This window comes from Sphingobium boeckii (assembly GCF_014199215.1).
GTDB lineage: Bacteria > Pseudomonadota > Alphaproteobacteria > Sphingomonadales > Sphingomonadaceae > Sphingobium_A > Sphingobium_A boeckii.
Genome location: NZ_JACIJC010000006.1, coordinates 52,750 through 107,655, shown reverse-complemented (window position 1 = coordinate 107,655; position 54,906 = coordinate 52,750). Strand labels below are relative to the sequence as shown.

The following is a 54,906-nucleotide window of genomic DNA, read 5'->3' as shown; positions in this document are numbered from 1 at the left end:
TGGCCGCGGCCTTGCCGCCGGGGCGCTTGACCTCCACGTCCACATTGGCCGTGCTACGCACGGCGTATTTGTCCTTGTCGGCCTTCACCTTCACTGCGAGGCGATGACCTTCCCAGCCGACATTCACCTTGGCGATGCCCAGGCGGAAGCTGGGCTTGGCCAGATCGACCAGCGCGGTCGGCGTGTCGCCGGTATCGACGAACGGCATTTTCCATTCGCGCGCCTTGTCCATCAGCCATTGCTTCCACCCACTGACGCGCCCGCGCACCGCCATCACCGAGACATAGACATCGGGCGCATAGCTGCCCGGCATCTTGACCTCGATCACGGGATCCTTGCCCTTCAGCGTGGTGACATAAGAAGACAGCACGCCCTCGCGCTCCACCGTGACCAGCGCGGTCGCCTCGCGGAACGGCATCCGCACCTGGAATTTCGCGGTCTCGCCGGCCTTATAATCATTCTTTTCGGGGATGACGTCCATCCGATCGCCATTGTCCCCGCCAAACCACCATTCGTCCGCGCCCGCCAGCCAGACGGACGTGACGGCGCGCGAGACATGGCCATTTTCGTCCAGCGTGGTCGCCACGGCCCAGACTTCGCCCGAAATGTCCGGGTCGATCGCGCAGCTCGCCTGGCCGCTCTTGTCGGTTACCGCGGTGCAGCCGGTCGCCAACTTGGTCGTCTTGGCCTGATTGTCATAGGCATAGAAGCCGCCGATCAGCCTGCGCCGCGCGGTCAATATCTCGCGACTGTAGAGCGTCACCGAAATCTTCTGCCCCTTGCGCAACCGCCCCTCGGTATCGAGCGCGACGAACTTCAGGCGCAGATCATCGGACTTCATCATCCAGCCATCGGTCTTGATGCCCAGCCGCACGGCGGAGGGGAAAAGCTGGATCCGGCGGGTCGCGGTCAGGATTTCGCCATTCGCATCGGCATAATCCATCTCGACATTCATGTCGGTGATCTCGTCCACCGCGGTGGGCACGTCGATCACTGCCCTGCCCGTCCCTTGCGGGTTCAGCGTCATCGGCTGGGTCTGCGCCGGCGGCAGCGCCTGTTCGATCTCTTCGCCATCGCCGTTCAGCGGCACCGTGCCCTCCGCGATCGCGCGCCCGCCGAAGCTCCAGCCATCCCAGCCGCGCGGCGTGGCATATCCGCGCGTGAAGGCCGTGCGAACGCGCACCGGCAGATTGCTTGCCCCGCCGCCGGAGAGATAGCCAACGAACATATCCACCGGCACATTGACTGGGCGGATCAACGCATTCTTCGGCCCGTCGATCGTCGCGCGCATCGTCGGCAGGCGGAACTCGTCCACCTTGATCGACTGGTTGGTGTAGATGCTCTTGTCACCATGGATGATGGTGATGTCGTAATCGCCCTGCGGCGCGCCTTTGGGCGCAGTCCAGACGGATTCGCCGATCCCTTCGGCACCGATCGTCAGCGGCATCTCGAATTCGGTGCCCGATCCGCGGTGGCTGAGCTTCAATTTGCCCGTGAAACCGCCGCCATAGGCAAAGCCCGTCGCAATCGGTTTGCGCAGGATGTGCTTCATGTTCACCGTCTCGCCCGCGCGAATCAATGTGCGATCGAAGATGGTGTGGACCAGATCCTCGCTCTCGCTCCAGCCATAGGGCAGATCGAAATCATAGGGGCGGATGCCGCTGCCCCAATCGGTCATGGTAAAGCTGAAATCCTCGCCCGACCGCGCCGAGACCATCAGCGGATGGGGATTGTCATTCTCACAACTGCCATAGGTTTCGGGATCAGGCAGTCCGCCGGCCACGATCAGCCGCCCGGCCTTGTCGCTCGTGCCCTGGGCCAGTGTGCGGCCCGAACAGGCGTCCGTCACGCGCACGGCCGCACCGGCCACCGGCTTGCCGCTATCCAGCGCGGTCACCCAGGCGAGCGAGGCCGCCCGGCCCCATTTGAAATGCACGCTCATATTGGTGACCAGCGCGCCCGCGGTCACATAGCGCGGCACGTTACGCCCCAGCAAAGCCTGGCCCAGACGCGGGCTGGCCAGCTCCACCACATAGAATCCGGGTTTGGTGAGCGGGATGCCGACCACTTCGAAATCCTTGCCCTTTCCAGGCAGCGCCAGTGTCATCGCATTGGTGCCGGGCCGGTCCCCGATCAGCGCTTCGGTCCCCCTGTAATTGACCGTGATTTCATCCTTGCCGCGCTTCTCGGTGCGGAAATCACTCTTGCTGACCCGATCGATCTCTCGCAGCCAATTGGCGATCTCGCCGTCCGACCCGTCCACACGCAGCTTTTCGCCGACGACGCCGATATTCTTGCCCTGAAGTGCCGGCTCCACATTGCGGACCGTCACGGGCAGCACACCGCCCTCGCGGGCCTCGAGAATGCCGAAATTGGCGGCGAATTTCACCAGCGGCGGTGCCTCGTCGATCTTGATATCGAGCGGGAAGCGCTCTGCATTGGAAAGCGGACGGCCGCTTTCATCCCTTACATTGGCGGGCAGCAGCACCCTGCCCGTGACGGACGCGGGCAAGGGCGCTTCGAAACTGACCTGCGACACCACCGCATCGCCATCCGCCTCCAATTTGGGCTTGAGCGAGCGTCCGTCAGACGTCTCCAGCCGGATGGCCGCCGCCGTGGCCACCGGGATTGGCGCGGTGAAACGCACATAGGCGCTCTGCACCGGATTGCATCCGGCTTGCGGATTGACGCGGCCACATTCGAAGCGCGCGGCAAATTCACGGCGCACGGTATAGTCGAACCGCTGGTCGCGCCCCGCCACGCGCCCTGCGCCGGAAATCGCCTTGCTCCACACCAGCCCCATGTCGCGCCCGGGCGGCAAGGGACGACGGCACTGGACGGCGGTGATCGTTGAAAGCGCCTTGGGATCGCTGCGCGACGCGATCGGCACCCCGGCCTCGCTCATGAATTCGGTGGCGCGCCAGTCATCATCGCCCAGGCCGCTCAGCACCTTGGACACGGTTTCGCGCGGCAGCACGTCGAGCGCGATCTTCTCGCCCAGCCCATCCACCGCGCAATAACCATTGGCGGCGATCGAGCGCGGATCGGCGGGCACATTGGTGGCGACGAGGAACACCTGATCTTCCTCGATATCGCTGCCATAGGCCCCCGGCAGTACCGCGCGGACCGATGGCCCGCCCGTATCGACCGTAAAGCTGCGGGTGCCGCCAAGGCCGGTCCCGGCCAATGTCTCCAGTCCGTCGTTCAGCGTGAAGGTGCAGGCGATCCCGCCCGGCAGGCTCTTGGCGAAATCCCAGACGAACGTCTTGGTGTCGATCCAGCGCCCGGTGCCGCCCACGGGGCATTCCACCTTGACCGGCACCTTGGCGCGCGGATCACCCAGCGGCACCATGTCGGCCGAAAAGCGCATCGTGAAGCGTTCGATCGCGCCATCGCCATTGCCCGGTGTCGCCAGCACGACCTGCGCGGACTGATCCCCCGATGCGGCGACAGGCGCAATCGCCAGCGCGAGGACGGCCACCCGCCACAACCGGTTGAACATGAAATCACTCCCCTGAGACTGGGGCGGACGGTGCAGCAATTCAGCCCTTCAAGTCCAGTGAATATCATGCGCCGCGCGCGGCTTAGGCCCGCCGTCATTGCTCATTCTCTTAGAATACAAACTTTATTATTACGTGGATTGATGAATACATCCAAATCTGTACTAATATTGGTCACGTTTACCATCAGACGTAATATTCATTTTAAGTATTGATCATTCATTATTGGCTATTGATGATAGACCATCAGAATCGGGGGGATCCGGTTTGCCTGAATTATCTACAATCGTCATGGCGCTATCCGCTGTGGCGCATGAGTTCGTGCTATTCGCCGCGATCGGTTTCCTGATCGGGGGGCTGGACGATCTTGTCATCGACGCCATCTGGCTTGGGCGCATCTATTGGCGGCGCACCACAATCTACCGCCGCTATCCGCGCGGGGATCTGCTGCAACTGGCACCGCCCGATCGCCCGGGCTGGATCGCGGTGTTCGTGGCCGCGTGGCAGGAAGCCGCCGTCATCGGACAGATGGCGCAAACGGCGCTCGATCGCTTCGATCACCCGGATTACCGGCTCTACATCGGCTGCTATCCCAATGATCCCGAGACGATCCGCGCCGTGGCGGCGGTCGCGGCGAAGGACGCACGGCTGTGCCAGGTCATCCTGCCGCACCCCGGCCCCACCACAAAGGCGGATTGCCTCAACGGCCTGTGGCGCAAGATGCTGGAAGACGAGCGCGATCATGGGCAGAATGCCAAGGCGATCGTGTTGCACGATGCCGAGGATATCGTGCATTCGGGCGAATTGCGCATCTTCGACCGGTTGATCGAGCGCTACGATCTGGTGCAGCTTCCCGTCTTGCCGCTGATCGATCCCGGCTCGCGTTGGATCTCCGGCCATTATAACGATGAATTCGCCGAAGCGCATGGCAAGGCGATGGTCGTGCGCGAAGCCCTGGGCGCGGCGATCCCCGCCGCTGGCGTCGGCTGCGCCTTTTCCCGCCGCGCGCTGGCGCGTGTCGCCGCGAAAAAGGGCGGCGCGCCGTTCGATGCCGACAGTCTGACCGAGGATTACGAACTCGGCCTCGGTATCGCGACCGATGGCGGCAAGGGGATTTTCGTCAGCCTGCCGAGTTTTCCGGGCGGCAAGCCCGTCTCCATCCGCGCGCATTTCCCCGCCACCTTCCGCGATGCCGTGCGCCAGAAATCTCGCTGGATGGCCGGGATCGCCCTCTCCGGCTGGGACCGGATGGGGTGGCGCGGCGGCTTTGCCGAGCGCTGGATGCGGCTGCGGGATCGGCGCGCCCCCCTGGGGGCGGTGATCCTGCTCGCCGCCTATATCGGCTTTCTCGGCACGCTCGCCGCCGCCGGCGCAGGGCACCTTGCGGGCATGACGCCTGCGCCCTTCACCCCGCTGATGACCGCGCTGTTGTGGATCAATCTGGCGCTGCTCTTATGGCGCCTATGTCTGCGCGCCGGCTTCGTGACCCGCGCTTATGGCTGGCGCGAAGGGCTCCGCGCGCCGCCGCGAATGGTCATCGCCAATGTCGTCGAGATTTTCGCAGCCGCCCGCGCAGTCAAGATTTACCGCACCCGGCGGCGCAACGGGACGGTGGTGTGGGACAAGACAAACCATGTCTTTCCCGATCTGGTGCCTGAAGAATGAAGGATCCCGCCCGCCCGTTGCGCTTCGTGGCGCTGGCGCTGTGCGCGTGGATCGGTGGCCGCGCCGTCCTGCTGTCGCAGCCGGAGGGCGACGAACCATCGCCACCGCCCGCACCGCCGCGAACGGCCCCGATTGGCGATTTCGCACCCGAAAGCACCCCTCTCGCCGCCATGCCGTCAAGGGCGACGAACGCCGCGGCTGCATGGGCGGAAAAGTCGACCCGGTCGGGCCATACACCACGTCTTTGGCAACCCGCATCCCGTGTCATCGGCGCGCAGACAGGGCGCCTTGCGGAAGCCGAGGCTCTGGACGCTGGGGTTCACGCCCCCGCCTTGACCGCCATGCTCGCCGCCGGCGCAAGCGCGCTCCGTCCTGCGCCGCAGCCGGGCGCTGGTGCTGCATCGCATCCCGGACCCAAGCGCCTGAGCGGCTATGGCTGGATGTTCGTGCGCGACTCCGGTTCGGCCACTGGCCTTGCCAACAATGGCCAACTCGGCGGCAGTCAGGCGGGAATGCGGCTCGATTACGCGCTTGGCCCCGATCCCGCCCGCGGCTTCCAGATCGGCGCGCGATTCTCCGCCCCGCTGGAGGGCAAGGGCCGCGAAGCCGCGATCGGGCTTGGCTGGAAACCCGGACCCGATATCCCGCTGACGCTATCAATCGAGCGACGGATCGGCCTCGACAGTGCCGGCCGCGACGCTTTTGCGGCGAGCGTGGCGGGCGGCGTGAATGCGATCGCGCTGCCGCTGGATTTCAAGCTCGACGCCTATGCGCAGGCCGGAATCGTAGGCGCAAAGAAGCGCGATCAATTCGTGGATGGCTCTCTCAGCGCCACCCGCACGATCGTGACCGGCAACACCATTTCGGTGGCAGCGGGCATGGGTGCATGGGGCGCGGCGCAACCCGGCGTCGAGCGGCTGGATATCGGCCCGCGCGTGCGCATCCGCCTGGAAACCGGCCACGCCAGCATCGGGGTTGCGCTGGACTGGCGGCAGCGTGTTGCGGGTGACGCCGCGCCCGCATCCGGCCCAGCGCTCACCATCGATGGCAGTTTCTGAAACCGACGAGCCTTTCCCATGCCGCAAATAGCCGTTAGGCGGTGGCGGCAGGATGGATATCTATCTTCCCATCGCCAATCTCTCGGTCAACGCCCTGGTCATCATCGGCCTGGGCGGGCTGGTCGGCCTGCTTTCGGGCATGTTCGGCGTGGGCGGCGGATTTCTGACCACGCCGCTGCTGATCTTCTATGGCATTCCGCCCACGGTCGCCGCCGCGTCCGCCGCCAGCCAGGTGACGGGTGCCAGCGTCTCGGGCGTTTATGCGCATCTCCAGCGCAATGGCGTCGATTTCCGCATGGGCGGCGTGATGGTGGCCGGTGGCGTGATCGGTTCGATTGCGGGTGCCTGGCTCTTCCGCCTGCTTCAGGAAAGCGGGCAGATCGATACCGTGATCGCCATGCTCTATGTGATTCTGCTGGGCGGCATCGGTGCCCTGATGGCGCGCGACGCGATCGTCAGCATTCGCGCGACGCGGACCGGCGTGCCGCTCAAGGTCCGCAAGCGCCGCCATCATCCGCTGGTCGCCTCGCTTCCCTTCCGCTGGCGCTTCTATCGTTCCGGCCTCTACATTTCTCCGCTGGCGCCGCTGCTGCTGGGTTTTGTCACCGGGATATTGACCGTGATCCTCGGCGTCGGCGGCGGCTTCATCATGGTCCCCGCCATGCTCTATCTGCTGGGCATGACCACGCAGGTCGTGGTCGGCACCTCGCTGTTCCAGATCCTCTTCGTCACCATGGCCGCAACGATGGTGCACGCCACCACGACCAAGGCGGTGGATATCGTGCTGGCCGCATTGTTGCTGATCGGCAGCGTGACGGGCGCGCAATTCGGGGCGCGGCTGGCGCAGAAGATCAAGCCGGATTACCTGCGTCTGCTGCTTGCCGCGATGGTGCTGCTGGTGGCGATCCGCATGGCGCTCGGCCTCGGCTGGCGACCGGATGAAATCTACACGGTCACGATATCATGAAGCGCGTCCCCGTCCTGATCTTGGCGGCATTCGCACCCCTGATGCTGGGGCAGGCGCAACCCATATTGGTGCCTGATGTGTCCCAGAAAAAGGTGGAGATCATATACAGCTTCACCGGTGCCGAATTGCTGCTGTTCGGCGCGATCCTCTATCCGGGTGGCAAATCACCGGACAAGCCCGCCGATATCGCGGTCGTCCTGAAAGGGCCGTTCCAGCCGATCACCGTGCGGGAGAAGCAGAAGGTGGCCGGCATCTGGATCAATGCCGAAAGCACGCGATTCCGCTCCGTTCCCACTTTCTATGCGGTGGCGTCGTCCAGGCCGCTGGACAAATTGATCGACGAGCGCACCGCCTCCATCTTCGAACTGGGCCTCGGCAATCTCCAATTATCCCCCGCCAGCGGCGCCACCCCGGCGGAACAGCAGCGGTTCGAAGCAGGCCTCACCGATCTGCGCAAACGCACGGGCCTGTTCGCGCAAGCGGACAATGATGTGAAGATCACCGACGATGTGCTGTATCGCGCGCGCCTCGCCATTCCCGCGCGCGTGCCGGTGGGCAAATATACCGCCGAAACCTTCCTGATCCAAGGGGGGCGCGTGATCGCCGCGGCCAGCCTGGACGTGGAAATCCACAAATCCGGCTTCGAACGCTTCGTCGCCTCGGCCGCCGAAAACAGCCCCTTCACTTACGGCTTCGTCGCAGTGGCGCTCTCCGTGGCGCTGGGCTGGCTCGCCGGCGCGGTCTTCCGCCGGTTCTGAAGACACCCGCGCAATATCGGTAAATCAAATTTTTACCTCCCGGGGTTAAGCCTGATCCCCTGCACCCATTGGGTTTCCGGGCGCGGCGGGGGAGACGATTGAATGACCGACATCGGTGGGATGCGTAATCTGAACATGGCTGACGATCATATGCTGGAAAGCGCCGCGCCGGTGATCGTGCCGGTGTTGCCCGATGAGATCGGCAAGGTTCTCGAAGTCGCGGGTTCGGGTTCGCAGATCGAGTTGGATGCACAGATGTTGCGCAAGCTCTCCAAATCGGACGATCCCTGCATCGCCATGGCAGGCCAGGTCGGCAGCCTGATCAAGATGAAGGTCGGTCATCTCTGGATCGTGGCCAATGTCCGCAATCTCCGGCTTGATACGTCGGACAGCGATCTCATCCTCGCGCATATCGATTTCCTCGGCGAGGGGCTCGAGGCGCGCCTCACCGGCCGCCTGACCAACTTCCGCCGCGGCATCACGCGTTTCCCGGTGCCAAGCTGCCGCGTCTATCCGGTGTCCACCGAAGACATGAAGGAAATGTACGCCGCGGAAGACACGCCCAATATCGAGATCGGCACGGTTTATCCCACGCGCGACATTCGCGGCGCGCTGTTCGTGGATGCCATGCTCGGCAAGCATTTCGCGCTGCTTGGCTCCACCGGCACGGGTAAATCCACCTCCGCCGCGCTGATCCTCCACCGCATCTGCGACATGGCCCCGGAAGGCCATATTGTCATGATCGATCCGCACGGCGAATATTCAGCGGCCTTCCGCACCAATGGTGCGCTCTATGACGTCAACAATCTGGCGATGCCGTATTGGATGATGAACTTTCAGGAGCATTGCGAAGTCTTCGTGACGACCACGGGCAATCAGGGGCAACAGGATCGCGATATCCTGTCCAAATGCCTGCTCGCGGCCCGCGCGAAGAACCGCGCCGCCGAAGGCATTTCGAAGCTCACCGTGGATTCGCCCATCCCCTATCTGCTCTCCGATCTGACCAACATCATCCAGACCGAGATGGGCAAGATGGACCGCGCGGGCGAAACCGCGCCTTATATGCGGCTCAAGACCAAGATCGACGAGATCAAGGCCGATCCGCGCTACAGCTTCATGTTTTCGGGTATGCTGGTGGCGGACAGCATGGCGAGCTTCATCAGCCGCGTGTTCCGGATGCCCGGAGACGGCAAGCCGATCTCGATCATCGACGTTTCGGGCGTGCCATCGGATATCACCCAGGTGGTGGTCGCCGTGCTCAGCCGCACCGTCTTCGATTACGCCATCTGGTCCCGCAACGAGCCGCAACGCCCGATCCTGCTGGTCTGCGAAGAGGCGCATCGCTATGTGCCCAACGAGCAGAATGCGCATGGATCATCGGTCGGCACGATCCTCGGCCGCATCGCCAAGGAGGGCCGCAAATACGGCGTCTCGCTGGGGCTGATCACGCAGCGTCCGTCCGATCTGGCCGAAGGCGTGCTGTCGCAATGCGGAACGATCATCGCCATGCGCCTGAATAACGAGCGCGATCAGGCTTTCGTGAAGGCCGCCATGCCCGAAGGCGCGCGCGGCTTCCTCGATACCATTCCGGCGCTCCGCAACCGCGAGTGCATCATCTGCGGCGAAGGCGTCGCCATTCCCATCCGCGTCTCGCTGGATAATCTGGAGGAGGAGCGCCGCCCCGCCTCAAGCGATCCCGTGTTCACGCATCTGTGGCGCGAAGTGGGCGGCGAAGAGGAAATCGTGGGCCGCGTCATCCAGCGCTGGCGCAGCCAGGGGCGGTAAGCCAGCTTGGCAACGCTCCAGTAAAACCGTTTGTCCCGAGCGAAGTCGAGGGATGTTGAGCCACGAACCACGGGTCTCGACTACGCTCGACACAAACGGACGTTGTTGGCCATTTGCCCCGCTTAAAACATTAGCCGCGTGACATGCCCCATCTTGCGGCCGGGCCGCGCTTCATCCTTGCCGTAAAGGTGCAGATGCGCGGTCGGGTCGGACAGGATCTCCGCCCAGGCATCCGCCTCATGCCCGATCAGATTGTCCATCCGCACGCGCGGGGCGGTGAGCGCGGTAGCGCCCAGCGGCAGGCCGCAGACCGCGCGGATATGATTTTCGAATTGCGAGGTGAGCGCGCCCTCGATCGTCCAATGACCGCTATTGTGGACGCGCGGCGCCATTTCGTTGAACACCGGGCCATGGGCGCTGGCGAAAAATTCCAGCGTCAGCACGCCGACATAGTCCATCGCATCTGCCACACGGCGCGCGATCGCCTTGGCCTCGCGCGCCTGCCCCGCCACCAGCGCGGCGGGCGGCACCGTGGAGACCGCCAATATGCCGTCACGATGCACATTGGTCGATGCGTCCCAGAAAGTGCAATCGCCATCGGCCGCGCGGCAGAGCAGGATCGAAAATTCCGCTTCGAAATCGACAAAGCCTTCGAGGATCGCGGGCTGCGCGCCGATCGCCTCGAACGCCGTCGCCACATCGTCCGGGCTGGTGATGCGCACCTGTCCCTTGCCGTCATAACCGAAACACCGCGTCTTCAGGATCGCGGGCATCCCGATTTCGGCCAATGCGCGTTCGAGCGACGCCTGATCCGATACCGCCCGCCACGGCGCGGTCGCGATCCCCAGATCGGCCATATGGCTTTTCTCGTTCAACCGGTCTTGCGCAATGGTTAGGCTGCTGAGCCGGGGATGGATCGGCACGATCGCCGCCAGCGGAGTCAGCGCGTCCACCGGCAGATTTTCGAACTCATAAGTGACGACATCAACGCTGTCGCCAAAGCGCTTCAGCGCATCCCAATCCTCATAGGGGGCGCAGGTGAATTCGGCCGCAACCTCCGCCGCCACCGAATCGGCTTCGGGCGCATAGATATGGCAGCGATAGCCAAGCTGCGCTGCCGCCATCGCGAGCATCCGGCCAAGCTGGCCGCCACCGATGATGCCGATCGTGGAGCCGGGCTTCAACATGGTCATACGGGATCGACGCTCACATCCTCGGTCTGCTTAGCGCGCCAGGCATCCAGCCGTTCGGCGAGCGCCGCATCCGCATTCGCCAGGATCGCCGCCGCCAGCAGGCCCGCATTGATCGCGCCGGGCTTGCCGATCGCCAGCGTGCCCACGGGAATACCGCCGGGCATCTGCACGATCGAGAGCAAACTATCCATCCCGCTCAAAGCCTTGGACTCCACCGGCACGCCCAGCACGGGCAGGCGCGTCATCGCCGCGGCCATCCCCGGCAGATGCGCCGCGCCGCCTGCGCCTGCGATGATCACCTTCAGCCCGCGCGCCGCCGCCGATTGCGCATAATCATAGAGCCGCTGGGGCGTCCGGTGCGCCGATACGACCCGGCATTCATGCGGCACGCCTAGCGTCTCCAGCACCTCGGCGGCATGGCGCATCGTCTCCCAATCGGAGCGGCTGCCCATGATGATGCCAATGAGAGGAGCCGTGTCGCCCATGGTTTCTGCCCGTTCCCCGGAAACAATGAAGCCACGCCCCTTATCGGCACCGGAGCCTCGGCGCAATTGCGCCGCGACCGCCGCGATATGGTTTACCGTTATTTTCTTTCGATTTTCAGTCGGTTTCCCTATGATGCTGTCAACCAAACCGAATCCGGGTCGCGTGGGGTATCTCATCCGGGGAGAGATATATGACCGGGCGCGTTGCGCTTGACGATCTTGCGCATTCATCGCGCGAGGCGATAGAAAAGTTGCTCGACGAAAATGCCAGGCTGCGCAATCAGCTTGCGGCAGCCCAGCAGCTTGTCGGCGAACTTGAGTTGATTGCGGACAGCGATCCGCTGACTCCGCTGCCGAACCGCCGCGCGTTCGTCCGCGAATTCGAACGCGCCGTGGCGCATGTGGCGCGCCATGCCACGCCGATCGCGGTGATGTTCGTTGATCTCAATCGACTGAAAAGCGTCAATGACCAGCATGGCCATAATGCGGGCGATGCGGCGCTGATCCATGTGGCCAAGGTGCTGAGCGATCATGTGCGCGCCACCGATGTGGTCGCGCGGATCGGCGGCGACGAATTCGGCCTGGTACTTTACCGGCTGGATCAGGCGGCCGCCAAGGAAAAGGCGGACATGCTGGTGCGCCAGATCGCGCAGACGCCGATCCCCGTCGAAGGCGGCATGATCGAAGTGGGCGTGTCCATCGGCTCGACCATCATCACCAGCGAAGACAGCTTCGCCACCGCGCTCGCCCGCGCGGACATCGCCATGTATTGCGCGAAACGGGGATAGGCTGTTCCGCCCTTTGTGGGAGTGGATTACGTCTTATCGCTCCGACAGATAATAGCGGTCCACCGCCGCGAGCGCGTCATCCAGCTCATAGACGATCGGCTGCCCGGTCGGGATTTCCAGCCCGGTGATCTCGTCATCGGGAATGTTCGACAGATGCTTGACCAGCGCGCGCAATGAATTGCCATGCGCCGAAATCAGCACGCGCTGCCCCGTCTTCAGCGCGGGCGCGATCCGCGCATCCCAATAAGGCAGAACGCGCGCGATGGTGTCCTTCAAGCTCTCCGTCGCCGGCACTTCGATTCCCGCATAGCGCCGATCCGAAGACAGATCATAAGCGCTCCCGGCCTCCAGCGGCGGCGGCGGAACATCGAAGCTGCGCCGCCAGATCTTCACCTGCGCATCGCCATGCTTGGCCGCGGTCTCGGCCTTGTCCAGCCCGGTCAGCCCGCCATAATGGCGCTCGTTCAGCCGCCAGTCCTTCTCCACCGGCAACCACAGCCGCCCCATTTCCTCCAGCGCGATGTTCAGCGTCTTGATCGCCCGGCTCTGCAGCGAGGTGAAGCACTGATCGAAATCCAGCCCCTTGGCCTTCATCAATTGACCCGCGGCGATCGCCTCGCCCACGCCCTTTTCAGTCACCTCGACATCCCACCAGCCGGTGAAGCGGTTTTCCAGATTCCAGGTGGACTGGCCGTGGCGGATCAGGACGAGCTGGGGCATGAAAGTCTCCGGACGTGTGAAATCGCCCGCCTCTTAGCCCGGCGAACCGTCACGTCAAACCCGGAGGCGCGTGAATGCTGAGCCGGCGAAATGCGCGGCGAGAATTTTTCTCGATCGCCCGTGTCCCGTCCGCCAAACCGATCCGTCCCATGAAGACGGCTGCCCGCTTGCATGGCGCGGCGCTCCTGTGCGACATCGCCGCTTCAAGACGGGAGATGATGCGTGACGGTGCAGCGGCGGACGATGGTGTATGATGGCCCCGGCGGTCCGTTCGAAGGCGTCGTGGCCTGGGATGATGCGCTGTCCGGTCCGCGCCCCGGCGTGATGGTGATCCCCAATGTGCTGGGTCAGAAGGAATTTGACAATGTCCGCGCCGAACGCCTTGCCGCGCGCGGCTATGTCGGCTTTGCGGTGGACCTGTTCGGGCAAGGTGAACGCACCACGCGCGATGATCCGGATATGATGCGCTATATCAACCTGCTTGGCGAAGACCGTGGCCTGCTGCGCGACAGGCTCTTGTCCGCACATGCCACCCTGAAATCATTGCCCGAAGTCGATTCGGCGCGCACCGCGGCGATCGGCTTCTGCTTTGGCGGCAAGAGCGTGCTGGATCTGGCGCGCGCCGGTGCGGACGTTGCGGGCGTGGTGAGCTTCCACGGCGTCTATGATGCGCCGCCTTTCCCCAATGCAGCGATCACCGCGAAAATCCTGGTCTGCCATGGTTGGGAGGATCCGCTGTGCCCGCCCGAGGCCACGGTCGCGCTGGCACAGGAACTGAACGAAGCGGGCGTCGATTGGCAGATCCATGCTTATGGCCAGACGGGCCACGCCTTCACCGATTCCGGGTTAGCGGCGACCGGCAACGGCTTCGGCTGGAGCGAAGCCGCCGACCGGCGGAGCTGGAAGGCGATGGAGAATTTCCTGGAAGAGATTTTCGGGTAGAATCCCGCCGCCATCCAAGAACCGTTGGTTCCGAGCGTCGTCGAGGGGCGTGGATTCTGGCACCACGTCCCTCGGCTACGCTCGGGGCAAACGGATCCTCTCAAAAAATCTTGGTTCCGCGTCTCAAATCTCGTCGATCATCGCCGCCAGATTATCCAGGCAAGCGCCTGCCAGCGCCTTCGACCGCGCGGGCGACCATCCGCACGCCGGATCCGGCGCGTCCATATTATCCTTGAACGGCATTTCCAGCGTCATGGACACCGCGCCGAACCGTTCCGCGAGCTGGGTGGTCGACATGGACAGATTGGCGCGGCCCGGCGCGGACTGGCCATAGCCGAGCTTCGTCTGGAAATCGGGCGTCCGCGCCGCCAGCGTATCGCAATATTTCACATAGAGCGCCTGCTGCGCATCCTTCAGGCCCGGAATGCCCTCGAAACCCGCCATGAACACCGCCGGGATCGCCTCATCCCCATGCACGTCCATCGCAAAATCCACGCCGCTGATGTCCATCGCGTTCAGCACATGAAGCACTTCGGGGCTTTTCTCCGCGCTCGGCGCGTCCCATTCGCGATTGAGGTTCACGCCCACGGCATTGGTGCGCAGATGCCCGCGTGCCGAGCCATCCGGATTCATGTTGGGCACGATATGGAGCGTGGCCGTTTCACGCAGCAGCGCCGCCGTGGCGTCACCGGGATCGGTGAGCTTTTCCAGAGCGCCTTCCATCCACCACTCGGCCATCGTTTCGCCGGGATGCTGGCGGGCATAGAGCCAAACCTGCTTCGGCCCGCTTCCCATCGTCAGGCTTTCGAGTGGACGGCCATCCAGCGTGTGACATAGCAAGGCGCGCGTCACACCGGGCTGCGCCGCGATCAGATCGATCAGGGCGGCATGGCGATCGCTGGAATAAGGCGCGAAATAGGCCACCGCAAAATCATCTCCCACGGGCGTGGCGTGGATCGTCAGAACGCCGTCGGCATAATCCGTATCGGTCTGCCGCCAGATTTCGCCATCCTCGCTCACGCGCGCGCGATAATCGGGCCAACCGCCGGGATAGGCGCTCTTGCCGCAATTGGTGATTCGCAGCGTCAGGCTGCGCCCCGCGCCGCCCGCCACCTTGAACGAGAACCATTGGTAGAAATCCGACATATGGTCAGTGCGGATCGCCAGATCGGCGCTGTCGCCCTCGATCTTCAGAATCTCGATATTGCCGCCGTCGAAATCGCTGGTGATGCTAAGCGTCATGGCACGTTGATCGTGCGGCCGGATTCGCCCGGGAAATCCTTGAACAACGCCGCGGCCAATTTGCCGGCCGCGATGCCCGGCTGCGCGGCGGGCGCATTCTCCTTGGCTTCGGTCTGCGCACGGCCTTCCCACACCGCGTCGCCGCCCACACGGCGCTTAATCTGCACGCTCAACTGAGTGACCACGATGTCGCGCTTTTTGCCGCCGAAGGAGAAGCCGAGACCAAGGCCCACACCGCCGCCGCCATAACCGCCCGTGCCGCCGCCGACTCCGATCGAGACCGGCGACTTCTGCGCCAGCGCCTCGCGGGTGTCACGCATCACGCGCACCGTGGCGACATAGAAAGCCGAGCTGAGATCGGCATCGGGATAGCCCAGCTTGCCCAATTCGCCGCGCACCGCATTGTTATAGGTCTGCAGTTCCAGGCTGTCCGCGCCCGGCACCGATTCGATCGCCACGGTGGAGCGCTCGATCGGCAGACCCAGATGGAATCGCGTGACCTCCACGGGCGGAATGCTCGTCGCACAGCCCGAGAGGACCAGCGCGCATCCCAGCGCCAGCGGCTTCAACATCGATCTCACCATCGCAAACATCCCATCCGAAATTACGCACCTGTCATCATCAATAACGACTGGAAACCGGTTTCTGCCTCAAATCGCAAGGCAATGCCATTGGGTTGCTTAACACTTGGGTGATAGGGCGATTTTCTGAAACGGGCCGGAGGAATTTCATGGCGGACAGGAAAGCGGTGCTGGTCACGGGCGGCGGCGGCTACATCGGCAGCCATGCGGTGCTGGCGCTGCTCGATGCGGGCTGGCGCGTCGTCGTGATCGACAATCTCACCACCGGCTTTCGCTGGGCCGTCGATGAACGCGCGGTATTTGCCGAGGGCGATATCGAGGATGGTGCACTGGTCGGCCAGTTGATCGCCGAACACGACATCGGGGCGATCATGCACTTTGCGGGATCGATCATCGTTCCCGAATCGGTCGAAAATCCGCTCAAATATTATCACAATAATACGGTGAAGAGCCGCGCGCTGATGGAGGCCGCGGTGAAGGGCGGGGTGAAGCATTTCATCTTCTCGTCCACCGCCGCCACCTATGGCGTCCCCGAATCGAGCCCGGTGCGCGAAGATATGCCCACGCGCCCGATCAATCCCTATGGCATGTCCAAGCTGATGACCGAGGCGATGCTGGCCGACGTGTCCGTGGCGCATCCCATGAACTTCTGCGCTTTGCGCTATTTCAACGTCGCGGGTGCCGATCCACAGGGCCGTTCGGGCCAGTCTACCGCAGGGGCCACGCATCTGATCAAGGTCGCGGTGGAAGCAGCGCTCGGCAAGCGCGCATCGGTGGGCGTGTTCGGGACGGATTATGATACGCCCGATGGCACCGGCGTGCGCGACTATATCCATGTGAGCGATCTGGCGGCGGCGCATGTGCTGGCGCTGGAGGCGCTCTTCGCCGACCCTGCAAGCAGCCACATCCTCAATTGCGGCTATGGCCAGGGATTTTCCGTGCTCCAGGTGCTCGACGCGGTGGACCGGGTGACCAACATGAAGATCGAACGCAAGATCGAGGGCCGCCGCGCGGGCGACCCCGATTCGCTGGTCGCTGACAATCAGGCCATCCTCGCACGCCTCCCGTGGCGGCCCAAACATGCGGATCTCGACGGGATCGTGCAGGATGCGCTGGCTTGGGAGCGGAAACTGTCCGAAATACGCCCCTGAGACTTGACTTCCCCGCGCCCTCCCCATAGGGGCGACGCTTCATTTTCAGCCATTTTTGTAATCCGGAAAGCGTTTCCGCCATGAAGATCCGCAATTCACTGAAGTCGCTCAAGGACCGTCATCGCGATAACCGCGTGATTCGTCGTCGCGGCCGCACCTATGTGATCAACAAGACCAACCGCCGCTTCAAGGCCCGCCAAGGCTGAGCGCGTTGGGCGTTCACGCCGTCGTCTTCGACGTCGGCAACGTCCTTTATCATTGGGAACCACGGTTCCTCTACGAGCGCCTGATCAAGGATGATCGGGCGCTCGATGCGTTTCTGCGCGATGTCGTGACGCATGAATGGCATTTCCAGCATGACGCCGGCCGCCCCTTCGCCGAGACCAGCGCGGAGCTGATCGCAGAATACCCCCAACATGCCGACCTGATCGCGCTCTGGGGTCCGCGATTCGCAGACAGCGTGAGGGGCATGGTCGAAGGCATGGCGGAGATCATCCGCTCACTCGACGCCCGCAGCGTGCCGCTGTTCGCAATCACCAATTTTTCCGGCGAATTCTGGCCACCCTTTCGGGAGCGCGAGGCTGCGATTTTCGACCGGTTCAAGGATATCGTGGTGTCCGGTGACGAGAAGCTCGTGAAGCCCGATCCGGCGATCTACCACCTCGCCCTCGATCGCTTCGGCCTGACACCCCCGCAGGCGATCTTCATCGATGACCGGCTGGAGAATGTGCAGGGTGCTGAGGCCGTGGGGATGAAGGGGCACCTGTTTACGGATGCCGCCGAATTGCGCGCTGACCTGGAACGTCTTCACCTGCTCTGAGATGTGACTATCATGTAGTCACATTTTTTGCTATTGCTGTCTGCAAGGAGCATTGCGATGGAAATGTCGATCAGGGATGCCAAAGCCCGCTTCTCGGAAGCCATCGCCACCGCCGAGCGCGGTGAAAGCGTGATCATCACCAAACACGGCCGCCCGGTCGCCCAGATCAATCCGCCGCCAGTGAAGAAGGGGCTGAATTTCGAGGCCGCCGACGCCTATCTGAAGGAGGTGGGCTGGAAATATCAGGGTGAAGGCTGGCCTGCACATTTCGATGATCCCGCTTTCAGTCGTCATGTGCTCGGCCTTGATGACGAATGATCCTGCTCGATACGCACATCGCTTTATGGCTGGCAACGGAACGCCAAACCCTGACTTTCCGTGAGATGAGTTTCCTAAACGATGCGGGAAGCGACCTCCGGGTTTCAGCCGTTTCCCTTTGGGAATTACGCATCAAATGGAATAGTTACTTCAAATCGGGCGAAGGCAAAGGGCGAGGTGATCCGTCAGACGTCTTAGGTGCGCTGGTTCGTATGAATGTCGGTCTCATTGCGCTCGAACCCGAACATACCACCGTGCCCCTTATCCATCCGCTCGATCACAAGGATCCGTTCGACGAGTTGCTGCTCGTCCAGGCGCAGGAACTTGGCCTCAAGCTGCTGACGCGCGATACGAAGTTGCGCGGCCACCCCCTCGCCTACTCCCCCGAATAGCTCTTCAGCTCATCGCCCGTCAGGCGCACGACATGCAGCACGTTGGTCGATCCCGGCGTGCCGAAGGGAACGCCTGCCATCATGATCACCCGGTCTCCCGCGCCGGCGACGCCGTGACGCAGCGCCATGCGCTTGGCCTTGGCGATCATTTCCTCGAACGAGGCGATATCCTTGGTGCGCACCGCATGGGCACCCCATAAAAGCCCCATCCGCCGTGCGGTGGAAAGTTTGGGGGTCAGCACCAGCATCGGCACCAGCGGCCGTTCACGCGCGATGCGCCGCGCGGTCGATCCCGATGTGGTGAAGCAGATGACGGCGGATGCGGACACGGTATCCGCGATCCGCCCCGCCGCCTCGGCCAGCGCGTCGGCGGTCGTCGGATCGGGCAAAGTCTCGGTGAAATGGATGCGGTCCGCATAGGCCGGATCGGCCTCCACGGCGTGCGCGATCTTGTCCATCATCGTCACCGATTCGACCGGCCAGGCACCCGCCGCCGATTCGGCCGACAGCATCACCGCGTCGGCCCCGTCATACATCGCGGTGGCCACGTCGGAGACTTCGGCGCGCGTCGGCGTGGGCGCGGTGATCATCGATTCGAGCATCTGGGTGGCGACCACCACCGGGCGGCCCATCCGCCGCGCCATTTCGACAATGCGCTTCTGCAGCGGCGGCACCTGTTCGGGCGGCAATTCCACGCCCAGATCGCCGCGCGCCACCATCACCGCATCGGACAATTCCAGGATTCCATCCAGCCGGTCGATCGCCGAGGGCTTCTCGATCTTGGCGAGCAACGCCGCCTTGCCGCCGATCAGCCGCCGCGCCTCGGCCACATCCTCGGCGCGCTGCACGAAGCTGAGCGCAATCCAGTCCGCCCCATGCTCCAGCGCGAAGCTCAGATCCTTGCGGTCTTTCTCGGTCAGCGCGGCCATCGGCACGATCACATCGGGCACGTTCAGACCCTTATTGTCCGAGAGCTTGCCGCCGGTCTCCACCTGCGTCTGGATCCGGTCCGGGGTCACGGTCTTTACGCGCAGGCATAATTTGCCGTCGTCCAGCAGCAGGCGGGTATCCGGCTCCAGAGCGGCGAAAATCTCAGGATGCGGCAGATTGACGCGTTTGTCATCGCCTGGCGTCTTGTCGCGATCAAGGATGAAGGTCTTGCCCGTCTTCAGGATGGTCGAGCCGCCCTCGAATTTGCCCACGCGCAGCTTTGGCCCCTGGAGATCGACCAGCACCGTCATCGCGCGGCCCAGTTCCTTCTCGATCTCGCGGATATGCCCGATCACCTTGGCATGGCCTTCATGGCTGCCATGGCTCATGTTGATGCGGAAGGCGTCGGCCCCCGCCATGAAGAGCTTGCGGATCATATCCGGCGTGCTGCTGGCGGGGCCAAGCGTTGCGAGGACACGGACCTTGCGGGTGCGGGGGGCGATAATATGGGTCACAAACTCTCCGCTGACTTGTTATCGACGCGCCTTAAGCCTTAATCGAGACAGTTCAACCATGGAGCGCCCCACATGACAATCGACGAGATCGACGACGCCACGGCCGCCGCAGCCTTCCGTCGTCTGGTCGCTCATATGCAATATAGGACAGATGCGCAGAATGTGGACCTGATGGGCCTTGCGGGCTTCTGCCGCAATTGCCTGGGGGACTGGCTGGCCGAGGCGAGCGGGGGCGCGTTCGACAAGGATGCGGGCCGCCAGGCGGTCTATGGGATGTCCTATGCCCAGTGGAAAGCGACGCATCAATTGCCCGCTTCGCCCGATCAGATCGCGAAGATGGCGGAAAGCGTGGCGCGTAACCACCGCGAGGACGCGCTGGACGAGGCGCTGGACGAGAGCTTTCCCGCCAGCGACCCGCCTTCGATGACGGCACCGTCGCACGACACTTGAGCCGGGCTGGCCGCTGCCCTAGAGGCACCGGTTCATCAATTGGAGAATCACATGAGCGACAATGTCGCAGCCGATCAGTTGCGGCTGTTCATCGAGCGGATCGAACGCCTCGAAGAAGAGAAAAAGGGGATCGCGGACGATATCCGTGATGTTTATGCCGAAGCCAAGGGCAATGGCTATGATGGCAAGATCATGCGCCAGATCGTCCGTTTGCGGAAGATGGAAGCCCATGACCGCGCGGAAATGGAAGCATTGCTCGATACCTATAAGGCAGCGCTCGGCATCGACTGATGCGTTGAATATGAGAGGGAAAGCAGAGGCTTATGGCAGGCCATAGCAAATTCAAGAACATCATGCACCGCAAGGGCGCGCAGGACAAGAAACGGTCCTCGATGTTCTCCAAGCTCAGCCGCGAAATCACCGTCGCGGCGAAATCGGGCCTGCCCGATCCGGATATGAACCCGCGACTGCGCCTGGCCGTGAACGCGGCCAAGGCGCAGTCCATGCCCAAGGACAATATCCAGCGCGCGATCGACAAGGCGGTCGGCGGTGATGCGGAGAATTACGAGGAAATCCGCTATGAGGGCTTCGGCCCCGGTGGTGTCTCGCTGATCGTGGAAGCGCTGTCCGACAATCGCAACCGCACCGCGACCAACGTGCGCACCGCCTTCTCCAAGAATGGCGGCAATCTGGGTGCCAGCGGCTCGGTGAGCCACGGCTTCGATCGCATGGGGCTGATCGAATATCCGGGCAAGGCGGGCGACGCCGAAACCGTGTTCGAAGCCGCGCTGGAAGCCGGGGCCGAAGACGTGTCTTCCGATGAGGGCCATGAAATCTGGACCGCGCAGGATGCGCTGCATGAGGTCGCCAAGGCGCTTGAGCCTGTGCTGGGCGAAGCCGAGACGGCGAAGCTCGCCTGGCGTCCGCAGACGATGATCGTGGTCGACGAGGCCACCGCGGCGAGCCTGCTCAAGCTGATCGACACGCTGGACGACGATGATGACGTCCAGACCGTCTGGGGCAATTATGAAGTGCCCGATGATGTGATGGAGAAATTGGGGTGACTCGCCCATTCCTCCCCGGAACGGGGAGGGGGACCGGCGGAGCCGGTGGAGGGGCAGTCACGCGCACCGGACGGGGCCACTGCCCCTCCGTCACCCTCCGGGTGCCACCTCCCCGTTGCGGGGAGGGATCTCTCTGATCATCCTCGGTCTTGATCCGGGTCTGGGCACCACCGGCTGGGGCGTCATTGTGGCCGAGGGCAACCGCTTGAGCCATATCGCCAATGGCCAGATCAAGACCGACAGCAAGGCACCGCTGCCCGAACGGCTCGTGACGCTCGACGCCGCGCTCACCGATCTGCTGCTGCACTACCGGCCCGACGGCGCAGCGGTGGAGGAGGTGTTCGTCAATGTGAACCCGCAATCGACGCTGAAGCTCGGCCAGGCGCGCGGCATCTGCCTGCTCGCGCCCGCACGCACCGGCATCGCAGTGGGCGAATATGCCGCCCGGCTGGTGAAAAAGGCGGTCGTCGGCGTGGGCAATGCCGAAAAGGCGCAGGTCCATGCGATGGTCTCCCGCCTGTTGCCCGGCGTGAAGATCGCGGGCGCGGACGCAGCCGACGCGCTCGCTGTGGCGATCACCCACGCGCATCATGTGGCCAGCGCGCGGCGGATTTTTTAAGCCTCGTCACTCTATCCCTTTTTTTCTTCGTCATCCTCGCGAAAGCGGGGATCCCGCTTCTTCTTTGTTCGGCGCCATCGCAAAGGCAGCGGAATTCCCACTTTCGCGGGAATGACGGGTGTTTGCAAAACCTGCTTTTCCACCTAAGAACAAATCATGATCGCACGTCTCAGGGGGGAACTCGTCAGCACCGGCATTGACCATGCCGTGATCGACGTCGCGGGGGTCGGCTATCTGGTCGGCGCCTCCGCCCGCACGCTCGCCGCCATCGGCCCGATCGGCGGCGCGGTGACCATCCATACCGAGATGCTGGTGGCCGAGGATTTCATCCGCCTGATGGGCTTCGCCACCGCAGACGAGCGCGACTGGTTTCGCTTGCTCACCTCGGTGCAGGGCGTCGGCGGCCGCGTCGCGCTCGCGATCCTGTCCGCGCTTGATTCATCCGAACTCCAGCGCGCCGTCGCCAGCGGCGACAAGGCGATGGTGTCCCGCGCGAACGGCGTCGGCCCGAAACTGGCGCAGCGCATCGTGATGGAATTGAAGGACAAGGTGGGCGGCATCGCGCTCGCACCCGGCCTGCCGACATCTGCGCCGGTGGCCGGTGCTGCGGCGGATGCTGTGTCGGCCCTGCTCAATCTGGGCTTCAAGCCGGGCGAGGCGAATGCCGCGGTGAACGCTGCTGAAGCCGATCTGGGCGAAGGCGCGACGCTGGATGCTTTGGTGCGGCTGGCGTTGAAGAAGGCGGCGAAATAACGTGTCTCGACTTCGCTCGACACAAACGGATAAATTTGTTCCGCTCCTCCAGAAACCGTTTGTCCCGAGCGAAGTCGAGGGACGTAGGTGACATGACCGACACCGATCGCCTCATCACCCCAATCCGCAAGCCGGAAGACCTGGACGCGGCGCTCCGCCCCAAGACGCTGGACGAGTTCGTCGGCCAAAAGTCCGCGCGCGAGAATTTGCGGGTGTTCATCGAAGCCGCACGAGGCCGGGGCGATGCGCTGGATCATGTGCTGTTTTTCGGCCCGCCCGGTCTGGGCAAGACCACGCTGGCGCAGATCATCGCGCGCGAACTGGGCGTGGGTTTCCGCGCGACATCGGGGCCGGTGATCGCCAAATCCGGCGATCTGGCGGCTTTGCTCACCAATCTGGAGGATGGCGACGTCCTCTTCATCGACGAGATCCACCGCCTCAATCCCGCGGTAGAGGAGGTACTCTATCCCGCGATGGAGGATCGTGCACTCGATCTGATGATCGGCGAGGGGCCATCCGCCCGCTCGGTCCGCATCGATCTCCCCAAATTCACGCTGGTGGGCGCGACCACGCGGCAGGGGCTGCTCACCCAGCCGCTACGCGATCGCTTCGGCATCCCCGTGCGCCTGCATTTCTACACCGTGGACGAGTTAGAGCAGGTGGTGCGCCGCGCCGCGCATCTGCTGGCGCTGCCGCTGGCCGACGATGGCGCACATGAGATCGCCAAGCGCGCGCGCGGCACCCCGCGGATCGCCGGACGGCTGCTGCGCCGGGTGCGCGATTTCGCCAATGTGGCGGGCACGCCGATCGTGGACGCGCACGCCGCCGACGCCGCGCTCAACCGGCTGGAGGTGGACAAGCTCGGCCTCGACGCGATGGATCGCCGCTATCTGATGATGATCGCCGACATCTATCGTGGCGGGCCGGTGGGCGTGGAGACGCTCGCTGCGGGTCTCAGCGAACCGCGCGACACGATCGAGGAGGTGATCGAACCGTATCTGATCCAGCTCGGCCTGATCGCCCGCACCGCGCGGGGCCGCTGCCTCAACAGCCGCGGCTGGCTGCATCTGGGTCTGAACCCGCCGCCCGAAGCCGGGCAGGATGGTCTGTTCGACGGGAAGTGAATCCCTCCCCCCTCGGGGGAGGTGGCACGCGCAGCGTGACGGAGGGGTAGTGGCCGCGCTCGGTGCGCGCGACTGCCCCTCCACCACCCTTCGGGCGGTCCCCCTCCCCCTTTCCGGGGAGGAATGGCTCAAGACCAATCGTTACGCCAACGGGCCGAATGGGGGTTCACCCCTTATCCCCCAGCGGCTAAGGCACCTCCGATGACTTCCGATCAGCCCTATGCAGGCCATTTCGCCGGCAAGGCGCACCATTTCGCGGTCCGCGTCTATTTCGAGGACACCGATCTGTCGGGCATCGTCTATCACGCCAATTATCTGCGCTTCATGGAGCGCGCCCGATCGGACATGCTGTCCTGCGCCGGAATCGATCAGCGCGCGGCGCATGACGGCGGCGAAGGCGTCTATGCCGTGGCCGATCTCACGATCAAATATCGCCGCCCGGCGAAACTCGATGACGCATTGCTCGTTGTCAGCCGGGTGAAAGAAATCCGTGCCGCCACCTGCCTTATTCATCAAAGGGTCATGCGCGGCGACGAAATTGTAACGGAAGCGGATGTGCTTGCGGCGTTTCTCTCCCCCAATGGGAAGCCCAGGCGTCAGCCGCGCTTATGGGTCGAAGCGTTCGAGCGGCTGCTGTGAAAACAAGGATTAGAAAACCGCGATGAATGCCGTCACGCTCGCCACCGATGCCACCTCGCTTTCGCCGCTGGCGCTGTTTCTCCAGGCCGATATCGTGGTCAAGGGCGTCATGCTCGGCCTGCTGCTGGCCAGCATCTGGACCTGGGCGATCATCATCGGCTTCGCGCTGAAGCTGAGCAAGACCGCCAGCGCCTCGGACAAGTTCGAGCGTGATTTCTGGAAGGCGGACGATATCGACACCTTCTTCAAGCTGCACAGCGAATCCGATCTGCCCAGCGCGCGCGTGTTCGTGGCGGGGATCACCGAATGGCGTCGCTCCACCGTGGCGGGCAGGCCGGTCGATCGCGAAGGCACCCGCGCGCGCTTGTCCACCGCAATGGGCAGCGGCATCGCGACCGAGGTGGACAAGATGTCCGAACGGCTGAACATGCTGGCCACGATCGGCAGTGTCGCGCCCTTCGTCGGCCTGTTCGGCACGGTCTGGGGCATCATGCGCGCCTTCACCTCGATCGCGGCGGAACAGAATAGCTCGCTCGCGGTCGTCGCGCCGGGGATCGCCGAAGCCTTGTTCGCCACCGCGATCGGCCTGTTCGCCGCCATCCCCGCGGTGATCGCCTACAATCGCTTCAGCCACCGCATCAACCGCATCGAAGCCAAGCTCGGCCGCTTTGCCGATGGCTTCCATTCCACGCTCAGCCGCGAGCTGGAGAGCGTGGGCTGATGGGCATGGGCCAGCTTCCCTCCTCCCGCGGCCGCGGTCGCCGCGCGCCCATGGCGGAGATCAACGTCACGCCGTTCGTGGACGTGATGCTCGTGCTGCTCATCATCTTCATGGTCACCGCCCCCCTGCTTGTCACCGGCGTGCCCGTGAACCTGCCGGACAGCCGCGCCAAGGCGCTGGATCAGGATCAGGAGCCCGTTCAGATCACGCTCGATGCCGACGGCCGGCTGTTCGTGGATGATGTGGCGGTGGCCGATGCCGCACTGCCCGAAATTTTGGCGACCAAGCAGCCCGCCGAAGGTCAGGATGCGCCGCAAATCTTCCTGCGTGCCGATCGCGCACTGCGCTATGATCGCGTGATGGGCGTGATGGGCGAGCTTAACCGCGCCGGGCTGAACAAGGTTTCCCTGGTCACGACGCAGGGCGGCGAGGCGTCCGCTGCGGCGCCGAATTGATGGACCGGGCCGAACGCACCAGCCTCGGCGTGGCCGTGATCGGCCATGTCGCCTTGTTCGGCCTGCTCTCGGTCGGCTTCAGCCCGAATGACGCGCTGAAGCTGCAGCCCGAGACGATGGATGTCACGCTGAGCGACGAGGTGGCGCTGCAGAGCGCCTCGCCCACGCCCGACGCGCAGCCGCCCGCCGCGCAATCGCCCGATCCTGCTGACATGGATACGCCCGAAGCGCCGACGCCCGAGCCGATGCCGCAGGTGCAGCCCACGCCCCAGCCGCGCGTGCAGCCGCAACCCGCCAAGCCCCAACCCACGCCGCAACCGCAGCCCAAACCCAAGCCAGCGCCCGCCAAGCCCGCCGCAGCGGCGAAGCCCGCAAAGCAGACCCCGGCGAAACAGCCGCCCAAGCAACGCGGTTCGCTGGGCGATCTCACCAAGGGTTTGAGCGACAAGCCCCGCACCAATGCGGCTTCCGCGGGGGCACCGGCGTCCACCGTCGGCCCGGCCCAGAAATCCGCTCTGGCCGCGGAAATCCGCCGCCAGCTCAAGCCGCACTGGAAAGCGCCGACCGGTGCGGACGCCGATCAGTTGCGCACCGAACTGGCGATCAGCCTCGCCCCCAATGGCAGTATCACCGATATCCGTTTTCTGCGCACCACCGGCGTGACGGACAGCAACCGTGCGCAGATGCAATTGCATCGTGAAAATGCGATCAAGGCGGTCAAGCTGGCCGCGCCGTTCAAATTGCCGCCCGCGCTTTATGATGCGTGGAAGACCATCAATCCTGTATCATTCGATAAAAGGCTCTGATCATGACCCGTTTCCGCACCCTCGCTCTTGGCCTGTGCGCCACCGCGCTGACCACCGTCTCCCCGCTCGCGGCGCAGGCCGTGTCCCCGCCATCGGTCTCCACGGGGGAATCGGGCCTGAGCGTGGACGTGACCGACGAAAGCGGCGACGATCTCGTCATCGCCGTGCCCGCGCTCGCCACGCCGCAAGCGGTCGCTACACCCGCGGGATCGACCGAAGCGCTCGGTCGTCAGGTCGCCGAAGTCATCACCGCCGATCTGCGCAATTCGGGCCTGTTCCGGCCCAAGGGTCCGGATTCGGTGCGCGGGATCACCTTTGGCGAGGTGACCGCGCCGGCATACACCTATTGGCGTGGCGCCTCGTCCGAAGCGCTGGTTCAGGGCTTCGTCCGCGCGAAGGGCGATGGCAAGTTGACCGTCGGCTGCTATCTTTACGACGTCGCGCTGGGCACCGAACTCACCCGCCAGGGCTTCGATATCGCGCCGGGCGACTGGCGGCGCGCCGCGCATAAATGTGCCGACGCCATCTATGCGCGCCTTTCCGGCGAAAGCCCGTTCTTCGATAGCCGCATCGCCTATATCGCCGAAAGCGGCCCTAAGGATAATCGCGTCAAGCGGCTGGCGATCATGGATTCGGACGGCGCGAACCACCGCTTCATCACCAATGGCCAGTCTATCGCGCTCACCCCGCGTTTCTCGCCGGATTACAAGCAGATCGTGTATCTGAGCTATATCGGCAAACGCCCGCGCATCTATATTTACGATATCGGCACCGGCAAACAGAAGCTTGTCACCGAAAGCGTCAACCAGACCTTTTCGCCGCGCTTTTCGCCCGATGGCCGCTTCATCCTCTATTCCATGTCGGTCAGCGGCAATACGGACATCTACCGCGTCTCCGCCGCGGGCGGCGGCACGCCCCAGCGGCTGACCAATTCGCCCGGCATCGATACCGGGGGCAGCTATTCGCCCGATGGCAGCAAGATCGTGTTCGAAAGCGATCGCGGCGGCAGCCAGCAAATCTATGTGATGAATGCGGACGGCTCCGGCCAGCAGCGGATCAGCTTTGGCGGCGGGCGTTCGGCCACCCCGGAATGGAGCCCGCGCGGCGATCTGATCGCCTTCACCAAGATCGGCGGCGGTTTCCGGGTCGGCGTGATGTCGCCCACCGGCGGTGGCGAACGTCTGCTGACCAATGGCTGGCAGGATGAAGCGCCAAGCTGGTCGCCCAATGGCCGCGTGATCCAATTCTTCCGCTCCAGCCCCGGTCGGTCGGGCAAGTCCGCCGTGTGGCAGGTGGATCTCACCGGGCGCAACGAGCGCAAGATTCCCACGCCGCTGGATGGATCCGATCCGGCCTGGGGACCGTTATTGCCGTGAAACGTGTAATTCTGTTATCGTAACAACCCCGTGGGGGCACGGGGAAGGAACAGGGTGGGTTTGAGTTTACTATGAAGAAGGAAACCGACATGGCCCGACTGGCTACCAAACTGATCCTCACCGCGAGCCTGCTCGCTGTCGCCGCGTGCGGCAAAAAGGAAGTGGCAGACGCGCCGCCGCCGCCTGTGGACAACAGCACTGGCACTGAAGTGGTCGACACGGGCGTGGACAATGTTCCCGTGCCCGGCTCGCAGGGTGATTTCCTTGCCAAGGTCTCGTCCGATCGCGTCTTCTTCGGCTTGGACGAAGATGTGCTGACAGACGACGATCGCGCCACGCTGGACAGCCAGGTCGGCTGGCTTCAGCAATATCCCAATGTCCGCGCGACGATCGAGGGCCATTGCGACGAACGCGGCACGCGCGATTACAACATCGCCCTGGGCGATCGCCGCGCCAATGCGGCAAAAAGCTATCTAATCTCCAAGGGCGTGGCCGCGGGCCGCCTGACCACGGTGAGCTATGGCAAGGAACGCCCGGACGCCGTGGGTTCGGATGAATCTGCCTGGGCGCAGAACCGCCGCGCCGTCACCGTGACGCTCGGCTGATCGCTTCAAAGCCCCTCTTCCGTTGGGAGAGGGGCTTTACCCTTCAAAAGCAAATCCCGTCTTGCCCGTCACCCCGGCACGCGCCTAAGATTGCACGATCGGGACAAAGCAGCCTCCCGGTCAGGCGTTCCCCGCCCAAGCGTTGCGGCATCATCCGGGCTTTCGGCCCGGATAGAGGGGAATTGTATCTATGGCCGAGCCATCATTTCGTGAACTGACGACGACTTTCGCGCGCATCGGCATTTTGAGCTTCGGCGGCCCCGCCGGGCAGATCGCGCTGATGCACCGCGAACTGGTCGATGACAAAGGCTGGATCGAGGAGGGTGCCTATCTGCGCGCGCTCAATTTCTGTCATCTCCTCCCCGGCCCCGAAGCGCAGCAATTGGCCACCTATATCGGCTGGCGGCTGCACGGGTTGAAAGGCGGGCTCACCGCCGGATTGCTCTTCGTCATCCCCGGCGCGGCGATCATTCTGGGTCTTTCCATCCTCTATGGCTATGCCGCGAACCTTGCCTGGTTTGACGCCCTGTTCCTGGGCATCAAGGCCGCGGTGCTGGCGATCGTCGTGCAGGCGCTGATCCGCATCGGCCGCCGCGCGCTTAACAGCCCGTTCAAGCGCATCCTGGCCTTTGCCGCCTTCCTGGCGCTGTTCCTGTTCAATCTGCCTTTCCCGCTGGTGGTGCTCGGCAGCGGTGCGATCGGTATGGTGGTGGCGGCCGTCCGCCCGGATTGGCTCAAGCTCGCGCCGCCCAAGCCCGTCGATGCGCCGCCAACGCCGCGCCGCGCGATCATCGGGCACACGATACGCGCCATCATCGCCTGGGGCTTGATCTGGGCCGCACCCATGGCGCTCGTGCTGCTGATGCTCGGTCAGGAGCATATCCTGTGGAAGATCGGGGTCTTTTTCTCGCAATTGGCGGTGGTCACGTTCGGCGGCGCTTATGCCGTGCTGGCCTATATGGCGCAGGAAGCCGTCCAGTCGCATCACTGGCTCAATGCGGGCGAAATGGCGGACGGGCTGGGCCTGGCCGAGACCACGCCAGGGCCGCTGATCATGGTCACCCAGTTCGTGGGCTATCTCGCTGCCTTCCGCGCGCCTGAACCCTTCTCGCCGCTGATGGCCGGCATACTCGGCGCGGGGCTGACCACCTGGGTCACCTTCGCCCCCTGTTTCCTGTGGATCTTCGCTTTCGCGCCCTGGATCGAACGGCTGGAACATGCGCGCAAGCTGCAGGGCGGGCTCGCCGCGCTCACCGCGGCCGTGGTCGGCGTGATCGCCAATCTCACGGTCTGGTTCGCGCTCCATATCCTGTTCACGCGCGTAGCAGAGGCGCACGCCGGCCCGGTCCGATTCTATGTGCCCGATGGAGAGAGCTTCGCCTGGACCACCGCCTTGCTGGCGATTCTGGCCGCCATCCTGCTGTTCGCGTTGAACCGCGGGGTGATGGTCACCCTCGCCATCTGCGCCGCCGGCGGACTGCTGCTGGGCGCGCTGTGAGAAATCCGGCCTCCCTTTGCGATAAAGGGAGGCCGGGAAATCAATGAACGAAACGCGCCACCACGTCGCGATAGCTGCGGCTCACCTTCACCTGCGCGCCCGAGTCGAGCACCAGGAAACATTCGCCATTGGTGTGCGGCTTCACCTGCTTGACCAGATCGAGATTCACGATCGTCGAGCGGTGGACCCGCTGGAACCGCCGCGGATCGAGCCGCTTTTCCAGATCCTTCATCGTCTCGCGCAGGATCAGCGTGTTATCGCCGGTATAGATGCACATATAATCGCCCGCGGCATCAATCCGTTCGATCGTGTCCACGTCGACGCGGAAGATCTGCCCGCGGTCCTTGATGTTGATAAGCTTTTCGAACCGGTTGGAGGCATGAGCCTCGCTCGCCTCGCCCATATTCTCCACCGCCTCGGGTGCCACTTCGGTCAGCACTTCCATCAGCCGTTCGGCCTCTTCCGATCCGCGCTTTTCGGACAGGCGCTGGCGCACGCGCTCCAGCGTATCGGCCAGACGCTCGGGCTCCACCGGCTTCATCAGATAATCCATCGCATCCGCCTCGAACGCGCGCAGCGCGTGATCGGAATAAGCGGTGACGAACACGAAGAGCGGCGGCTCCACCTCCATCATCCCCTGCACGACGGAAAAGCCGTCGAATCCGGGCATCTGGATATCAAGGAACACCAGATCGGGCTTATTGGTCTTGATCGAGCGGATGGCCTCGCGGCCATTCAGGCATGTGTCGATGATTTCCACATCGTCATGCGCTTCCAGTCTGAGTTGAAGCCCTTGTATCGCAAGGCTTTCATCGTCGACCAGAATGGTTCTTATCGTCATGCGGCCTCTTTCGGCTGTTCATCCACTATCATCGGGAACTCGATCACAACGCTGAACCCCCCAGATGGTTTCGAACCCGCATCGAAACGATGATCGGGGCCGAACGCCTGGGCAAGGCGATCGCGAATGTTGGCGAGACCCACGCCTGTCGAGAAGCTGGGCCTTGCGATCGCGTCCTTCAAGCCCGGACCGGTGTCGGACACGGTGATCTGCACCCGATCTCCGGCCAGCCGCGCTTCGACGGAGATATCCGCCCCTTCTTCCTGCGGCGTCACGGCATATTTGATCGCATTTTCCACCAGCGGCTGCAGCAGCAGCGAGGGCAGCCGCGCCTTCGATACGGTCTCGTCGATCGTGAAGTGCGTGCGCAGCCGCGTTTCGAAGCGCATCTTTTCGATTTCTAGATAGAGTTTCAGCGTCTCCACCTCCTGCTCCAGCGTCACCTGCGCCGTCGGTTCGTTCGCCAATGTGTAGCGCAGAAAGCTGGACAGGCGGGAGAGCATCGCATTCGCCCGCTCGGTCTGCTTGAGAAGCACCAGCGTCGAGATGGAATTGAGCGTGTTGAACAGGAAATGCGGATTGAGCTGATAGCGCAGCATGGCAAGCTGCGCCGCGCTCGCCTGGCTGTCGAGCTGGACAAGCTGATCCGCCTGCTCCTCCACGATCAGGTAGAAATTGATTGCATAATAAAGCGATGACCAGGCCGCCAGGACCGTGAAATCGATGAACAGCGTGCCCAGCACCAGCGATGTGGCAAAGGGTTCGTCGGGTCGGTTGATCGTGGAAAACACCCAGGCGTCGATCGTTGCATAGAGCAGCGTCGCCAGCGCGACCGCGCTGACCGATACACCCCAGGTCACCAGCCGGGTGCGGTTGATGACAAGGCGGTACATCACTGCGAGGATCAGGGTGAGCGAATAGCCGGTGACCACATGGATCAAGAGCGGCACCATGCGCTCCAGCGCGAAACCGTTGGAGAAACTGGAGATGGCGCGCAGCATCAGATAGCCCGCCCAGCCCGCGGACTGAAGGTTCCAGAACGCCCTGTTCTTGTCGTCGAAGAAGGGGCGCTTTTCGAGGCCGATGACTGCCATATCCGTGCCTTATGCGATTGTGACGGCCAGGTGAAGGCCGGGCGCACATAGGTCCATGCGCATTGCAATGCCGCCGCGCCGCGCTATCCTCTCGGTCAAAAGACGCCAGGGAGAAAGCCGCCATGACCGCCGAGCCGCAGGATCGCGCGCAGTTCACCGCGATGACCGAGGGCAGCCAGCAGGACTGGACGACCATCGCCAGCCATTTCATCCCCTTTGCAGCGCGCGGCGGACGGCGCGTGCTCGATCACCTCAAGCTGCTCGACGGCGATTACGGCGGCTTTCCGGTGGACCGGCTCCAGCATTCGCTGCAGACCGCCACCCGCGCGCACCGCGACGGCCGGCCCGATGATTATGTGGTGATGGCGCTGATCCACGATATCGGAGATACGCTGGGTGCGTATAACCATCCCGATATCGGCGCGGCCATCATCAAGCCGTTCGTCTCCGAGCAGTTGCACTGGATCACCGCCCATCACGGCATATTCCAGGGCTATTATTATTTTCACTATCTCGGCATGGACCGCGACCTGCGCGAGACTTACCGCGGGCATGAGCATTTCGAGGCGTGCGCGGAATTCTGCGAAAAATACGATCAATCCGCCTTCGATCCGCAGTATGAAAGCGCGCCGCTGGCGTTTTTTGAGCCGATGGTGATGACGCTGTTCGAAAAGCCCAGGCAGAGCCTTTATGCGGGCGCTGGCGCGCCGGCCTAAAAAGCGGACCGCACGCCGATCCGCGCCCCTGAATGGCGGTCGGCGAACACATTTTCCACATCGGCAAAGAGCTTGAGCCGCCCGCCGCGGACAAGGGACAGCGGCAGATCCTGATCGATGTGCAGATCCACGCCGAGCGCACGTCTGTCGGGCGGTGCCCATCCCCATATCGATGATGAAACACAGGTCGTTACACACGGCCGGAAGGATCGCCATTCGCCGAACAGGCTAAGCCGTGTTTTGTAATCCGCGACGAAAGCGTGAGCATAATCCAGCGCGAATTTGATCGTGCTGCGGACGTCATCGGTGAAGCGCGGGTGAGCCGCCTGCGCGGGATCACCATCCTGCACATCATGCCGGATATAGGCCACATTCGCGGCAAGCCCGAAATCGAACTCAGTCGCGATGCGCGCCACCGCGGTGAGCGCGTCGGCGTGATCGGGGAACAATGGATCGCGGCGCACCGCGGCATAGACGATATCAGTGCCCAGCCGCCACCCGTCGCCAAACGGGCCGAGGTCCATCACATAATCAAGTGACAGGCTGGATTTCCAGAGCGAGGGCAGCCTGGAACCGGGATCGAACGCGATCGGCGCACCGACGGGCTCGAGCATGGGATCGCCCGGCATCTGCAGTCCCGTCTGGGTAAACAGGCCAGCGCCGCCACGCAGCGTCAACCGCTTGCGGGGTCGCCACGTCGCGCTGATGCGCGGCTGGACCACCGACCGGGCTTGGCCGCTGATCCGGCGCGCATCGAGGCGCAGGCCATAGGTGATGTTCAGCGCGGGATCCGCATCCCAGCTATCCTGCACCCCCGCGCTATAATGAGACGCCGCATGATCGCCGGCGCGAACCACGCCCGGCAGCGACACGGGTGCGATCCGGATCGTCTCCCGCTCATAGCCGAGCACCGCCTTCAGCGCGTGGCGGCCAAGCTGCAGATGGGCCGCGACCACGCCACCCATCGCCTGCGCCCGCGCCGCCGTGACGGATGCCCCGGAAACGCGTTCGATCCGGCGATAAGTGAATTGCGCCTGCGTGGACAAGCGCGTGCTCCAGTCCGAATTGAGGTGCAGCGCGGCGGCATCGGTCGTCTCGCCGGCGCGCCATCCGCCCGCGCCGTCGCGCGGCGCGAAATCATGATGGATATAGCTCAGCGCCGCGCGCTGGCCTTCGGCCGCATTCCAGTCGATCTTCGCGCTATATCGCGAGTCGCGTCCCGCGCTCCCCAGCGATGCGCGATCATTCTCAAGGCGTTCATGGGCCAGTGCGAAGAACAGCCGATCCCGCGCGACCGGACCGGACAGGAAAGCGCCATAGCCTACGCCGTCGCGATCCACGGCGCTGCTGACGAACGCCGTGCCGGAAAACGCATTCCCGCCCGATCGCAACACCGCATCGATCGTGCCGCCCGGTGCCTCCGACACGTCATAGGGTGCCATCTTCACGGCGAGTTGCCCGATCGCGTCGAACGATACGGGGCCATGCGCGCCGGCCAGGCGCACGCCATCCACCGACAACCCGCCAACGCCCGCCGGCCCCGCCCTCACGAACGAATCCACAAGCGGATCGCGCCGCGCGACATAACGGATCTCGCGCCGCACCGATGCGACGCCCGCGATCTCGGCAGGGTCGTAAAGCGTCATCGGGCCGGCGGACAGACGCGTGGCGCGCAGCGTCTCCACCGTCACCAGCAATTCCTGCTGCGCTGCCAGCCGGATCGGCAGGCGCAGCGGCGCGCCCGCCGCCAGCATGATCCCGCTCACGCTATAGGTTTCGAAGCCAGGCGCTGCGATGGTCAGTATATAAGGTCCGCCCGCGCGCAGCCCGGTCATCAGAAAGGCACCAAGCGCATCGGCCGTGGTGCGCGATCGCGTCCCCGTGGGGCTGTGTTCGATGACCACCTCAACGCGCGCGACCGGCCCCCTGGCGGCGGTCACCTCACCCCGGATTGCGCCCGTCACCGCCTGCGCGCGCACCGCAGCCGGCGCGATCAGCGCGCAAGCCGCCAGGCCAGGAAGGATCAGCCGATTCATCGCCCCAGCCATAGCGCCGCATGGCCGCGTGCACATCTCGCAATCGACGCCGCCACGGCGATCCGTGCGCCGAAAGCTCCAACGCAAAACCGCCGCCCCTTGCGGGACGGCGGCCTTACTTTTTTATCTGACGTAAATCAGAACCCGATAACGACCGAGCCGATAAAGGTTCGCGGTGCACCGATCTGCACGAACGGCAAGTTGCTTGCGGCAACGAAGCCCGAGTCTAGACGTCCATCGAAGCCACCGACATAGAGCTTGTCAAATACGTTGGTCACGTTGAGCTGGAAATAGGTCTTATCACCAAGCCCAAGCGGCGCAGCGCTCAAGCGAAGGTCAAGATCAACCAGCGTGTAAGCTGGAGCTTTCGCTCCATAAACCTGCGTACCGCCAGTTGCGACGCCGCCAGAGATCGTGCCGCCAAGCGTGAAAGGCTGATTGAGATCGTTGACGTAGCGAGGACCGGTGCGTTTGGCTTGGACGCCCAGTTCTACGAAGCCGAGATTGGCCTGCGCACGACCACCAAACGTGTAAACCGGCGAACCCGATTCACGCTTGCCGGCGGTTTGCGCAAAAATCTCTTGCCCGATTGCAGTACAGCCGATCGCCGCGTTCAGCGCTGTGCATTCGCCGTACAGCACGTTGTCCTTGATCTTTGACTTAAGATACGAACCGAAGGCGTAAAGCGAGAAGAAGTCTGTGGGGCGATAAGAAATACTACCGTCTACTCCATATTTATCAACCTGTCCGAGATTCCGATAAAGTGTCCGGTCTGTCTCGGGGTCATAAGCTGAAGCCAGACGGTTGCTATACTTCGTATACCATACCGAAGCCTGCGCCTGCAGACGACTTGTGCGGTAGCGAACGCCAACGTCGAAATTGTCCGTTGTCTCTGGACTTGGGTTTGCCGAAGGCGTGTTCGCAGCAAAGAAGAAGCTATTGTACAGATTGTCCGTGCCCGGCACCTGCACACCCTTCGAATAGTTGCCGAAAACGCTTGCCGACGAGGCAACATCAAAAACAAGACCGACGTTTGGCAGCACTTTGTTATATTTCAGCACGCGACGCTGCGGCCCCTGAATGGCGGGGTTCAGCGTACCATATTGGGTTGCACCCGCAGCGTTCGAACCAAAACATTCGACGAAGCCGGTCGCACTTGAGGTAGCGCAATAGTTTGTCAGATCACGCTTGAAGAAAGGAGCACGGACGCCTGCATTGACCGTCAGAGCACCAAACTGGCCGCGATATTCGCCCGAGACCTGATTGAGGATTGCCTTCGAAAGACGGTCACGTTTCTGAAGAACCGCACCAGTTACGTCCTGAAGCGGGTTATTCGTTTCAGGAAACGGAACGACCTGCTGACCATCGACGGCGAGGAAATTGACTTCGCCGGTCTGACGATGGCGGGCATAATCAAGGCTATACGCAATACGAACGGTGTGTTGGTCGTTGATATCATAACGCAGTGACGAGATCAGGCCATAACGACGAGTATTTGTTTCGCTGGGCGCAGCCACACGAACCGAGTCAAGCGAATCACCGTCGCCATTGAGATCCCGGCCGAAATAGGGAGAACCCGCAAGATAACCAGCGGAGCAGTAGATCGCTGGTGTGATCGCCCCGGCTGCGGTGCCGCATGTGCCAGTGCCGCCCGTTGGGTTAATGTCGCGAAAGCCCTCGCGGCCGACAGCCGTACCGCCGCCATTTGCGCGGACATATTGGAAGCTCGGATCAACGCTCAGCACGAGGCCATCGGCCAATGTGAAGCGAGAATTGACGCGAATGTTGCCCGTGTTTGACGGGTTAAGGCGCTCGTCGAAAGTTGAGCCGCAGCTCGTCGCCGCGTCTGCCGTGCCAGCGATGGCTGGCATCGTGGTGGTGCAATATGGGATAACATAATCGCGTTCGTCGCGATTATTCGGGAACCGGCTGGGAACAGCGCCAACGCTATCGTCGCGGAACGTCACCGACCCGAAGCGATTGTTACGCGCTTCGTTATAATGGGCAGCAACCGAGATGAAGTCTCCATTGTCGCCGAGCGGCTGATAGACCTTGGCGTTGAGCTGCATTTTGTCGATGATACCACGGTTGCTAAACAGCACATCGTTCGTTGATTTCGAAGCCGCGAAAAATGCCTTGGTCCCAACAGCGGTGAACACCCCGGTATCGACCGATCCGAAGATGCGGAAAAATTGGGAATCGCCGACCGAACCGACAGCCTTAACGCTGAATTCATCGGTAGGATTGCGTGTGCGATAGTTGACGGTCGAACCGGAGGCCGCTGCGGTGGGGCTGTCCACGTCGGTGGTGCCGAGGTTGACGTTGACCTGCTCGATCAGCTCGGAATCGAGCTGCTGGCTCGAATAGATCGCATAACCACCCGAGTCGTTCAGAGGGACGCCGTCGAAGGTTTGGCTGATGCGCGTATTGTCGAAACCACGGATGGTCATCGTGCCGCCAGCAGAGCCGAACGGATCGTTATTCTGAAAGCTGACGCCGGGGAGCTGGTTGATGATGTCGTTGACCGACTGGCCAGGCGTCTGACGAGCAATGAACTCTTGGTTCAATACTGCCTTGGCTTTAGTTGTATCGGGAACCACGACGCCCGCAACGCCATCGTTGACGCTCGCCCCCGTCACGACGATTTCCGAACCTTCGTCGAAATCGATCGAGCCGGTCGACTGCGCGAATGCGGCGCCCGGTATCATCAGGGCAGCGGTCGCCACCGTGTAAAGCAATGTCTTCTTCATATATTGTCCCCTTGGCAGCCGAAGCCACGCGTGCAAGATTCGCAATTTGCCAATACCGTTGCAGTGCAGCAAACTCGCGGCTCCTTAAAGCCCGAATTGTTGCGCGCAGATGACAGCGTTCATGAATCTTTCAGGGGCGATGCAAATGCGCAACACTCGCCGCACGGCGCAAGGCTGCGCCCTGGAGACATTTTGTAAAAAATGAAGGAATTCCGGGCTTATTCGCCCTTGGGTTTGCCGCGGTTCGCATAGAGCAAGGCGGCGACCAATGCGGCCGATCCCACCCCGACGCCCATGCCGATGCCCACATTCTTGTAGAGCCGCGCCTTGGCCGCAGCGGCCTCCTTGGCCAGCTTCAGCGCTTCCGCGCCATCTTCCTCATGGTCGGCTTCGTCCAGTCCGGGTTCGTCACTCACGCTCACACTCTCCATCATGCCGCCGCATCATGAACCACCACGCCCGCCGATTCCAGAGTCAAACGCCGCAAACCGACCAAAAATACTCGCGCCGGTTCATATCCTGAAGCGGCAGCGGAAGTAGGCTAAAGCGCACGATGCTGCCGACGCTAAGCGCTCGCGTCGTCACCCTCATTCTTTGCGCGCGTTTCGACGAGACGCTCACCGCCCAGTGCCTTAAAGCGCTCGGCTGCGAGCCATTGAAGGCGGACCGCCTGAGTAGCAAGCGTCCGACGCAAGCCCGGAGTGCGAAGTTCTCGCTCTGCAATGACCTGCGCCAACCTCGATATCACCATAGCACGCCGCGCAATCCGGGTGTCTGGATGAGATCGGAGCCTCGCGACTTCGCCGGTGATAATTGGAGGTTGATCGATCACTGGCGGCACCTCGCACGGCTGGGCCGGCGGGGGGTTCTTCTCATTGAGGATAGCGTTGAACCGGCTTTTTTCCACCAGTATCTCAAATACATGGCGCTCGAGACTATTGAGATGCACCACGGCATCCTCCCAGCCTTGAGGGTCATCCTTCTTTATGATCTTCTGGTATTGGAGAAGCGGCCAAACCCTGATCTGTTTCACTTCATAAGGATCAAGAACCGACATCGCGACCGCGTCAGTACGCTGATTAGTCAGATGCCTTCCCACGCGACCCGACAGACTCTCGCGAGTTTGACCGACATAGATTGGCTCTCCGTCATAATCTACGAACGCGTAAACGCCCCACTTGACCGAGCCTAAGGATGCAACCGCCGGCTTTTTACCGTCCGTTAAAGGTGGATCGGGAAAGAGCTCAGGTCACTCAGACAGGGGCCGCGCGAAGAATGCCTTCAGACCACGACGAAGTTCTGTAGTGTCAAAAGGTGGGTCGCGGGTATCGAGTAGCATTTCAGCCGAGGCCACTCCAAGCGATAGAGCAGCAAGCATATCGCTTTGCCCATCATCGGATTCATTCACCGTCTATTCCGCCGCAACGGCGTATTGACGAGTGATGGCCTGCATCTGCAGCACCGGCTCCAAGATGAATGCAGCCAGATGCCGCACGACAGGAACGGCAACCCCGTCTCCCGCGACGTGGTAAGCGTGATTATAATTGCTCGGCAGTTTATATTGATCTGGCAACCCCATAAGCCGCGCAGCCTCTCTGGGCGCGAGCAGCCGGGAACGGACCCGTTCGCCATCGACCACGAGGATAAGTTGCCGTGACGAACCTCCTGCGGGAGTGCGCAGACATCCGGAGATGCCGTCATCCCGAAGCTCTGCCCGCTGCTGACCCTGGCGGGTTCGCTTGTAAATTGTGCCAATCGTCCTTTGGCCGCGGCTCTTCATCCTTTCGAGCTTGCCGAGATTCCGCTCACTCATCATCGAAATAAGACGATCCGTCTCTGAAGATGTATGCCACCGAAGTCCCTCTGGATTATCATCAATGATGGACTCTAGCTTCCTTCTCCGTTGAATGTCAGGCGTAGGGAGATTCAGCCACAGCCAAGCATCTTTCGCACTGTCGGTCATGCCTCCAAACGCCGCCACGAGTGGGCCGGGGTGCCAAGGCAAGATCGGAGACGCCGTAAGGATGTCGTCGGGGATCGTAAGATCGGCCCTGATCGCGACGATAAATACCCTCGGGCGGGAGTGAGGCACGAAGTGTATGGCATCGATCAGCACGGCACCGAATCTGTATCCGGCGCGCGCGATGCAATCCCCAATAGCGGCGAAGTCGCGTCCTTTATTGGCTGTGAGGACGCCGGACACGTTCTCCAACACAATCATATTGGGCGCGCGGCCATCGGCTTTTAGGCCGAGCATCAGCTTCCAAAACGCCCAAAAAGCACCTGAGCGTGTTTGACTACCTGAATCAGCCGCGCCAATCCCCGCATAATTTCCTGCCAACGACAGGTCTTGGCAAGGGAACGATGCCCAGGCGAGATCCGCCAATTCCGGCACATCTCCCGGCTTAATATCGTTCACGTCCCCGCAGACCATATGTTCGCCGCCCCAGTTGGCGCAATAAGTCGCGGCCTTCATCTCATCGAAGTCATTGGCGAATCGGCACGCCCAATGATGGCCGAGACCAGCTTGCGCCATCCCGCCGCCAGCAAAGAACTCGTAGAACTGCGGCATCGATAGTTAGCCCTTTCGTTCCTCTTATGTTCTTCTCTTAAGATAATGACAAAACGCCGTCAACTGACTGGTTACAAAGCGGGTCGTGATTAGCAATTGAAATGGCTCGCTCCCGCCAATTCCCGTTTTAGGGAACAGATTCACACAATGACAGACAGGAGATATAACTTTGATTTATAAGCGTTTAACTGACTGGCTGGGGCGGCAGGATTCGAACCTGCGCATGGCGGCATCAAAAGCCGCTGCCTTACCGCTTGGCGACGCCCCAGCAGGATGCGCGCCGCGCCTTATAGCGGGGCAAACGCCGGTGGAAAGGGGGGATGGCGACGAACCGGTGCCATCCCCGCTTTTTCACAGTATCTGTTGAATCCAGCCATAGGGATCCGCCGCCTTGCCGCGCTGGATATCGACCAGCGATGAACGGATCCGCTGCGTGAGCGGCCCGGCGGACTGGCCGCCGATCGTGAAGCCGCCCTCGGCGCTCTTCACGCTGCCGATCGGGGTGACCACCGCGGCCGTGCCGCAGGCGAAAGCCTCGGTGAGCCTGCCGCTTTCCGCATCGGCGCGCCACTGTTCGAGCGAATAGAGTTCCTCGCGCACAGTGATCCCCAGATCGCGCGCGAGCGTCAGGATCGAATCGCGGGTGATGCCGGGCAGGATCGTGCCGGTGAGCGGCGGGGTGAGCATAGACCCATCTTCGAACACGAAGAAGATGTTCATGCCGCCCAATTCCTCGACATAGCGACGCTCCACCGCATCAAGGAACACCACCTGATCGCAGCCGTTGCGGATCGCTTCCGCCTGCGCAATCAGGCTGGTGGCGTAATTGCCGCCGCATTTGGCGGCTCCGGTGCCGCCCGGCGCGGCGCGGGTATATTCGCGCGTCACCCACAGCGACACGCTGGGCGCACCGCCCTTGAAATAGGCGCCGACCGAGGATGCGATCACCATGTAGAGATATTCGGCCGAGGGCTTCACGCCGAGGAACACTTCGCTCGCGAACATGAAGGGGCGAAGATAGAGCGCGCCATCCTCATCCTGCGGGATCCAGGCGGCGTCGGTGCGCACCAAAGCGCGGATCGATTCCAGGAAAAGCGCTTCGGGCAATTCCGGCATTGCCATGCGGCGTGCAGACGCATTGAAGCGCCGCGCGTTGGCATCCGGGCGAAACAGTGCCGCGCCGCCATCGGGCCGGCTATAGGCCTTCAGGCCTTCGAAAATCTCCTGCGCATAATGCAGCACGGAAGAGGCGGGATCCATCTGCACCGAACCGCGTGCGGTGATCCGCGCATCGTGCCAGCCCTTGTCTTCGCTATAGCGGATCACCGCCATATGATCGGTGAACACGCGGCCGAAGGCCGGACCGATCAGCCGCTGCGCGCGCTCTTCAGCAGCGACGGGCGCGGTATTGGGTTCGAATGTAAAAACGGGCAGGGCGCCGGAAGACATGCTATGTCCCTCTTTCTGTGGGTTGCGCTGGACTAGGACGCAAGGCTAGATACGTCAATATGGCTGTCCCAACGTCCAGCAGCGCGTCGCCGCTTTTCCTGCGCGAACCCGAAATCCGCCGCGGCGTGGAGCTGCTCTATTTCGGCTATAGCCACATGACCCGCGCGATCGACGACGAGCTTTCGGTGCAGGGGCTTGGCCGCGCGCATCACCGCGCCCTGTATTTCATCGCGCGCCAGCCCGATCTCACGGTGAGCGAATTGCTCCGGCTACTGGCGATCACCAAGCAGTCGCTTGGTCGCGTGCTCAATGATCTTGCCGGCCGCGCGCTGGTGGAGCAACGCACGGGCACGAGCGACCGGCGGCAAAGGCTGTTGCGGCTGACCGCGGAAGGCAGCGCCCTGGAAGCGCGGCTGTTCGAATCCCTGCGCGAAAAGGTTTCCGCGGCTTATGCGCAGGCGGGTCAGGGATCGGTCGCCGGTTTCTGGCAGGTGCTGGAAGGGCTGATTCCCGAGAGTGAGCGCGACGTGGTGGCCGGGCTGCGCAAGTCCTGAGGTCGCGGTTCAGCCGCCGCTTTGCCACAGCTTGATAGCCTCGATCGGCCAGGCCAGCATCAGCACGTTCAGCGTCAGATTGTCGCGAATCACCGCGAGCGCCAACAGTTCGAACCCGATCGCCACCGCGACGGTAACCCACACGGGAACGCGCCGGGCGAAGGCGAAGCCCAGCGCCATCCACGCGACGTCCGCCACGGAATTGATGATGCTGTCCCCAGTATAGCCCAGCGCGATCGTCGCATCGCGATAGCGGTTGATGATGATCGGCGAATTTTCCAGCATCTCCCACGCCGCCTCGATCGAAACCGCCAGGATCAGGCGTTCGCCGGGCGGACGCCGGCGCAGCAGCAGCCAGCCGGCCCCATAAAAGAGAAAACCGTGGATGATATGGCTCGGCGTATACCAGTCCGCGATATGCTGGCTGTTTCCCGAATCGAGCGCGGCGTGCCACAATTCGACAGTGCCGCAGGTGCAGATCGGGTTACGCCCCATCCACAGGAGGAACATGGCCATGCCGATGAGGATCGCAGCGACCACCGCCCAGTGCCGCGCGCCGATATCGCCGATCGAAGGTTTCGTCGCCATGTCCATCCCCCTGCCCCCGCACGCCAAGATTGACGGCGCGCGCTTGCCACGTCACTAGCGGCCATGCCCGATACGATCCAGCCCGACCCGCATGGCTTCAAGCGCCGCGGGGTTCTTTTCATTCTTTCCTCGCCCTCTGGCGCAGGCAAATCGACCATCGCGCGCAAGCTGCTCGCCGCCGATCCCAGCCTGTCCATGTCCGTGTCCGCGACCACGCGGCCGATGCGGCCGGGCGAGGTGGACGGGGTGGATTATCATTTCGTCGATCTGCCCACCTTCAAGGAAATGGCGGCGAACCACGAATTTCTGGAATGGGCGCATGTGTTTGGCCATCGCTATGGCACGCCGCACGCTCCGGTGGACAAGATGCTGAGCGAAGGCCGCGACGTGTTGTTCGATATCGACTGGCAGGGCGCGCAGCAGCTTCACCAGATTGCGGGCGGAGACGTGGCGCGGGTCTTCATCTTCCCGCCCTCGCTGGAAGAGCTGGAGCGCCGCCTGCGCGGTCGCAACACCGATTCGGAAGAGGTGATCGCGGCGCGGATGGACCGGGCGGCCGCGGAAATCGCGCATTGGGACGGCTATGATTATGTGCTGGTGAACGATGATGCGCAAAGCTGTTTCGAGAAGGTGAAAACCATCCTGGGCGCGGAGCGGCTCAAGCGCAGCCGCCAGACCGGGTTGATCGGCTTTGTGCGCGCCTTGACCCGCTGAGGCGGAACTCCGCGCCGGCCCGCCTGTTGACCACGCGGCGGAAAGGGCGTGGATTTCAATCACGTCCGATCGCGGGTGACCTTTGCATCATCCGCCGGTTCCCGCCGCGGACCGTCCCACAAGGAGTGAATGTCTGATGCTCAATATCGCCTCGATCCTGATCGGCCTGGTCGCATTGCTGCTGGCGATACCCGCCTTCATTCCCCTGCTCGGCTGGGCCAATTGGATCGTCATCCCGATCGCTCTGGTCGGTCTCGCGCTCGGTGCGATGTCCAGCCGCAACACGGGGCGCAATCTGTGCATCGTGGTGATCGTGATCGGGATCATCCGCCTTTCGATCGGCGGCGGGATTATCTGATCCTCAATTGCCCGTCTTGCGTTCGGGCACGGTGAACCGGCCGGTGACGCGGCCGCCGCTGGTGCCCGTCACCGCACCGCCGCCACCCACCGTGCTGCCGTCGATCACGCTGCGGCCGCTGGCCAGATCGATCACGAGCCGGCCGCCATTGATGGTGTTGCTGCCCTGCTGAAGCGCGACGCCGCCGACCATCGTGATCAGCCGCCGGTTGACGTCATAGATCGCGACGCTGCCCCGCGCGGTTTCGCCCGGCCTGCGCACCACCACACCGCCCGAAGCATCGAGCCGCTGGATATCCAGCCCGCCGCCGCCATTGGCGTAAGCGACGGTCACGCGGGCGGCGTCCAGCGCGAGATTCGCCTGGCGCACCTGAACATTGCCCGAAAAGACCGCGCGATCGCTGCGGTCCTGAACCTCGATGCGATCCGCCGCCACATCCACCGGCGCGTTGGAATTATGATTGCCGACCGACTGGCCGATCGCGGGCACGCCCAACAGCGCCACCGCCCCGATCGAAGCGCCCAATCCTGCCAGCATCGCTATCCGCATCGTCTTCATCCTATTTCGCCCCCTGCACGATCCGGAGCCGTGCGCGCCCATCGAGTATCACCGTCCGCGCGCCGAGATCGGCACGCATCGTATTCGCGCTGAACGTGCCGAGCGGCATCTTGCCATTCACCGCGCCCGTGCCCGTCACCTGCCGGCTTTTCAGATCCACGCCCACGTCGCTCGTCTCGAGCCGGTAGCCGTCTGCGGCGGTGAACAGCATCGGACCGTCAACCGCGACATTCTCCTGATCCATGTCATAGCGCCCGCGTCCCGCCGTGAGCACGGCGGGGCCATCGGGCAATGTGATCGAAGCGACCAGATCGAACAGATTGACGATCGGATCGTTGGAGCTTTTCTGCACCGCCGATCCTGCATTGAGGGTGAAGGGCTGCCCCTTGCCATCCGCGCCGCGATACACCGCCTTGGTGACCCGCATCCGTTCCTTGGCGACTTCCACCTTATTCTTGTCCAGCACGAAGCTCACTTCATTGCCCTTGGTGAGCGGGGCGATCGCAAGGAATGCCACCAGCACGCCGATCGCGCTGGGCAGCAGCCAGCCGAGAAACCCCACCAGCCGGTCATGCGAACTGCCGGGCGCCGCCCACACCTGCCTGTGGCTGCGGACGGGAACGGCAATCTCAGGCATGGGCGAAGATATCCACCTCCGGCCAGCCCTGCAGATCGAGCAGCGCGCGGTGGGGGAGAAAATCGAAACAGGCCTGGGCGATTTCGGCCCGGCCTTCGCGGGCCAGCCGCACGTCCAGCTCGGCCTTCAGCCGATGGAGATAGCGCACGTCCGATGCGGCATATTCGCGCTGTGCCTCACTCAATTCAGCGCCGCCCCAATCGGAGCTTTGCTGTTGCTTGGAAATATCGGTCTGGAGGATTTCCTTGACCAGTTCCTTCAGGCCGTGCCGGTCCGTATACGTGCGGATCAGGCGCGAGGCGATCTTGGTGCAATAGACCGGCTCGGTCAGCACGCCCATATAATGTTTGAGCGCGGCAATATCGAACCGCCCGAAATGATAGAGCTTCAGCCGTGATGGGTCGGCCAGCACGGCGCGCAGATGGGGCGCGGCATAATCGCTCTGCGGCCCGAAGCGCACCAGATGCTCATCCCCTTGCCCGTCCGATATCTGCACCAGGCAGAGCCGGTCCCGCGGGGTGATGAGCCCCATCGTCTCGGTATCGATGGCAACGGCACCCGGCGCGAGGACATCCGCGGGCAAATCTTCTTCATGGAAATATACGGTCATGCACGGGCCTTACGCGCTAAAGGCCCGCCGCTCAATCTCCCCTGTTGCTGGCCGCTGCCTTCTTCGCCTGCGCGCGGCGGGAGAAGATGTTGAGCGTCTCCACCAGCGCAGAAAAAGCCATGGCCGCATAGATATAGCCCTTGGGCACATGCACGCCGAAACCGTCCCCTATCAGCACCGCACCGATCATCAGCAGGAAACCCAGCGCCAGCATCACCACCGTGGGATTGCGATTGATGAAGTTCGCCAGCGGATCGGCGGCGACCAGCATCACGCCCACCGCGAAGATCACCGCGATCACCATCACCGGCAGATGGTCCGTCATGCCCACCGCGGTCAGGATCGAATCGATCGAGAACACCATATCGAGCAGCAGGATCTGGACGATGGCGCTGCCGAAGGTGAGCGACACCACGGGCGATTCCTTGTCCAGCAGGTCATCCGTGTGCACCGGATCCATCGCATGATGAATTTCGGTCGTCGCTTTCCAGACCAGGAACAGGCCGCCCGCGATCAGGATCAGATCGCGCCATGAAAATTCGGTTTCGAACGCCGGCTCCCCATTGGTGCCCGGCGGGCCGACGATCCCCAGATCGAACACCGGCGCGGTCAGCCCCACGATCCACGCGATCATCGACAGCAGCCCGAGCCGCAGCACCAGCGCCAGCGCGATGCCGATTCGGCGCGCCTTTTGCCGTTGTGATTCGGGCAGTTTGTTGGACAGGATCGAGATGAAGATCAGATTGTCGATCCCGAGCACCACCTCCATCACGATAAGCGTGATCAGGGCTGCCAGGACGGCGGGGTCGGAAAAGAGCGCGAGGATATCCGTCATGATGGCCAATATGTGCCCGCGGGAGATCATGGCTGCAAGAGCACAACTGGTCCTATCGTGCTGGCATTGATTAAATTTGTCGCTCATATACACAATATCGTCTAAGACGAATCACGGCGCGTTGGGTTTTCGCGCCAGGGCATCTGCGCCCATCGCCCGGCGTGCAGGTTCTGAATGGATTATGGGCGAACCGGGAAAGACTAACAGGGCATGGTTTTCGATAGAGGACGCCGCGGAGAGCGCGGCGGGCGCGGCAGAGACAAGCGCGATGGTTTCGGCGATGATAATTTCAGCGGCGGCGGCGGCTTTGAAGATCGCAACAGCGGTAGCCGTTTCGGCGGCGGCGGCGATCGTTTCGGCGGCGGTGGCGGTGGCGGCGGTGATCGCTTCGGCGGCGGCGGCGGTGGTGGCGGCTTTGGCGCGCCTCGTCCGGCCGGCGGCGGCTTCGGCGGCCCGCGTGGCGGCGGTGGCGGTGGTGGCGGCGGTATGCCAGCCCAGGTCGTCGGCGAAGGCAAAGGCGTGGTCAAATTCTTCAACAGCCAGAAGGGCTTCGGTTTCGTCGTCCGTGATGATGGCGGCGAAGACGTGTTCGTGCACATCAGCGCTGTCGAGCAGGCCGGTCTGACCGGCCTGGCCGAAGGCCAGCCGCTCGAATTCACGCTGGTCGATCGCGGTGGTCGCGTTTCGGCCACCGATCTGAAGATCGACGGCGAACCGCTCCCCGTGGAAGATCGCGGTCCGCCGCGGGAACGCACGGAACGTCCCGCAGGCGGCGCAGGCGGTTTTGCCGGCGGCGATCGCGGCGGTGCGCCGCAGCGTCAGCTTACGGGCGAACGCGGCACCGGCACGGTAAAGTTCTTTAACGCGATGAAGGGCTTCGGCTTCATTCAGCGCGATGACGGACAGGCCGACGCTTTCGTTCACATCAGCGCCGTTGAACGCGCGGGCATGACCAACCTCAATGAGGGTGACCGGCTCGAGTTCGACATCGAAGTCGATCGCCGCGGCAAATATGCAGCGGTCAATCTGGCCTCGAAGCACGACTAAGGTCTGATCGCCTTGAAGATTGCGGAAAGCCCGGTGCGCATCAAGCGCGCCGGGCTTTTTGCTGTGCGCCCGCCTTCGGACTTGCAAAAATTTGCTGTGGTGTGAGGATGATCACAAAAGAGCCTTCGGTCCGCGTCTAATCCTGTGGCGAACAAGGAGACCGGTCCCATGGACAATCTGAACGTGAAGCCTCAGGCGGCGATCATCACCCGCACGAAGAATATTCTGCTCCAGCCCAAGGCCGAGTGGGCGGTCATCGACAGCGAATCCGCCACGATCGGCGGAATCTATCGCAACCATGTGATGATCCTCGCCGCCATCCCCGCCGTCTGCGGGCTGATCGGCGGCCTGCTGATCGGGCATAGCGCCTTCGGCATCAGCGTGCGGCCGTCCGTCACTGGCGCCGTCACCGGCGCGGCGATCAGCTATGCACTGACGCTCGCCGGCGTCTATCTGCTCGCGCTGGTGATCGACTGGCTCGCACCCAGCTTCAACGCCACGCCCGATCGGGTGCAGGCCTTCAAGGTCGCCGCCTATTCGGGCACGGCGTCATGGGTGGCAGGGATATTCCTCCTGATCCCCGCGCTCGGCTTTCTCTCTCTCCTTGGCCTTTACGGCCTCTATCTTCTCTATCTCGGGCTGCCGCGCCTGATGAAGGCGCCGCAGGATCAGGCGATGGGCTATACGGTGGTGAGCATGATCGTGGCGCTTGTGATGTTCCTGATCGTCGGTGCCCTTTCGGCACCGCTCATCGGTCTGGCGTCGCGCGCCGCGCCTGCGGATCAGATTTCCGGAGAGCTTGCCATTCCCGGCGTGGGTTCGGTCGATCTCGGCAAATTGGAGGCGGCATCCAAACAGATCGAAGCGGCGGCTGCCAAGGCCCAGAATGGCCAGGCGACGGCGGCGATCGAGCCGGGCCAGCTTCAGGCGTTGCTGCCCGTCGCCTTGCCCGGCATGGCGCGCAGCGAAGTCTCCAGCGCCTCGGCGGGGGCGGGCGGGATCGGTGGATCGCAGGCCGAGGCGCGCTACACCACCGGCGATCAATCCATCCGGCTGGAAATCACCGACATGGCCGCCGTCGGCGCGCTGGCCGCCCTGGGCGGCGCATTGAACGTGGAATCCACCAAGCAGACCGAGACGGGTTATGAGAAAATGGGCAAGGTGGATGGACGGATGACGACCGAAAGCTGGGACGGCCCCTCAAAGCGCGGCGAATATAGCGTGGTGGTCGCCGATCGCTTCATGCTCTCCGCGCACGGCGAGAATGTGGAGATGGCTGCGCTGAAAGGCGCGGTGGCGGCGATGGGAATCGGGCAGTTCGAAGCGCTGGCGAAATAGGGCGGTCAACGCGCCCCCAATCCGTTTGTGTCGAGCGCAGTCGAGACACCTGGGGCCAAGCCTAGGTCCCTTGACTGCGCTCGGGACAAACGGCGTTCAATTCAGTCTTGGGCTAACCGATCATCCGCCGTAGCGTATCGATCCGGTCTGCCTCCGCCGCGGGCTTGTCCGTCCTGATTCGCGATATCCGCGGAAAGCGCATCGCGACGCCGGATTTGTGCCGCTTGCTCTCATGGATAGAATCGAACGCCACCTCCAGCACCAGCGTCTTTTCCACCTCGCGCACCGGGCCGAAACGGTTGAGCGTATGGGTGCGCACGAAGCGGTCGAGCGATTTCAATTCCTCGTCGGTAAAGCCCGAATAGGCCTTGCCCACGGGGAGCAACTCACCCGCCTCGGTCCAGCAGCCGAAGGTGTAATCCGAATAGAAGCTAGACCGTTTGCCACTGCCGCGCTGGGCATACATCATCACGCAATCGGCGGTGAGCGGATCGCGCTTCCATTTATACCACAGGCCCACGCGCCGCCCGGTGACATAGGCGCTGTCCCGGCGCTTGAGCATCACGCCCTCAATCGCGGCGTCGCGCGCATTGCCGCGGATCGCCTCCAGCGCCTCGAAATCCGCCGCCTCGATGATGAGCGAGAGATCGAACCGTTCGGGATCGAGCCCCGGCGCGAATGCCTCCAGCCGCGCGCGCCTGTCGGTCCAGCTCAATGCCCGCAGATCCTCCGCGCCATCGAACAATATGTCGTAAAGCCGCACGAAGGCGGGATAATCCTTCAGCATCTTCGCCGATACGGTCTTGCGTCCGAGCCGCTGTTGCAGCGCGTTGAAGCTGGCCGCGCCACCCTCACCACCCTGCGCCTCCCCCTTCACCAGCAATTCGCCGTCAAGCACCCCTTCCGCGGTAAATTGCGCGGCAACTTCGGGAAAGCTGTGTGTGATGTCGTCGCCGGCGCGGCTGTAGAGCCGGGTCTGACCAGCCACGCGCACCATCTGGACGCGAATGCCGTCCCATTTCCACTCCGCGGCATAGTCCGCCATATCCACACGCGTCTCCTCCAGCGGATGCGCCAGCATGAAGGAGCGGAAGACCGGAACATCGGCGGCGGTCGGCTGATCGCCCCGCCCCTCGGCCCAATCAAACAATTCGGCATAAGGCGGGCGCAGGCCATGCCACACCTCTTCTACCGCATCCACATCAAGCCCGAAGGCGTTGGCGAGCGCGGTTTTGGCCAGCCGTGCGGAAACGCCGATGCGCAGCGCGCCCGTCGCCATCTTGAGCATGGCGAAGCGCTCTTCCGGGGTCAGCCGATCAAGGAGGTCGGCCAGCACCGCGGGCGCATCGGAGCGGGACAGCGCGGCCAGGCGGGCGATGATGCCGGACAGGCTAAGGTCCGCCTCCCCTTCGGGCGGCGTGATCGGATCGGGCCAGATCAGCGACACCGTTTCTGCGGTATCGCCCACATAATCACGGCTCATGCGGAACAGCACGGGATCGACACGCGCGTCCACCATGGCACGGATGATCGCGGGCTTCACGGCGGGAATATTCAGATCGCCCGTCAGCGCGGCCATGGCCAGGCCGCGATCGGGATCGGGCGTCACCTTCAGATAATCCCCGATCAGCTTGAGCTTGGCATTGCGCGAGCGCGTATAGATCAGCCGGTCGAGGAGTGCGGAGAAGGCGTGCATCAGTCGGCGATGTTAAGCGGGGCCGGGCGCAAAAGCCATCACGCCCGGCCGGCCGCTAAAGCGCCTTCTTGCCCGCCATCAGGCCGAGCACCAGGAAGATCACGAACACCGCGATCGCGATGAAGAACAGGATCTTGGCGATGCCGACGAACGCGCCGCCAATACCGCCGAAACCGAGCGCGGCGAGGATCACGCCGGCGACGAGAAAGATGAGGGCAGTCTTGAGCATGATGGTGTCTCCTGGAATATTTCGAGAACCGTTGGCGCAGCGGAACGGTTCCGTTACACGCGGAGCATCCATGAAATTCCGCTTGCTCCTGATCCTCATCCTTCTGGTCGCCGTCGCTTTGCCCGGCTGGGGCTATTGGCAGGCGACGCGCGATCCGATCGTGCGCACCGCGCGCATCATGCTGCCGGATTGGCCGCAGGATGCACCGCCGCTCCGCGCCGTGCTGATGTCCGATCTGCATGTGGCCGGCCCGGATATGCCGCCCGAAAGGTTGGCGCGGATCGTGGCGCAGGTGAATGCGCTCAAGCCCGATATCGTCTTCATCGCGGGCGATATGGTCAGCGACAAATTCCTGGGGATGCGGCGTTATCGTGTGGACGCAGCCGTGGCCCCACTCAAAGGGTTGCGCGCACCGCTGGGCACCATCGCCGTGTTGGGAAATCACGATCATTGGCGCGATACGGTCGCGTTTCGCCGCGAAGTGCCCAAAGCGGGGGTGACGCTGCTCACCAATCAGGCGGTCAGGCGCGGCCCGCTCGTGATCGGCGGGGTGGACGACCGGATCAGCCGACATGCCGATCTGGCCGCAACCTGGCGCGCGATGGATGCGCTGAACGGGCCGCGCGTCGTGCTGACCCACAGCCCCGATATCGTGCCCGCATTGCCCGGCCCCGTCGGCCTGGTGCTCGCGGGGCACACGCATTGCGGGCAGATCCGGCTACCCTTCATCGGGCGCATCACCACCGCCTCGCATTATGGCGAACGCTTCGCCTGCGGCGTCATCCGTGACCATCAGCAGATGGTGATCGTCACCGCTGGCTTGGGGACCAGCATCATTCCGCTGCGGTTCGGCGTGCCGCCCGATCTGTGGCTGATCGAACTGGGGCGTTAACTCCGGAAGATTTCCCACAGCGCCCAGATCCCGATGGCCGCAAAGATCGCCGCCGCCGCCAGGCGTACCGCGTTCATCGGCACGACGCGGGTGACGCGCTCGCCCAGGAATACGGCGGGAACATTGGCGATCATCATGCCCAGCGTGGTGCCGATCGCGACCAGCGCCACCGCATGATATTGCGCCCCCAGCGCCACCGTCGCCACCTGGGTCTTGTCCCCCATTTCGGCCGCAAAAAAGGCGATGGTGGTGGTGAGGAACGGGCCGAAGCGGTCGGGCGTCCGCGCGTCATCATCATCCAGCGTATCGGGCACCAGCGTCCAGGCCGCCATGGCGATGAAGCCGAGCGCCACGGCCAGGCGAAACCAATAGCCCTCCAGCAGCCCCGCCACGGCGGCCCCGGCCCAGGCCGCCAGCGCGTGATTGACGATGGTCGCCACGAAGATGCCCGCGATGATCGGGGCCGGCCGGCGATAGCGGCAGGCCAGCACGATCGCGAGCAGCATGGTCTTGTCGCCGATTTCGGCAAAAGCCACGAGCAGGGTGGAGGAAAGGATGATGTCCATTTGAAATTCCAGGCCGGGCGACAGGCTGAACCAACGACACCGCATCCCCCCGCCCGGCAAGCGGAGGTGCGGCATCATCGGTCTCGCCTGGACCAGCGCTGGCTGGCCCTGATCGCGCCATGGTCTCTCGACCAAGTATGTTGACGCGATTTCCACGTCCTGAGACGTGGCGGGCTACTCCCCGGGTGACTGCGGAGGCGATTAGGCGGCTAGCTTTGCGCGGTCAACCCGTGCGGCTGGCTTCGAACAGGAACCAGGCGCGCTCTTCGGCCTGATCGGTCCATTCGTCGAGAATGCCCGAGGTGGCATTGTCCTTGGCCTCGTCCACGATATCCTTGGCTTCGCGCAACGAGGCGACCAGCGCCAGATTGTCTTCGCGCAATTCGGCCAGCATCGCGGGTGCCGACACGAATTCGGCGTCATTATCCTTGATGGTCTGATGGCGCGAAACGTCGCCGATGGAGCGCAATGTGGTGTTGCCCGTCTTGCGCACGCGTTCGGCGATGGCATCGGTCGTGGCGAAGATCTGCGCAGCCTGATCATCCAGCAGCAGATGGTAGTCGCGGAAATGGGGTCCGGACACATGCCAGTGGAAATTCTTGGTCTTGAAATAGAGCGCATAGCTGTCCGCCAGGATGCCGTTCAGCGCCTGGGCGACTGTCTTGGTGGCATTGTCTCCCAGATCGGTCGGGGTTTTGAGCTTTTCCTTGCCGCCTTTGGCCATAATATCCTCCATTTGAATGCGTGGAATTTCGAATCGGAAGCATAACGACCAAGCATGAGAAAAGTCGCATTGATTTCACGCAATACGCTGCGAATTTTTCGGTCTTGCTGATCGAAAGTCTAAATCAGCCGCAGCGCCGAAAGCGCGGCTATCATACCGGCGATCAAGAACAGGATTCCCGCGCCCGTCCGGATCGCGCGGACCGGCGCAATCTGTGCGAAATCCCTTCCGACCAGAATCGCCGCTGCGCTGGTCAGGGCGATCCCAGCCGTTGCGCCGATCATCGTCAGCCACGGAGAACCGCTTCGCGCCGCGATCGCGAAGCTCAGAAACTGGCTCTTGTCGCCCAGTTCCACTATGAAGAAGGCGATCAGGCTGGTGCCGAACGCGCCCAACCTCCAGCGGTCGATCGGCCCCGCCGCCTCCTGCCGCCACAGCGCACCAAAGGCCGCGAACAGCAGGGCGAGCGCCAGCAGCAATGTGGCCGCCTGATGCGTGAGCAGGGGGGCAGCAAAGGCACCCGCGATGGCCGCCAGCCCCATATTCGCGAGCGCGGCGAGCGCAATTCCGGCGATGACGGGGATGAACCGGCGGAAATGCAGACCAAGCGCGAGCGCGAGAAGCTGGGTCTTGTCGCCTGTTTCGGCGAGTGCGCCCGCGATGAACGCGCAGAGCAGGGCGTCCATAAACGCTGGTTCTGGACCGGCGTCAGCCGGCCATGCGGACATTGATCGAGGCGAGCCAGGCCGAACTGGCCTCGGCGTCGATGCGCTCGCACCCGGCGGCGTCGCGCATCGTATCGAGCCAGGGCAGCACGACGCCGGTGCCGTTGGCGTCCGCCAGCGCGGTTTCCAGCCCGCGCGCGAGCTGGACGACGGGATCAAGGCCATAGGTGAGCGCCGTGCGGCGGATGTCGTCGATCCCGGTGCAGAGCTGGCCCATGCTCATATGCGGCAGATCATGCGCCAGCCGGTCTATGCGATCGCAAAGGCCGCTTCTGACGATCGTCATTGTCTCCGCCGCGATGCCCATGTCAGACCCCTATTGCTCTATAAGGTAACATGCGCGCACTTGGTTAAGGTTTCACTAAAGCCATTGCGGGTTGACATTCGGGAGTCTTTCGCGCAATTGCCCGCCCTTGAACGAGCGGCGGGCTTTCGCCGCTTTTTGTTTTTCAGTTTCTCACAAAAGGGTTTCGGGTCATGGCAAAGCCGACCACCGTCAAGATCAAGCTCGTCAGCTCTGAAGGCACCGGCTTCTACTACACCACGAAGAAGAATCCGCGCACCCAGACCGAAAAGCTCAGCTTCCGCAAATATGATCCCGTCCTGCGCAAGCATGTCGATTTCAAGGAAGCCAAGATCAAGTAAGCGCGCCGGGGAGCATGGCTCTCCGGTTTCCCGCGCAAGCGGGCCTGCGCCGCTCCGGGCGGCGCGGCGCATCCGGGATTCCAGCGCCTGCGGGCGTCATGGGCCGGGTCTGTTTCATCCTTTCAGACCCGCCCGAAAATCCATTGGAATCCCGCGCCATCGCGCCTACATTCGGCGCATGAACACATTCATCATCATCCTTCTGGTCCTCGCCATGGGGGCCACCGTCTTTGCCTTGATCAAGGGCATCGTCGCTTTCCTCAAAGCCACCGAAGCCGATCTGAACGGCACCGGCCCAAGCATTTCCGCGCAGAAACAGAATAAGGCGATGATGATGCGCGTCACTTTCCAGGGTGTCGCGGTCTTGCTCGTCGCGCTGCTGATGCTGCTCAGTCGCGGGAACTGATCCGCTGGTCAAGCTCAACAAGATTTATACGCGCACCGGCGATGACGGCACCACCGGCCTCGTCGATGGCTCGCGCGTGGCCAAGACCGATGCGCGAATGCAGGCGATCGGCGATGTGGACGAAGCCAATAGCGCGATCGGGCTGGCGGTGGCGTCCCTTGCCGAGGGCGATCACGCCATCCGCTTGCGCCGCATCCAGAACGATCTCTTCGATCTGGGCGCTGATCTGGCGACTCCCGGGGACAGTTTCGAACCCGGCGAAATGACGCTCAGGATCACGCCCGCCCAGGTGTCGCGGCTCGAAGACGAGATCGACGCCATGAACGAAAGCCTCGCTCCCTTGCGCAGCTTCATCCTGCCCGGCGGATCATCCGGCGCGGCGGCGCTGCATCTGGCGCGCGCGATC

General features: G+C 63.1%; 60 protein-coding genes, 1 tRNA gene, 1 pseudogene and 1 riboswitch (2 of these 63 cut by a window edge). Of the genes and pseudogenes, 35 read left to right on the top strand and 27 right to left on the bottom strand.

The window, feature by feature from the left end:
• Positions 1-3,502, bottom strand: the 5' portion of a protein-coding gene (locus FHS49_RS18060) for an alpha-2-macroglobulin family protein (RefSeq protein WP_184021585.1). The gene continues 2,210 nt to the left of window position 1, outside the view; 3,502 of the gene's 5,712 nt are visible here — the first part of the coding sequence; its start codon is at positions 3,500-3,502; the stop codon falls past the left edge of the window.
• 289 nt (positions 3,503-3,791) lie between these two features.
• Here FHS49_RS18060 and FHS49_RS18055 point away from each other — a divergent pair, with 289 nt between their 5' ends.
• The 5 genes from FHS49_RS18055 (at position 3,792) to FHS49_RS18035 (ending at position 9,733) form a co-directional block, all read left to right on the top strand.
• Complete coding sequence (locus FHS49_RS18055) at positions 3,792-5,165, top strand: glycosyl transferase family protein (protein ID WP_184021584.1); 1,374 nt, start codon at positions 3,792-3,794, stop codon at positions 5,163-5,165.
• A complete protein-coding gene (locus tag FHS49_RS18050) occupies positions 5,162-6,223 on the top strand; it encodes a hypothetical protein (protein ID WP_184021583.1) in 1,062 nt (353 codons plus the stop codon). Before FHS49_RS18055 ends, FHS49_RS18050 begins: the two co-directional genes overlap by 4 nt.
• A gap of 52 nt (positions 6,224-6,275) precedes the next feature.
• Positions 6,276-7,190 carry a sulfite exporter TauE/SafE family protein gene (locus FHS49_RS18045; RefSeq protein ID WP_184021582.1) on the top strand — a complete coding sequence of 305 codons (915 nt, stop codon included), beginning with the start codon at positions 6,276-6,278 and terminating at the stop codon, positions 7,188-7,190.
• Positions 7,187-7,948, top strand: coding sequence for a TIGR02186 family protein (locus tag FHS49_RS18040; protein ID WP_184021581.1), 762 nt, complete (start codon positions 7,187-7,189; stop codon positions 7,946-7,948). The genes FHS49_RS18045 and FHS49_RS18040 overlap by 4 nt, the downstream gene beginning before the upstream one ends.
• A 102-nt stretch (positions 7,949-8,050) precedes the next feature.
• Positions 8,051-9,733 carry an ATP-binding protein gene (locus tag FHS49_RS18035; protein ID WP_184021580.1) on the top strand — a complete coding sequence of 561 codons (1,683 nt, stop codon included), beginning with the start codon at positions 8,051-8,053 and terminating at the stop codon, positions 9,731-9,733.
• Between the two features lie 122 nt (positions 9,734-9,855).
• On the opposite strand, the gene FHS49_RS18030 is transcribed toward FHS49_RS18035, so the two are convergent.
• Together FHS49_RS18030 and purE are read right to left on the bottom strand one after the other, a co-directional pair.
• Complete coding sequence (locus FHS49_RS18030; RefSeq protein ID WP_184021578.1) at positions 9,856-10,926, bottom strand: 5-(carboxyamino)imidazole ribonucleotide synthase; 1,071 nt, start codon at positions 10,924-10,926, stop codon at positions 9,856-9,858.
• On the bottom strand, positions 10,923-11,411 hold the full coding sequence (purE, locus tag FHS49_RS18025; RefSeq protein WP_184021576.1) for a 5-(carboxyamino)imidazole ribonucleotide mutase: 489 nt from the start codon (positions 11,409-11,411) through the stop codon (positions 10,923-10,925). The genes FHS49_RS18030 and purE overlap by 4 nt, the downstream gene beginning before the upstream one ends.
• 191 nt (positions 11,412-11,602) lie before the next feature.
• Between purE and FHS49_RS18020 the strand changes: the two genes are divergently transcribed.
• Positions 11,603-12,199 (top strand): GGDEF domain-containing protein, encoded by a 597-nt coding sequence (locus FHS49_RS18020; protein WP_184021574.1) that lies wholly within the window; start codon positions 11,603-11,605, stop codon positions 12,197-12,199.
• A gap of 33 nt (positions 12,200-12,232) precedes the next feature.
• Here the strand turns inward: FHS49_RS18020 and gpmA are convergent, their stop codons facing one another.
• Positions 12,233-12,919 (bottom strand): 2,3-diphosphoglycerate-dependent phosphoglycerate mutase, encoded by a 687-nt coding sequence (gene gpmA / locus FHS49_RS18015; protein ID WP_184021572.1) that lies wholly within the window; start codon positions 12,917-12,919, stop codon positions 12,233-12,235.
• Between the two features lie 222 nt (positions 12,920-13,141).
• On the opposite strand from gpmA, the gene FHS49_RS18010 reads away from it, so the two are divergent.
• On the top strand, positions 13,142-13,861 hold the full coding sequence (locus FHS49_RS18010) for a dienelactone hydrolase family protein (RefSeq protein ID WP_184021570.1): 720 nt from the start codon (positions 13,142-13,144) through the stop codon (positions 13,859-13,861).
• A 123-nt stretch (positions 13,862-13,984) separates the two neighbouring features.
• On the opposite strand, the gene FHS49_RS18005 is transcribed toward FHS49_RS18010, so the two are convergent.
• Entirely contained in the window at positions 13,985-15,103 is a 1,119-nt protein-coding gene (locus tag FHS49_RS18005) for a M14 family metallopeptidase (RefSeq protein WP_184021568.1), read from the bottom strand.
• A complete protein-coding gene (locus FHS49_RS18000; protein ID WP_184021566.1) occupies positions 15,100-15,675 on the bottom strand; it encodes a DUF4136 domain-containing protein in 576 nt (191 codons plus the stop codon). Before FHS49_RS18000 ends, FHS49_RS18005 begins: the two co-directional genes overlap by 4 nt.
• Positions 15,676-15,833: 158 nt before the next feature.
• Between FHS49_RS18000 and galE the strand changes: the two genes are divergently transcribed.
• From galE to FHS49_RS17975, 5 genes are all read left to right on the top strand, one after another.
• The gene (gene galE / locus FHS49_RS17995; RefSeq protein ID WP_184021564.1) at positions 15,834-16,835 is read left to right on the top strand and encodes a UDP-glucose 4-epimerase GalE; all 1,002 of its coding nucleotides are present in this window, start codon (positions 15,834-15,836) and stop codon (positions 16,833-16,835) included.
• A gap of 80 nt (positions 16,836-16,915) precedes the next feature.
• On the top strand, positions 16,916-17,041 hold the full coding sequence (gene ykgO / locus FHS49_RS17990) for a type B 50S ribosomal protein L36 (RefSeq protein WP_003046794.1): 126 nt from the start codon (positions 16,916-16,918) through the stop codon (positions 17,039-17,041).
• A gap of 5 nt (positions 17,042-17,046) precedes the next feature.
• Complete coding sequence (locus FHS49_RS17985) at positions 17,047-17,655, top strand: HAD family hydrolase (RefSeq protein ID WP_184021561.1); 609 nt, start codon at positions 17,047-17,049, stop codon at positions 17,653-17,655.
• Positions 17,656-17,712: 57 nt separating this feature from the next.
• On the top strand, positions 17,713-17,973 hold the full coding sequence (locus FHS49_RS17980) for a type II toxin-antitoxin system Phd/YefM family antitoxin (protein ID WP_184021558.1): 261 nt from the start codon (positions 17,713-17,715) through the stop codon (positions 17,971-17,973).
• Positions 17,970-18,365, top strand: a complete 396-nt coding sequence (locus FHS49_RS17975; protein WP_184021555.1) for a type II toxin-antitoxin system VapC family toxin — start codon at positions 17,970-17,972, stop codon at positions 18,363-18,365. Before FHS49_RS17980 ends, FHS49_RS17975 begins: the two co-directional genes overlap by 4 nt.
• On the opposite strand, the gene pyk is transcribed toward FHS49_RS17975, so the two are convergent.
• Complete coding sequence (gene pyk / locus FHS49_RS17970) at positions 18,350-19,810, bottom strand: pyruvate kinase (protein ID WP_184021552.1); 1,461 nt, start codon at positions 19,808-19,810, stop codon at positions 18,350-18,352. The genes FHS49_RS17975 and pyk overlap by 16 nt on opposite strands.
• Before the next feature lie 72 nt (positions 19,811-19,882).
• Between pyk and FHS49_RS17965 the strand changes: the two genes are divergently transcribed.
• The 13 genes from FHS49_RS17965 (at position 19,883) to chrA (ending at position 29,920) form a co-directional block, all read left to right on the top strand.
• Positions 19,883-20,260, top strand: coding sequence for a DUF1244 domain-containing protein (locus tag FHS49_RS17965; RefSeq protein ID WP_184021549.1), 378 nt, complete (start codon positions 19,883-19,885; stop codon positions 20,258-20,260).
• Positions 20,261-20,311: 51 nt separating this feature from the next.
• Positions 20,312-20,551 (top strand): DUF2312 domain-containing protein, encoded by a 240-nt coding sequence (locus FHS49_RS17960; RefSeq protein ID WP_184021546.1) that lies wholly within the window; start codon positions 20,312-20,314, stop codon positions 20,549-20,551.
• 32 nt (positions 20,552-20,583) lie between these two features.
• Positions 20,584-21,324, top strand: a complete 741-nt coding sequence (locus FHS49_RS17955; protein ID WP_184021543.1) for a YebC/PmpR family DNA-binding transcriptional regulator — start codon at positions 20,584-20,586, stop codon at positions 21,322-21,324.
• A gap of 133 nt (positions 21,325-21,457) precedes the next feature.
• Positions 21,458-21,943, top strand: a complete 486-nt coding sequence (gene ruvC, locus FHS49_RS17950; protein WP_184021731.1) for a crossover junction endodeoxyribonuclease RuvC — start codon at positions 21,458-21,460, stop codon at positions 21,941-21,943.
• Between the two features lie 156 nt (positions 21,944-22,099).
• Positions 22,100-22,696, top strand: coding sequence for a Holliday junction branch migration protein RuvA (gene ruvA / locus FHS49_RS17945; RefSeq protein ID WP_184021541.1), 597 nt, complete (start codon positions 22,100-22,102; stop codon positions 22,694-22,696).
• Between the two features lie 92 nt (positions 22,697-22,788).
• Complete coding sequence (gene ruvB, locus FHS49_RS17940; protein WP_184021537.1) at positions 22,789-23,820, top strand: Holliday junction branch migration DNA helicase RuvB; 1,032 nt, start codon at positions 22,789-22,791, stop codon at positions 23,818-23,820.
• 201 nt (positions 23,821-24,021) lie between these two features.
• Positions 24,022-24,459, top strand: coding sequence for a YbgC/FadM family acyl-CoA thioesterase (locus tag FHS49_RS17935; RefSeq protein WP_184021534.1), 438 nt, complete (start codon positions 24,022-24,024; stop codon positions 24,457-24,459).
• A 22-nt stretch (positions 24,460-24,481) separates the two neighbouring features.
• Complete coding sequence (gene tolQ, locus FHS49_RS17930) at positions 24,482-25,180, top strand: protein TolQ (RefSeq protein WP_184021531.1); 699 nt, start codon at positions 24,482-24,484, stop codon at positions 25,178-25,180.
• Positions 25,180-25,635, top strand: coding sequence for a protein TolR (gene tolR, locus FHS49_RS17925; RefSeq protein ID WP_425502712.1), 456 nt, complete (start codon positions 25,180-25,182; stop codon positions 25,633-25,635). Before tolQ ends, tolR begins: the two co-directional genes overlap by 1 nt.
• Complete coding sequence (locus tag FHS49_RS17920) at positions 25,635-26,441, top strand: TonB C-terminal domain-containing protein (protein WP_184021525.1); 807 nt, start codon at positions 25,635-25,637, stop codon at positions 26,439-26,441. Before tolR ends, FHS49_RS17920 begins: the two co-directional genes overlap by 1 nt.
• The gene (gene tolB / locus FHS49_RS17915; protein ID WP_425502726.1) at positions 26,438-27,817 is read left to right on the top strand and encodes a Tol-Pal system beta propeller repeat protein TolB; all 1,380 of its coding nucleotides are present in this window, start codon (positions 26,438-26,440) and stop codon (positions 27,815-27,817) included. Before FHS49_RS17920 ends, tolB begins: the two co-directional genes overlap by 4 nt.
• Positions 27,818-27,906: 89 nt before the next feature.
• Positions 27,907-28,422, top strand: a complete 516-nt coding sequence (pal, locus tag FHS49_RS17910; protein ID WP_184021520.1) for a peptidoglycan-associated lipoprotein Pal — start codon at positions 27,907-27,909, stop codon at positions 28,420-28,422.
• A gap of 190 nt (positions 28,423-28,612) precedes the next feature.
• Positions 28,613-29,920, top strand: a complete 1,308-nt coding sequence (gene chrA / locus FHS49_RS17905) for a chromate efflux transporter (protein WP_184021517.1) — start codon at positions 28,613-28,615, stop codon at positions 29,918-29,920.
• A 40-nt stretch (positions 29,921-29,960) separates the two neighbouring features.
• Here chrA and FHS49_RS17900 read toward each other — a convergent pair whose 3' ends face one another.
• Together FHS49_RS17900 and FHS49_RS17895 are read right to left on the bottom strand one after the other, a co-directional pair.
• On the bottom strand, positions 29,961-30,761 hold the full coding sequence (locus FHS49_RS17900; protein WP_184021514.1) for a LytR/AlgR family response regulator transcription factor: 801 nt from the start codon (positions 30,759-30,761) through the stop codon (positions 29,961-29,963).
• Positions 30,758-31,855: a sensor histidine kinase gene (locus tag FHS49_RS17895; RefSeq protein WP_184021511.1), complete on the bottom strand. Its 1,098-nt coding sequence runs from the start codon at positions 31,853-31,855 to the stop codon at positions 30,758-30,760. Before FHS49_RS17895 ends, FHS49_RS17900 begins: the two co-directional genes overlap by 4 nt.
• 122 nt (positions 31,856-31,977) lie before the next feature.
• Here FHS49_RS17895 and FHS49_RS17890 point away from each other — a divergent pair, with 122 nt between their 5' ends.
• Positions 31,978-32,571 (top strand): HD domain-containing protein, encoded by a 594-nt coding sequence (locus FHS49_RS17890; protein WP_184021508.1) that lies wholly within the window; start codon positions 31,978-31,980, stop codon positions 32,569-32,571.
• Here FHS49_RS17890 and FHS49_RS17885 read toward each other — a convergent pair.
• The 7 genes and pseudogenes from FHS49_RS17885 to FHS49_RS17855 form a co-directional block, all read right to left on the bottom strand.
• Positions 32,568-34,607, bottom strand: a complete 2,040-nt coding sequence (locus FHS49_RS17885) for a TonB-dependent receptor (protein WP_184021504.1) — start codon at positions 34,605-34,607, stop codon at positions 32,568-32,570. The genes FHS49_RS17890 and FHS49_RS17885 overlap by 4 nt on opposite strands.
• 137 nt (positions 34,608-34,744) lie before the next feature.
• A complete protein-coding gene (locus FHS49_RS17880; protein WP_184021501.1) occupies positions 34,745-37,357 on the bottom strand; it encodes a TonB-dependent receptor in 2,613 nt (870 codons plus the stop codon).
• Positions 37,358-37,575: 218 nt separating this feature from the next.
• Complete coding sequence (locus FHS49_RS17875) at positions 37,576-37,773, bottom strand: hypothetical protein (protein WP_343053019.1); 198 nt, start codon at positions 37,771-37,773, stop codon at positions 37,576-37,578.
• A 149-nt stretch (positions 37,774-37,922) separates the two neighbouring features.
• Positions 37,923-38,525: pseudogene (locus FHS49_RS17870) on the bottom strand (GIY-YIG nuclease family protein); the annotation flags it as partial.
• A gap of 243 nt (positions 38,526-38,768) precedes the next feature.
• Positions 38,769-39,929, bottom strand: a complete 1,161-nt coding sequence (locus tag FHS49_RS17865) for a DNA cytosine methyltransferase (RefSeq protein ID WP_184021498.1) — start codon at positions 39,927-39,929, stop codon at positions 38,769-38,771.
• Between the two features lie 193 nt (positions 39,930-40,122).
• Positions 40,123-40,197 (bottom strand) — tRNA-Gln (locus FHS49_RS17860).
• An 83-nt stretch (positions 40,198-40,280) separates the two neighbouring features.
• Positions 40,281-41,378: a branched-chain amino acid aminotransferase gene (locus FHS49_RS17855; protein ID WP_184021495.1), complete on the bottom strand. Its 1,098-nt coding sequence runs from the start codon at positions 41,376-41,378 to the stop codon at positions 40,281-40,283.
• A 59-nt stretch (positions 41,379-41,437) separates the two neighbouring features.
• Here FHS49_RS17855 and FHS49_RS17850 point away from each other — a divergent pair, with 59 nt between their 5' ends.
• Positions 41,438-41,932: a MarR family winged helix-turn-helix transcriptional regulator gene (locus tag FHS49_RS17850; protein WP_184021492.1), complete on the top strand. Its 495-nt coding sequence runs from the start codon at positions 41,438-41,440 to the stop codon at positions 41,930-41,932.
• A 9-nt stretch (positions 41,933-41,941) separates the two neighbouring features.
• On the opposite strand, the gene FHS49_RS17845 is transcribed toward FHS49_RS17850, so the two are convergent.
• A complete protein-coding gene (locus FHS49_RS17845; RefSeq protein ID WP_221240577.1) occupies positions 41,942-42,520 on the bottom strand; it encodes a DUF2585 domain-containing protein in 579 nt (192 codons plus the stop codon).
• A gap of 63 nt (positions 42,521-42,583) precedes the next feature.
• Here FHS49_RS17845 and gmk point away from each other — a divergent pair, with 63 nt between their 5' ends.
• Positions 42,584-43,234 carry a guanylate kinase gene (gmk, locus tag FHS49_RS17840; RefSeq protein ID WP_184021486.1) on the top strand — a complete coding sequence of 217 codons (651 nt, stop codon included), beginning with the start codon at positions 42,584-42,586 and terminating at the stop codon, positions 43,232-43,234.
• Between the two features lie 136 nt (positions 43,235-43,370).
• Positions 43,371-43,592 (top strand): hypothetical protein, encoded by a 222-nt coding sequence (locus FHS49_RS17835; protein ID WP_184021484.1) that lies wholly within the window; start codon positions 43,371-43,373, stop codon positions 43,590-43,592.
• A gap of 3 nt (positions 43,593-43,595) precedes the next feature.
• On the opposite strand, the gene FHS49_RS17830 is transcribed toward FHS49_RS17835, so the two are convergent.
• From FHS49_RS17830 to FHS49_RS17815, 4 genes are read right to left on the bottom strand one after another with little or no spacing between them, the layout of a single operon-like run.
• Positions 43,596-44,141, bottom strand: a complete 546-nt coding sequence (locus FHS49_RS17830; RefSeq protein WP_184021482.1) for an LptA/OstA family protein — start codon at positions 44,139-44,141, stop codon at positions 43,596-43,598.
• Between the two features lie 10 nt (positions 44,142-44,151).
• Positions 44,152-44,787, bottom strand: a complete 636-nt coding sequence (locus FHS49_RS17825; protein ID WP_184021480.1) for an LPS export ABC transporter periplasmic protein LptC — start codon at positions 44,785-44,787, stop codon at positions 44,152-44,154.
• Entirely contained in the window at positions 44,780-45,397 is a 618-nt protein-coding gene (locus tag FHS49_RS17820) for a ribonuclease D (protein WP_184021478.1), read from the bottom strand. The genes FHS49_RS17825 and FHS49_RS17820 overlap by 8 nt, the downstream gene beginning before the upstream one ends.
• Before the next feature lie 31 nt (positions 45,398-45,428).
• Positions 45,429-46,232 (bottom strand): TerC family protein, encoded by an 804-nt coding sequence (locus FHS49_RS17815; RefSeq protein WP_184021476.1) that lies wholly within the window; start codon positions 46,230-46,232, stop codon positions 45,429-45,431.
• Between the two features lie 210 nt (positions 46,233-46,442).
• Here FHS49_RS17815 and FHS49_RS19865 point away from each other — a divergent pair, with 210 nt between their 5' ends.
• A complete protein-coding gene (locus tag FHS49_RS19865) occupies positions 46,443-47,279 on the top strand; it encodes a cold-shock protein (RefSeq protein WP_184021473.1) in 837 nt (278 codons plus the stop codon).
• Between the two features lie 168 nt (positions 47,280-47,447).
• Entirely contained in the window at positions 47,448-48,617 is a 1,170-nt protein-coding gene (locus FHS49_RS17805) for a Yip1 family protein (protein WP_184021470.1), read from the top strand.
• Between the two features lie 112 nt (positions 48,618-48,729).
• Here FHS49_RS17805 and FHS49_RS17800 read toward each other — a convergent pair whose 3' ends face one another.
• Together FHS49_RS17800 and FHS49_RS17795 are read right to left on the bottom strand one after the other, a co-directional pair.
• On the bottom strand, positions 48,730-50,313 hold the full coding sequence (locus FHS49_RS17800) for a cisplatin damage response ATP-dependent DNA ligase (protein WP_184021467.1): 1,584 nt from the start codon (positions 50,311-50,313) through the stop codon (positions 48,730-48,732).
• 55 nt (positions 50,314-50,368) lie between these two features.
• On the bottom strand, positions 50,369-50,542 hold the full coding sequence (locus FHS49_RS17795) for a DUF1328 domain-containing protein (RefSeq protein WP_184021463.1): 174 nt from the start codon (positions 50,540-50,542) through the stop codon (positions 50,369-50,371).
• A 70-nt stretch (positions 50,543-50,612) separates the two neighbouring features.
• On the opposite strand from FHS49_RS17795, the gene FHS49_RS17790 reads away from it, so the two are divergent.
• Positions 50,613-51,434 (top strand): metallophosphoesterase, encoded by an 822-nt coding sequence (locus FHS49_RS17790; RefSeq protein WP_184021460.1) that lies wholly within the window; start codon positions 50,613-50,615, stop codon positions 51,432-51,434.
• On the opposite strand, the gene FHS49_RS17785 is transcribed toward FHS49_RS17790, so the two are convergent.
• From FHS49_RS17785 to FHS49_RS17770, 4 genes are all read right to left on the bottom strand, one after another.
• A complete protein-coding gene (locus FHS49_RS17785) occupies positions 51,431-52,000 on the bottom strand; it encodes a TMEM165/GDT1 family protein (RefSeq protein WP_184021721.1) in 570 nt (189 codons plus the stop codon). The two genes, FHS49_RS17790 and FHS49_RS17785, sit on opposite strands and share 4 nt — an antisense overlap.
• A gap of 10 nt (positions 52,001-52,010) precedes the next feature.
• Positions 52,011-52,196: riboswitch (yybP-ykoY riboswitch) on the bottom strand.
• A gap of 27 nt (positions 52,197-52,223) precedes the next feature.
• Positions 52,224-52,724 (bottom strand): Dps family protein, encoded by a 501-nt coding sequence (locus tag FHS49_RS17780; RefSeq protein WP_184021457.1) that lies wholly within the window; start codon positions 52,722-52,724, stop codon positions 52,224-52,226.
• Positions 52,725-52,843: 119 nt separating this feature from the next.
• Positions 52,844-53,410 carry a TMEM165/GDT1 family protein gene (locus FHS49_RS17775; RefSeq protein WP_184021454.1) on the bottom strand — a complete coding sequence of 189 codons (567 nt, stop codon included), beginning with the start codon at positions 53,408-53,410 and terminating at the stop codon, positions 52,844-52,846.
• A gap of 22 nt (positions 53,411-53,432) precedes the next feature.
• A complete protein-coding gene (locus tag FHS49_RS17770) occupies positions 53,433-53,735 on the bottom strand; it encodes a hypothetical protein (protein ID WP_184021451.1) in 303 nt (100 codons plus the stop codon).
• Between the two features lie 191 nt (positions 53,736-53,926).
• Between FHS49_RS17770 and rpmG the strand changes: the two genes are divergently transcribed.
• The 3 genes from rpmG to FHS49_RS17755 form a co-directional block, all read left to right on the top strand.
• Positions 53,927-54,094 (top strand): 50S ribosomal protein L33, encoded by a 168-nt coding sequence (gene rpmG, locus FHS49_RS17765; protein WP_184021448.1) that lies wholly within the window; start codon positions 53,927-53,929, stop codon positions 54,092-54,094.
• A gap of 178 nt (positions 54,095-54,272) precedes the next feature.
• Positions 54,273-54,500 (top strand): twin transmembrane helix small protein, encoded by a 228-nt coding sequence (locus FHS49_RS17760; RefSeq protein ID WP_184021444.1) that lies wholly within the window; start codon positions 54,273-54,275, stop codon positions 54,498-54,500.
• Between the two features lie 4 nt (positions 54,501-54,504).
• Positions 54,505-54,906, top strand: partial view of a cob(I)yrinic acid a,c-diamide adenosyltransferase gene (locus FHS49_RS17755; RefSeq protein WP_184021718.1) — the 5' portion only. 168 nt of this gene lie beyond the right edge of the window; the window shows 402 of its 570 coding nt (coding positions 1-402); its start codon is at positions 54,505-54,507; its stop codon lies beyond the right edge, outside the window.

Bases quoted from the DNA above. Each gene is read 5' to 3' on its own strand.
- FHS49_RS17780 (WP_184021457.1), bottom strand. From the start codon at position 52,724: ATGGCCAAAGGCGGCAAGGAAAAGCTCAAAACCCCGACCGATCTGGGA.
- FHS49_RS17800 (WP_184021467.1), bottom strand. From the start codon at position 50,313: ATGCACGCCTTCTCCGCACTCCTCGACCGGCTGATCTATACGCGCTCG.
- FHS49_RS18005 (WP_184021568.1), bottom strand. From the start codon at position 15,103: ATGACGCTTAGCATCACCAGCGATTTCGACGGCGGCAATATCGAGATT.
- FHS49_RS17920 (WP_184021525.1), top strand. From the start codon at position 25,635: ATGGACCGGGCCGAACGCACCAGCCTCGGCGTGGCCGTGATCGGCCAT.
- FHS49_RS17790 (WP_184021460.1), top strand. From the start codon at position 50,613: ATGAAATTCCGCTTGCTCCTGATCCTCATCCTTCTGGTCGCCGTCGCT.
- FHS49_RS17965 (WP_184021549.1), top strand. From the start codon at position 19,883: ATGACAATCGACGAGATCGACGACGCCACGGCCGCCGCAGCCTTCCGT.
- FHS49_RS17885 (WP_184021504.1), bottom strand. From the start codon at position 34,607: ATGAATCGGCTGATCCTTCCTGGCCTGGCGGCTTGCGCGCTGATCGCG.
- FHS49_RS17935 (WP_184021534.1), top strand. From the start codon at position 24,022: ATGACTTCCGATCAGCCCTATGCAGGCCATTTCGCCGGCAAGGCGCAC.
- tolQ (WP_184021531.1), top strand. From the start codon at position 24,482: ATGAATGCCGTCACGCTCGCCACCGATGCCACCTCGCTTTCGCCGCTG.
- tolR (WP_425502712.1), top strand. From the start codon at position 25,180: ATGGGCATGGGCCAGCTTCCCTCCTCCCGCGGCCGCGGTCGCCGCGCG.
- pal (WP_184021520.1), top strand. From the start codon at position 27,907: ATGGCCCGACTGGCTACCAAACTGATCCTCACCGCGAGCCTGCTCGCT.
- ruvA (WP_184021541.1), top strand. From the start codon at position 22,100: ATGATCGCACGTCTCAGGGGGGAACTCGTCAGCACCGGCATTGACCAT.
- FHS49_RS17815 (WP_184021476.1), bottom strand. From the start codon at position 46,232: ATGACGGATATCCTCGCGCTCTTTTCCGACCCCGCCGTCCTGGCAGCC.
- gmk (WP_184021486.1), top strand. From the start codon at position 42,584: ATGCCCGATACGATCCAGCCCGACCCGCATGGCTTCAAGCGCCGCGGG.
- FHS49_RS17805 (WP_184021470.1), top strand. From the start codon at position 47,448: ATGGACAATCTGAACGTGAAGCCTCAGGCGGCGATCATCACCCGCACG.
- FHS49_RS17880 (WP_184021501.1), bottom strand. From the start codon at position 37,357: ATGAAGAAGACATTGCTTTACACGGTGGCGACCGCTGCCCTGATGATA.
- FHS49_RS17980 (WP_184021558.1), top strand. From the start codon at position 17,713: ATGGAAATGTCGATCAGGGATGCCAAAGCCCGCTTCTCGGAAGCCATC.
- chrA (WP_184021517.1), top strand. From the start codon at position 28,613: ATGGCCGAGCCATCATTTCGTGAACTGACGACGACTTTCGCGCGCATC.
- gpmA (WP_184021572.1), bottom strand. From the start codon at position 12,919: ATGCCCCAGCTCGTCCTGATCCGCCACGGCCAGTCCACCTGGAATCTG.
- FHS49_RS17850 (WP_184021492.1), top strand. From the start codon at position 41,438: ATGGCTGTCCCAACGTCCAGCAGCGCGTCGCCGCTTTTCCTGCGCGAA.
- FHS49_RS17975 (WP_184021555.1), top strand. From the start codon at position 17,970: ATGATCCTGCTCGATACGCACATCGCTTTATGGCTGGCAACGGAACGC.
- FHS49_RS18040 (WP_184021581.1), top strand. From the start codon at position 7,187: ATGAAGCGCGTCCCCGTCCTGATCTTGGCGGCATTCGCACCCCTGATG.
- FHS49_RS19865 (WP_184021473.1), top strand. From the start codon at position 46,443: ATGGTTTTCGATAGAGGACGCCGCGGAGAGCGCGGCGGGCGCGGCAGA.
- FHS49_RS18045 (WP_184021582.1), top strand. From the start codon at position 6,276: ATGGATATCTATCTTCCCATCGCCAATCTCTCGGTCAACGCCCTGGTC.
- FHS49_RS17835 (WP_184021484.1), top strand. From the start codon at position 43,371: ATGCTCAATATCGCCTCGATCCTGATCGGCCTGGTCGCATTGCTGCTG.
- galE (WP_184021564.1), top strand. From the start codon at position 15,834: ATGGCGGACAGGAAAGCGGTGCTGGTCACGGGCGGCGGCGGCTACATC.
- FHS49_RS17955 (WP_184021543.1), top strand. From the start codon at position 20,584: ATGGCAGGCCATAGCAAATTCAAGAACATCATGCACCGCAAGGGCGCG.
- FHS49_RS17820 (WP_184021478.1), bottom strand. From the start codon at position 45,397: ATGACCGTATATTTCCATGAAGAAGATTTGCCCGCGGATGTCCTCGCG.
- ykgO (WP_003046794.1), top strand. From the start codon at position 16,916: ATGAAGATCCGCAATTCACTGAAGTCGCTCAAGGACCGTCATCGCGAT.
- FHS49_RS17855 (WP_184021495.1), bottom strand. From the start codon at position 41,378: ATGTCTTCCGGCGCCCTGCCCGTTTTTACATTCGAACCCAATACCGCG.
- FHS49_RS17865 (WP_184021498.1), bottom strand. From the start codon at position 39,929: ATGCCGCAGTTCTACGAGTTCTTTGCTGGCGGCGGGATGGCGCAAGCT.
- FHS49_RS17825 (WP_184021480.1), bottom strand. From the start codon at position 44,787: ATGCCTGAGATTGCCGTTCCCGTCCGCAGCCACAGGCAGGTGTGGGCG.
- purE (WP_184021576.1), bottom strand. From the start codon at position 11,411: ATGGGCGACACGGCTCCTCTCATTGGCATCATCATGGGCAGCCGCTCC.
- FHS49_RS17760 (WP_184021444.1), top strand. From the start codon at position 54,273: ATGAACACATTCATCATCATCCTTCTGGTCCTCGCCATGGGGGCCACC.
- FHS49_RS17890 (WP_184021508.1), top strand. From the start codon at position 31,978: ATGACCGCCGAGCCGCAGGATCGCGCGCAGTTCACCGCGATGACCGAG.
- FHS49_RS18050 (WP_184021583.1), top strand. From the start codon at position 5,162: ATGAAGGATCCCGCCCGCCCGTTGCGCTTCGTGGCGCTGGCGCTGTGC.
- FHS49_RS17775 (WP_184021454.1), bottom strand. From the start codon at position 53,410: ATGGACGCCCTGCTCTGCGCGTTCATCGCGGGCGCACTCGCCGAAACA.
- FHS49_RS17770 (WP_184021451.1), bottom strand. From the start codon at position 53,735: ATGACGATCGTCAGAAGCGGCCTTTGCGATCGCATAGACCGGCTGGCG.
- FHS49_RS17845 (WP_221240577.1), bottom strand. From the start codon at position 42,520: ATGGCGACGAAACCTTCGATCGGCGATATCGGCGCGCGGCACTGGGCG.
- FHS49_RS17830 (WP_184021482.1), bottom strand. From the start codon at position 44,141: ATGCGGATAGCGATGCTGGCAGGATTGGGCGCTTCGATCGGGGCGGTG.
- FHS49_RS17795 (WP_184021463.1), bottom strand. From the start codon at position 50,542: ATGCTCAAGACTGCCCTCATCTTTCTCGTCGCCGGCGTGATCCTCGCC.
- FHS49_RS17785 (WP_184021721.1), bottom strand. From the start codon at position 52,000: ATGGACATCATCCTTTCCTCCACCCTGCTCGTGGCTTTTGCCGAAATC.
- FHS49_RS18000 (WP_184021566.1), bottom strand. From the start codon at position 15,675: ATGTTGAAGCCGCTGGCGCTGGGATGCGCGCTGGTCCTCTCGGGCTGT.
- FHS49_RS17895 (WP_184021511.1), bottom strand. From the start codon at position 31,855: ATGGCAGTCATCGGCCTCGAAAAGCGCCCCTTCTTCGACGACAAGAAC.
- FHS49_RS17960 (WP_184021546.1), top strand. From the start codon at position 20,312: ATGAGCGACAATGTCGCAGCCGATCAGTTGCGGCTGTTCATCGAGCGG.
- FHS49_RS18055 (WP_184021584.1), top strand. From the start codon at position 3,792: ATGGCGCTATCCGCTGTGGCGCATGAGTTCGTGCTATTCGCCGCGATC.
- ruvB (WP_184021537.1), top strand. From the start codon at position 22,789: ATGACCGACACCGATCGCCTCATCACCCCAATCCGCAAGCCGGAAGAC.
- FHS49_RS18030 (WP_184021578.1), bottom strand. From the start codon at position 10,926: ATGACCATGTTGAAGCCCGGCTCCACGATCGGCATCATCGGTGGCGGC.
- rpmG (WP_184021448.1), top strand. From the start codon at position 53,927: ATGGCAAAGCCGACCACCGTCAAGATCAAGCTCGTCAGCTCTGAAGGC.
- FHS49_RS17900 (WP_184021514.1), bottom strand. From the start codon at position 30,761: ATGACGATAAGAACCATTCTGGTCGACGATGAAAGCCTTGCGATACAA.
- FHS49_RS18020 (WP_184021574.1), top strand. From the start codon at position 11,603: ATGACCGGGCGCGTTGCGCTTGACGATCTTGCGCATTCATCGCGCGAG.
- FHS49_RS18035 (WP_184021580.1), top strand. From the start codon at position 8,051: ATGACCGACATCGGTGGGATGCGTAATCTGAACATGGCTGACGATCAT.